This is a genomic window from Alcaligenes sp. HNGD-HTN06 (assembly GCF_049932565.1).
Classification (GTDB): Bacteria; Pseudomonadota; Gammaproteobacteria; order Burkholderiales; family Burkholderiaceae_B; genus Alcaligenes; species Alcaligenes ammonioxydans.
Map to the genome: position 1 here is coordinate 3,088,204 of NZ_CP187782.1, position 56,464 is coordinate 3,144,667.

Below are 56,464 nucleotides of genomic sequence, written 5' to 3' on the forward strand. Positions count from 1 at the left end.
CGGCGGTGTCTTGATGATTGTGGGCGATGACCACGTCGCCTCCTCCTCGTCCATTCCCCATGCCAGCGAACAATCCCTGATCGCCTGGGGTATTCCGGTGGTCAACCCCAGCTCCGTCGAAGAATACGAGCGCTTTGGCGTCTGGGCCTGGGCCTTGTCGCGTTACTCCGGTTCTTGGGTCGCCTTTAAAGCCATTACCGAAACCGTGGAAAGCGGACGCTCCTTTGAGATTGCTCCCTTGGACGATCTGGCGCCGGCCCTGGCTGACCAGCAAGGCGGCAAACATCCCTACGACCCCAGCAAATTCCTGACTCCGGCCATGGAGGGTACCCTGGATGCCCGCCTGGAAAGCGTGCGTGAGTTCGCTCGCAAGCACAGTCTGGACCGTATGCTGGAGGCCGCGCCACAGGCCCGCATTGGCATTGTGTCCACCGGCAAGGCCACCTTGGATACGCTCGATGCGCTGCAACAGCTCAGCGCTCTGAACAATCTACCGGCCATTCGCCATCTGAAAATTGGTCTGAGCTGGCCTGTTAACCCGCAATCGCTGGAAGACTTTATCGAAGGCCTGGACCACGTTCTGGTGATTGAAGAAAAGGGCCCGATCATTGAAGACCAGTTAAAGAATCTGCTCTTTAATCGTGCCCAGCGCCCCACGGTGTCAGGCAAGCGCGATATTGAAAATGAGGTGCTGATTCCTGCCGATGGTCAGCTCAGCCCGGCCCGTGTGGCCGTTGGTCTGCGTCGCTGGCTGGGTCATCACGCCAATGTGCAGTTGCCTGCCTGTACAGAGCAAAATCTGGCACCCATTGATACCCATGGCCTGACCCGTCGCCCCTACTTCTGTTCGGGCTGTCCGCACAATACCTCCACCAAAGTACCCGAAGGCAGCCAGGCCATGGCCGGTGTGGGTTGTCACTACATGGCAACCTGGATGGACCGCAAGACCCGTGGTCTGACCCAAATGGGGGGCGAAGGCACGGACTGGGTAGGCCTGTCGCCCTTTATCCAGACCGGACACATGTTCCAGAACATGGGTGAAGGCACGTATTTTCATTCGGGCTACCTGGCGATTCGTCAGGCCATTGCCGCGGGTGCCAACATTACCTACAAGATTCTGTTCAACGACGCGGTTGCCATGACAGGCGGCCAGCCCGTTGACGGCCCGATCTCCGTGCCCCGTATTTGCCAGCAAACCATTGGAGAAGGAGCGCGCCGCGTGGTCATCACCACCGATGAGCCCGAGCGCTATCGGGGTGTCAGCCTGCCGGCTGGTGTGGACGTTCACCATCGTCGCGAACTGGATCGCCTGCAACGAGAACTGCGCGAGATTCCCGGCGTCACCATCTTGATTCACGACCAGACCTGTGCGGCTGAAAAGCGCCGTCGGCGTAAAAAGAACGAGTACCCCGACCCTGCGCGTCGCCTCTTTATCAACAAAGCAGTCTGCGAAGGCTGTGGGGATTGCGGGGTGCAATCGAACTGCCTGTCGCTGGTGCCAGCTGAAACCCCTGAAGGCCGTAAGCGTCAGATCGATCAGTCCAGTTGCAACAAAGACTACTCCTGTGTGGAGGGCTTTTGCCCCAGCTTCGTATCCGTGATGGGCGGGGCCTTGCGTCGAGGAGATCAAAATGGTCAGGCCGACATGAAGGCGCAACTGCTGGCCAAGCTGGACACCCTGCCCCAACCTGCCATTCAGGCACGCGATTGCAATGTCATCGTTGCAGGCGTGGGGGGAACCGGCGTCATCACCATTGGTGCCGTGTTGTCCATGGCTGCACACCTGGAGGGGCGCTCCAGCTCCGTGCTGGACATGACGGGTCTGGCACAAAAAGGCGGCACGGTCATCAGCCACATCCGCCTGTCTGCCAGCCAGAAGGCTACCGGAGCAGTACGTGTTGATCCTGGACAGGCGGATCTGGCCATCTTGTGTGATGTAGTGGCCGCCGCCCACCCTAACGCGCTGTCGTGCCTGCGCCCAGGTCATACTCACGCCATCATCAACGAATATCTGGCACCCACGGCCGAATTCACCCGCGATCCGGATGCGCCTCTGGATGCGCTACTGCTGTTGAACCAGTTAAGGCGCGCCGCCGGCGAAACCCGGGTGCATTCCTTCAATGCGCATCAGGCCGCCACCCTGTTATTTGGCGACAGCCTGCTGTCCAACATGCTTTTGATGGGTATGGCCTGGCAACAGGGCGCCATGCCTGTGAGCAGCGCAGCGCTTGAACAAGCCATCCGTCTGAACGGTGTGGCCATCCAAGCCAACCTGGATGCTTTCCATCTGGGGCGTGTGCTGGCCCACGACGAGCAGGCCCTGGCCAAACTATTGGCCCCGGCGGCTCAAGTAGTAACTTTGCAGCGCCGCGAGACGCTGGAGCAGATCATGCAGCGGTGCACTGGCAGCCTGGAGCAGTACCAGAACGCCGCCTATGCCCAACGCTTCACGCATACCATCGAGGCGCTGCATGAAGCCGAACAGAAACTGCGCCCGGGTCAGCGTCCTGTCCTGACAGAAAAAGCCGCGCGCAGCCTGTACAAGCTGATGGCCTACAAGGATGAATACGAGGTGGCCCGTCTGTTCAGCGCCCCTGCTTTCCGTCAGGATCTGGAGCAGCAATTCGAAGGAGACTTCTCCTTGCGCTTTCACTTTGCCCCCCCGCTGCTGGCACGCCGGGACCCGTCAACAGGCCGCCCTCGCAAGATCACTCTAGGGCCTCGTACCGCTACCCTTTTGCGCTGGATGGCCAAAGGAAAAGCGCTGCGCAACACCCCACTGGACCCGTTTGGCTACACCCATGAACGCCGTATGGAACGTCGTCTCTGGCGTCAATACCAGAACCTGCTCAAGCGCTTGAGCACGCATCTGAATCACTCGAACTACGCTGCCGCCTTGGAGCTGGCTGAGTTGCCCCAGCAACTGCGCGGCTTCGGTCCAGTCAAAATGGAGTCAGCCAAGAAATACGAAGCCCGTTTTGCCCAACTATCGCACCATCTGTTCAATACCGGGAATACGACGGAAGCGCTGACACAAACGCTGGCCTAAACACACCCGGGTCTTCACCCACCAAAACAGCAAGCAGGCCCTGTTACCGACAGGGCCTGCTGCTTTTCAGATAATTACGAGAGCATGGACGCAAAGTGCCAAACCCGGGTGATTGCCAAACCCATCATCCTGCAATGAAGGCAGCCCTTAGGTAATAGCGGGCACCATATTGAATGACACTGACGCCGTCGAGGTTCGGCCTGGATAGGTAGCGCGATCCCTACTTAGAAACACACCCGAAATGTAGTGTCCCTCAACTTCGTATTTCACATATCCGGAGTAGCTTTCGCCTTGACCCACCTGCATCACCCTCCCATCAAACAAGGTGAACTTGACCTCATCCATCAGGCCCTGATATCTCATCTCAACCGTCTTAATCAGAGATCCATTCAGGTCGAAAACATCGCGATTGCCCACCCGTTCACCGAGCAGGCTGCTGTCACCATTTTCATAGATTATTTCCAAACCGCCTATCCTGAACAAGCTATTGATTCTTGGCCCGCTATAGCCAATGATCTGGACGATTTTATTGGCCTGCTGCCCAAAGACTTCTGGACATAAGGGTTGCGCCATCTCGCTGTCCGGAGTCAAGGCCTGGGCGATCATTCCCCCCGTAATCGTCCCAACCGCCGTGGAATAGCTGATCACATTGATATTGAATCGCTTATCAAAATCCAGATCACGGATATTTTTTACGACCTCCACCGCCTCGACGCCATGCAGCAAACTATAGCCCCGGACGGCAAACATATTATTGGCCACTTCGTCGGGCCTGGAATTTTCGTACGTTCTATCCAGTTCCGTTTCATATATTCTATTAATATAGTCTCGGGATGAGTCTGCGAGATCATCTATGTGATTTTTCAAACTATTCAGGTCAATGCTCGACAAGCCAATTTGATCTTTTTTGTCGATGCCCATTTTCCAGTAGCTGGCTTGCAGCAAGATCATGGAGGCATACATGGGCATCAGCTTATAGTTGGTCAGTTCATCAAAAGAACGAAACTTTTCGTCTTTTCCAACCAGATAAAACTGCAGGTTCTTATACTCCGAACACGCTTCCGGTGAGCCCGGAGACTCTTCCAGCAACCTCGCCACATACTCCATCTTCTTTTGAATCTCGCGCAGCTCCCCGTTCAGAATTCCTTGTATTGTTGCCAGAATCTGATTGTCAATGTACTCCCTTAGCTCATCCAGGGACTTTTGCCACACGTCTTTTTCATTTTTTGGCCAGAACAAACCCACGATGGTCGACAAGGCTTTGCCCACAACCGGGATCTGTCCCAATCCAAACATGACCGAGCTTTTAATAATCGCGGAGTAGTCCCAATCTCCCAAAGAAATAGATCGTGTATAAAACCTTTCCTGCTCCTGCTCACTATATACGCTCTTTAACTCAAGCAATTTCATAGCATCCGCCTCAATTCAGGATTATTTAGCCACCGTGACACTGACAGTCGCATTCTGATCAGTACCGTTGAACAAAACAACTTTGCTGTAGTACAGAGAATTGGACGGAGCCTGCAGCTTCTTTTCCTCTCCTATTCCGACCTCGACAGAAGAGTATTCAAACCAGCTGGAGGTAAAAGAATGAGACCAATAAAAAACAGCTTTTATTTTATTTGCCTTTCCGGCATTGAATATCCAGTAAGACTTATGAATTTCAGGGATAACTGGCGTGCTATATTTCGCAGCCTGCACAGAACCGTGCTTGGGAACCGTAAACGTACCACCTGACAGAAGTTGTACAGACTCGTCTGCCGGACTCGTTTCCAGACCCACCCCGCGCGACAACTTTTCAATTTCGTTATTGCTGAACTGATCTTTCATTGTTTACTCCTTAAAAAACACCAGGCACAAGAAACATCGTTCAAACAATATAAATGTAAAAATCAGTCAAATTTAGAAAAGCCAATACGCCGCAAGCCTTAATAATCATAGCTACGAACCACGTGTTACCATAAATGCGATTTTTAATTTATTGCCTTACGATAAATAAGCTTAAGAATAATCCGCCATTAAGTAACCAGGTCATTATTCAAAATCCCCCGTATAAACATTGTTCTAAAAAACGCCCCTCGAGCCGAATCATTCAAGCCTTCCAGCGATCCAGCCCTCGACCTATCCGCCCAGATTCCGCCCAGATTCCGCCAGATACTTGTAGGTCGATGCCGGAACCGGGAAAAGACAGCACCCCGTCCACAGCACGCCATCTGGCCCGCAACCATCACGTCATTTCCTGCCTCCAGGTCGAACGGTCAAAACCAGCACGGAAAAAAGCAATTTTTGTTTTGTCGCCAAGGCCCCTTTGTTCAGTCTGAAAAAACACATATGCGCAAAACGGCAGTCGCACAGAACGCAACTTATTGGAGACAGCAAGCGGGGTTAACAAAGCCATATGCGTGTGCTACATGATTAATACTTGACTGTGTAGGGGCTTGCGTTAGACTTCTATGCGTATAGGGTATTGGCCCTGAACGCCTGCGTCATTTGAAAAAGGCCATTGCAGTTTTCCAGGCCAGGACAAATGGGTGTGGACAAACTAAAGACTTGTTCTCAAGGAGCATGATCATGGCAACAGCCAAGAAAGGCGCAGCAAAAGCAGCAAGCAAGAAAGCCGTCAGCCCCAAAAAAGCAACGCCAGCCAAAACAGCCGCAGCACCCGCAACCGCTACTGCTACCAAGACCAGTCCCAGCAGCAAAACCGCTGCCTCCACGTCCCCCGCTAAAACCACGGCTTCCAAGACCGGCAAAGCTGCTGTGAAAGCGCCTGCCAAAGCGGCAAGCAGCGCCCCAGCCAAGAAAACTGCGACAAAAGCAGCGGTAAAGAAAACCACGGCAGCAAAGCCCGCGGCAAGCAAAACAGCCACAAGCAAGCCAGCCGCCGTGAAAACCGTCGCCAAAAAAGCAGCTGCTAAAAAGACCAGCACCAGCAAAGCCGTTGCCCAAAAAACGGTAGCCAAAAAAGCGCCCGCCAAAAAAGCGGCCGCTCCCAAGACAAACACTGCTAAAACAGCAACTGCCAAACCTGCTGCCACGGCTGCCGACAAAAAACCGGCCAGCACCAAGGCAAGCACATCCGTGGCAAAGAAAGCCACGTCCAGTAAAGCGACAGCCAAACCTGCCGCTAAAACCGGCACTAAGGCAGCAGCCAAGACAGCGGCAAAAAAAGCCAGTCCCGCTGCCAGTGCAGCAAAATCCGTAGCTCCCAAGAAGAAAGAAGTTAAATCCGTGACCGCAGAAACCAAAACCCCAAAGACCAGTACAACGTCCAAAACCGCCGCTAAAGTTGGCAATAAGACCGCAGCACGAAAAGCGACCAAAACCGCTGCTGCGCCTGCTGAGCCGCGTCGTGAAGACATCAACCCTGCCGGCTCCTGGCCGTTCCCAACCGGCAAGCGTCCTTAAGCGCACCTCGTTTGCACGTTTTTCCTAAAGAGCCACCCCGATCGGGTGGCTCTTTGGTTTGACGCACTTGCATGCGACAATTCTCTCTTCTATCAATTCATACCAAGCAACTATGTTCAGTGAAGTCGCCCTCTTCCTAATCCATATTGTTCTGTCACTGCTGGGCACGATTTTGCTACTGCGTGCCTGGGTTTATGCGCTCAGAATCCACCCCTTCAATCCCTATTCACAAGCCATGTTCAAAGTCACGGACTGGCTGATCATGCCTTTGCGACGGGTGATCAAAAGTGGCAATCATTGGGACTGGACCTCCCTGTTCGCCGCCTGGCTAAGTGCCTTGGTTTACCTTGTTCTTAGCGCCATGGTGCTGACCGGTTCGGTCTCCATGCTCTCCAACTTCCCCATGTTCTTGCTGGCCGCCGTCTTTACCGTGCTGCGCTGGACTTTGAGCCTGATTTTCTGGGTGGTGCTGCTGCAGGCCTTGCTGTCATGGATTCAGCCTCAGTCTCCCAGCATGCCTTTGCTGCGTTCCATTACGGCGCCCTTGCTGGACCCGATCCGCCGCGTCTTGCCCGATCTGGGTGGCCTGGATCTGTCGCCATTAGTGTTGCTGCTGTTGACACAGGTGCTCAATATGGTCATCACACGCACAGCTTTCAGCCTCGTACCTATCTAGGCTGGCACGCCATCTTGTCTGAAGAAGCCTGAACGTATGTTCAGGCTTTTTTTTGCTCCCCTGCACCTGGACATTCAACTACAACCCCATCAACACTCCCCCTCCCGCCCCGTCAATGGAGCCCCCCGACAGACAGTCCACCCAGTTTTCATGACATGAATTCAAGAGCAAGAATCAGGGTGCCTGCCCCCAAGGTGGACCTTATACTGGTCTTACCTTCAATCAGCCGAGCACTGGCATGACTCGCCTTTTACCGAACCCGGACTTGGACGGCCGCTATCGTAAGGCCGAAAAATTTCTGGCCGCACTGGACCCTGACTGGCAGGCACTGATTGCCCATGTCGGCCCCTGTGTTCACCAGCCACGCCCAGAACGCGACCCTTACGAGGCACTTATCCGCTCTGTGGTCTATCAGCAGTTGCATACCCGTGCAGCTGAACGCATTTTGCAGCGTCTGCTTGATCTCTATCCCCACGGCCATTGCCCAGATCCAGAGGAAGTGCTGGCCACACCGTATGAGACGCTGCGGGCTTGCGGCTTGTCCGGCGCCAAGGCCACCAGCATCATGGGGCTGGCACAAGCGCGGTTGGATGGCCTCATTCCCGATCAGGCACGTGCCGTGCAGATGTCCGAGAAAGAACTCATCGAACGGCTGACCACCTTGCGTGGCATCGGACGCTGGACGGTTGAAATGATGATGATGTATACGCTGGAGCGTGAGGACATCCTGCCTGCAGATGACTTCGGAGTGCGTGAAGGCTACCGCAATCTGAAGCGTCTGGACAAAGCCCCCTCGCCCCGCGCTCTGCGTGAGATTGCCCAAGCCTGGGCCCCGTATCGAAGCGTGGCCTCCTGGTATTTGTGGCGCATGCCCAAGCGAGCAGCCGCTACTGCTTTTTCACAAAGCGACGAACACGTTTATATCCCGGCGGACAAGCCGGCCACTACACGGCGTCGCTCAGGCCCAGGCGGGCCGATTCATTTTGGCATCACCGCGTGCAGCCTGGGTATGTTGCTGGTAGCCAGGAGCGAACGCGGGATTTGCGCAATTTCTTTGGGTGATGACGCCGCAGTCATGCTCCAACAACTGCAGAATCAGTTCAAAGCAGCCACGCTGATTCAAGCAGAGGTGCAGCTCCAGCAAGAACTGGCCTACCTACAAACCTTGGTAGACGAGCCGGATCGGGAAATGAACCTGCCTCTGGACATTCAAGGCACCGCTTTTCAACAACAAGTCTGGACATTGCTGCGCGAGATACCCCTGGGCCAGACCATGAGCTATACCGACATTGCCGTCCGGTTGGGCATGCCAAACGGAGCCCGGGCAGTCGCTCAAGCCTGTGCCAGCAACCTATTGGCCATTGCCATTCCCTGCCATCGTGTTCTGCGACAAAGCGGGAGTCTGGCAGGATACCGCTGGGGCCTGGAGCGCAAGAAAATCCTGCTTGAGCGTGAGCGCCGCCAGGCCAGCCAGCACAGACAGGCATAAAAAAACCCGGCCATGAGCCGGGTTCTTTATCACGTGAAGCCACGGGGCACCACTTACATGGGCACCACACGCGTAGGACCATTACCGCTGAGCATGCGTACACGCTGGCCGACGGACAACGGTACATCGGCTTCCTGAGCCACGACACGAGTCTCACCGTTGTCCAGCTGCACCGTAATCTCCAAACCTTGGGTCTTACCCATACGGTTCTCTACGGCATTACCAACCAGGCCACCCAAAATAGCGCCACCGATACTGGCCAGAATACTGCCGCGCCCGCCACCGATACTGCTGGCTGCCACGCCACCCAAGGCGGCCCCCCCAACCGTACCCACGCCCGAGTTCTGGTCTTCCTGAATGGTGACGGCTCGTACCGACACCACCGTACCTAAACGCACGATCTGTTCGCGCTGAGCCTGACCGTAGCTGTACACCGAGCTGGAAGCCGATTTATTGGCACAACCGGCCAGCAGGAACACGGGCGCCGCCAGGCTCGCCACTACCAGCAGACGTACTTTGGGTCGATCGAAAAAAGAAACGTACATACGGTTTACTCCAAAAAACGTGGCTGGCCGAATCATAGAAAACGGCTGAGTGCTCTCTTACAGACTACGTTCGATACCATAGTGCTGTTTTAGCATGACCGAGATATCAGAACGTTTAAATTCATGATTTTGCGGACCATCAGCTTGAATTTTAATACTGCCCATCAAGTTGCCCAAGCTGCAGGCCTCTTGCCAGCTCCACCCTTTTGTAAGTCCATATAACAGGCCGGCGCGATGCGCGTCGCCGCAACCGGTGGGATCAACCAGATTTTCCACGGGGACTGGAGCAATGTGATAAGTCTGGCCTTGATGATAAAGCGTGCTGCCATGCTCGCCACGCGTCACCACGGCCGCTTGCAAGCCTTGTGCGATCTCGGCCATGCTCTTGGAGGTGCGCTGCTCAATCACTTCGGCCTCATACTCGTTAGCCGTAAGAACTTGACACAGTTCAAGCATTTCATGCAGGTCTTCACCCGCAAACAAGGGCATGGCCTGACCCAGGTCGAAGATAAAGGGGGTGCCCTGCGCATGCAAACGGCGCGCATGGGCGAACATGCCATCTTTGGAATCTGGCGCCACAATACCCCAGGCCGCTTCCTGGCCCGACAGGTCAATCTGGGCCGAGCTCACCATCGCGCCGGGATGAAAAGAAGTAATCTGGCTGGCGGCCAGGTCGGTGGTGATGAAGCACTGAGGGGTGAACATGTCTGGCATCACCCGGACCATGCTGGTGTCAATCCCCAGATCCTGGAGACGCTGTACGTAGTCCACGCCATCACTACCGACTGCCCCTACCGGCACAGGCTGGCCACCCAGCATATTCAAGGTGTAGGAAATATTACCTGCGCAGCCGCCCCACTCTTTACGCAGGCTGGGCACAAAAAAAGACACGCTCAGGGTCTTGATGCTGTCGGGCAAGATGTGATCTTTGAAGTACCCCTCGAAAACCGCGATCGTATCGAACGCGATCGAACCACATACCAGCACTCGCTCGGTCATAAATTACCTTATGGAAAAAAAGGGCTAATCTGGTAGCCATTAACTTGTAGCTGCCCGGTGTTCAAAGGCAGGCGCACCATGAGCTCACTGCGCGCTGCAAAAGCAGGCTCACGTCGCTCGGGAGCCAGATACTGGTCGGGCGTGATATTGCGCCGTGCGATCAGAGCTCCGGAAAAATCTTTCAAATCAAGAACCAGCGTGGGCCACTCCTGGGGACGCTCAAAGTCGTTACGCAGCGTAAAGCCCAAGGTGGAGTGACCTGGCTGGCTGGGCGCCTTATGCAAAGCCGAAGCCTGCACCCGGATCTGATCCAGGCGGCGCTCATAGGGAATCTGGCAAGACAACGTCTCACAGGCACGCTCGAACACGGGACGCAACAGGGGCACCTGGCTCACAATCTGCACACGGTAGACATACATCAACTGCGCGACAAACAGCAGCGCACCCAATACGCACAAACTGGTCCAGAACAGAGCGCTCACACGCTGACCCAGGCTGGTCTCACCTTCATAGCGCGTCTCACGCTGCAAGGCAGGGTTAGGCTCAATAAGCCAGTCCTGCTGCACATGGTCGCTATCATGCGTGCCATCAGCCTGGCGGGAGGGAAATGAAGCTCGCAACGTGCTGGCGCGATCACCAACACTGAATTGGGGTTCTGCACCTGTCCAGGAAGCCTGACCGATATGATGCCCACGCTCTTGCTCAGGGGTCAGATCAGCAGACACAAAAAATGCTGCTTCCCCGTCATCGCGCGGCGTACGCCCTGCTCTGGCACGAGCACGAATCACGGCAGGGTCAGCCGGTGTAACGGGCGCCTGCGCGAGAATGGAGTCCGGAAATTTACGGACCTGCAAAGACTCATGGGCACTGCCTTCATCGCGGGGTGGGGCGTGACGGGAGTGCTCAACAAAGCGCGGTCCCGGGATGGGAGCCTGCAAATCGACCGCCTGCACCTGTTCGCGCCGGGCAGACACCGTCGGCTCAGGCGCCAGACGCGGCTCGATCGGTTCCATCACAGGGGGAGAAACATAGGTAGGCTCAGGGGCTTGCTCATCAATGACTTCTTCAAAGCCATCGAAGATATGCGCACATTGAATACAGCGTATATAGCCCCGGCGGCGCTGCAGCACTTCCACACTAGCAGCAAATGAGGTCCCGCAACGGGGGCAGCGAGTCTTTAGCTCCATAAACTCACCTTAAGTTCTGCCGTCTTACAACGGGCGTTGACCAGCCAAACACACCCAGCCATCCCGTTCCTGCCAGACCGACAAGGGCAGATAGGAGGAGTAGACATCGATCATTTCCTCAGCCTGCCAATTGTAAATACCGGACAAAATCAGATGCCCGCCCGGTTTGACGCGGTTGGCCAGCATAGGTGCCAGCATACGCAGGGGATTGGCCAAAATATTGGCTACAACCAGATCCGTTTGCCCGGCGGGCATCGCGTCGGGCAGCAAGCCCTCCACCTCGACCTGATTGACTTGCGCATTGTAGCGCGTGGCAATCACGGCCTGCTCGTCAATATCCACACCAATCGTATGACCGGCACCCAGCTTGCGGGCGGCAATGGCCAAAATGCCGGAGCCACAACCATAATCCAACACGGTCTGACCTGCCTGCACATGGTGGGCCAGCCAATCCAGACACAAATGTGTGGTTGGATGACTGCCGGTGCCAAAGGCCAGACCGGGGTCCAGTTCAATCCGCACCAGTCCGTCATCACCTTCCTGAGCAGGAGGCAGATCCTCATCATCCTTGTGCCAGCTAGGCACAATCAGGATACGCTCGCCCACGGGAATGGGACCGAACTGGGACTGGGTCAAACGCACCCAATCCTCGTCAGGCACTTCGCGCAGGCTCCACTGGGCCTTGTCGCGATCAAGCACACCCGCCTCAAACAGCGGTTGCAGCAACTCTTCCGGCTCAAGCTCCTCGGGCAGCAACGCCACCACCCAATTGCGATCCCAGGCCAACACATCCGGCTCAATACCCGGCTCACCAAACAAGGGCTTTTCCTGATCGGTATCACCGTCAGCATCTTCCACCGACACCGACAAGGCGCCCGCTTCCAGCAGGGCATCGGACAAACGTTCAGCTTCGTGTTCCTGGCAGCTCAGTAAGAGTTCACGCATACATAGTTTCCATAAAGCAAAACAGGGGGCTTGCCCCTGTTTTACATAATCATCATTCTTGTCAGGTCAGGCCATCGGCCCGACCCGTTGCTGCCCTTATTTGCTACGTTGGGACAGCTTTTGTTCCAGGTAATGAATACTGGTGCCACCTGCCTTGAAGTTGGCGTCCTGCATCAATTCCCGGTGCAGTTCCACGTTCGTCTTGATCCCTTCCACCACCATTTCGGACAAGGCAATGTCCATACGGGCGATGGCCTGCTCACGTGTCTTGCCATAGGTAATCAGCTTGGCAATCATGGAGTCGTAATAGGGAGGCACGGTGTAACCGGTAAAGACGTGCGAGTCGATACGCACGCCAGGGCCACCGGGCGTGTGCCACTTGGTAATCAAACCAGGGCTTGGGACGAAATTGAACGGGTCTTCTGCATTGATACGGCACTCGATCGAGTGACCCACGAATTCGATGTCACGCTGGCGCAATACAAATTTCTCGCCTGCAGCCACCTTGATCTGCTCTTGCACCAGATCAATACCGGTAATCATTTCCGTGATGGTGTGCTCGACCTGAATCCGGGTGTTCATCTCGATAAAGAAGAACTCACCGTTTTCATACAGGAATTCAAACGTGCCCGCGCCACGATAACGCATACGGCGACAAGCGTCGGCACAGCGCTCACCGATACGTTCGATCAGGCGACGCGGAATGCCCGGTGCGGGCGCCTCTTCAATCACTTTCTGGTGACGGCGCTGCATGGAGCAATCGCGCTCACCCAGCCAGATGGCGTTGCGGTCGCCATCGGCCAACACCTGAATTTCGATGTGGCGTGGATTCTCGAGGTACTTTTCCATGTAGACCTCGGGATTGTTGAACGCCGCCGCTGCTTCAGTTTTCGTCGTAGCAACAGCTGTCAACAGGGCCGCTTCGGTGTAGACCACGCGCATGCCGCGACCACCACCACCGCCCGAGGCCTTGATGATGACGGGATAACCCACTTCGCGAGCAATACGCACGATTTCTGCCGGATCGTCAGGCAAGGCACCGTCCGAGCCGGGAACCACGGGCACACCGGCCTCGATCATGGCTTTCTTGGCCATGACCTTATCGCCCATTGTGCGAATGTTCTCGGGACGAGGGCCGATAAAGACAAAACCGCTCTTTTCGACACGATCAGCGAAGTCCGCATTCTCAGCCATAAAGCCGTAGCCAGGGTGAATGGCTTCCGCATCGGTGACTTCCGCCGCCGAGATGATGGCAGGCATGCTCAGGTAGCTGTCACGGGCCTGGGCTGGGCCAATGCATACGGCCTCGTCAGCCAGACGCACGTATTTGGCACCACGATCTGCTTCAGAATAAACGACGACTGTCTTGATACCCATCTCGCGGCAGGCGCGCTGGATACGCAAGGCAATTTCGCCCCGATTGGCGATTAGGATTTTTTCAAACATATCATCAACCGATGATGAACAAGGTCTGACCGTATTCCACCGGCCCGCCGTTTTCAACCAGGATTTCCTTGATCACGCCGGACTTGTCGGCTTCGATCTCGTTGAGCAGCTTCATGGCCTCGATAATGCACAGGGGCTCGCCTTCCTTGACGGTCTGGCCCACTTCCACAAACGGAGCGGCGCCCGGGCTGGGGGCACGATAGAAGGTACCGACCATCGGAGCCTTGACGGCGTGGCCTTCGGGAGCTGCGGGAGCAGCCGGGGCGGCAGGAGCACCGGCGGGCGCCACCACCTGGGCTACAGGAGCCTCAGGGGCGTACACCACGGGAGCGGCCGAGCTTTGCGAAAATTTAACAATGCGAACCTTGTCATCACCTTCGGTGATTTCCAGCTCAGCAATGCCAGACTCGGCGACCAGATCGATCAGGGTTTTGAGTTTTCTAAGATCCATGCGTACTTCCCGCAACGCCGCACTAGCCACTGACTGGGACAGGACGGCATTAAAAAAATATTGGTCAAAAAAACGAAACGAACCGCCTAACTATTCAAAGCGAACCGCAAAGCGGCCTCATAGCCGTACGCCCCTAAACCCACAATGACACCGCAAGCGGTGTCAGAAAGATAGGAGTGGTGGCGGAACGGCTCACGACGGTGAACATTGGACAGATGAACTTCAATAAACGGAATACCGACACCGGCTAGCGCATCCCGTATCGCCACGCTGGTATGGGTATAGGCCCCAGCATTGATCAGGATGAAATCGACACCCTGGTCACGAGCTTGATGAATTCGATCAACGAGCCCGCCTTCGTGGTTACTTTGAAAAAAATGACACTGCGCGCCATGCTGATCGGCCAGCACCCGTAAACCACTGTTGATATCTTCGAGAGTCTGGTGTCCGTAGACATCGGGTTCTCGTGTTCCCAGCAGGTTGAGGTTGGGCCCGTTAAGGACCAGGACATGTTTCGCCATAGCGGATTTTTCGTCAAGACAGACCGCCTTTTTACGCTAAATAACGTCATTTGTCCATAAACCTGCTTGGCTTACAAACAGTTAGGATTGGTTCCATCCCGTTTGGGGCAGGCTGCCCACAGAGCGGAAATTTAACGAAATTAAGCGAAAAAGTCGGCCAGTTAGCGTTGAGCCTTAATAACTTCGTCCAACTTTTCGGGATCTATCTGACCCAAAATCCGTTCGCTGATCCGACCATTGCTGCCAAACACGACCGTAAAGGGCAGGCCGCCCTTTTTATTGCCCACGCTGCGCATCTGTTTCAGACCCGCCGAACCCGCCAGCAAAATATCGTAGCTGACCGGAACGCGTTCCAGAAACTCCGTGACGTTATCGAGCGAGTCCACCGCGATGCCGACAAAGTGCACGTCGGGATAGCGTTCGTGCAGGGCTTGCAGGTCAGGCATTTCCTTGACGCAGGGCGCGCACCAGGTTGCCCAGAAATTCACGACCAGCGGCTTGCCGCTGTAGGCGGACAGCGCACGATCCTCGCCCTGAAGATCTTTGAAGCTTTGCGCCAGAAACGGGTCGGAAGGCAGCAAACTGGCCCATGGGGCAGGATGCAGGGCCAAAAGGCTTGCACACACCAGCGACTGCCGCAGAAAAAGACGCCTACGCATACCGGCTTACACCTGAAAAAATATCATTCAGGGATGATAGCACCGGCCCTCACCAAAGCTCACGCATCAGATCAAACAGTCGTCTAGAATACAGGCCGGAGGATTGTCATGCATATACACATACTAGGAATTTGCGGCACATTCATGGGTGGTCTGGCCCTGATTGCCCGTTCGGCTGGCCATACGGTCACAGGTTGCGACGCCGGGGTTTACCCGCCCATGAGCACCCAACTGGAAGAGCAAGGCATTGCACTGATCGAGGGCTTTGGCGCAGAGCAAACCGAACTGTGTCCTGATCTCTATATAGTGGGTAATGTGGTCACCCGCGGCAATCCCCTGATGGAGGCCATTTTGGATCAGGGCCTGCCTTACACGTCCGGTCCGCAATGGCTGGGCGAGAACATCCTGCACCAGCAGCACGTATTGGCCGTGGCAGGCACACACGGCAAGACTTCCACCAGCTCCATGCTGGCTTGGATTCTGGAGCAGGCCGATCTGTCGCCTAATTTCCTGATCGGTGGCGTGGCCCCTGGTCTGGGCGTCTCGGCGCGCTTCAATCCTGGACAATCCTTGTTTGTGATCGAGGCCGACGAGTACGACACCGCATTTTTCGACAAACGCTCCAAGTTTGTTCACTATCGCCCCCGCACAGCCGTTCTGAACAATCTGGAATACGACCATGCCGATATCTTCCCGGATCTGCATGCCATCCAGACCCAGTTTCACCACCTGGTGCGCACCATTCCTTCCACTGGGTTGATTGTCCGTCCCACCCACACCCCCAGCCTGGATGAAACCCTGGCACGTGGTTGCTGGACGCCGGTCGAGCAGTTCGGCCCTGAAGGAGACTGGGACAGCAAAGCGCTGAGTCCCACTTCCTTTGAAGTAAGTTTCAAGGGCCAGCCCCAGGGCATCGTCCACTGGACCTTGACAGGCGAGCACAATCGTCTGAACGCTCTGGCCGCTATTGCTGCCGCCCACCATGTAGGCGTACAGCCTGAGCGGGCTTGTCAGGCATTGACCCAATTTGCCGGTATCAAGCGTCGCATGGAAGTACGGGGTGTCGTCAAAGACATTACGGTCTACGACGATTTTGCTCACCACCCCACAGCCATTGCCACCACCCTCGCCGGCCTGCGCAGTCAAACCGGTCAATCAAGCCGGATTCTGGCGGTGCTCGAACCGCGCTCCAACACCATGAAGCTGGGCGCCATGGCGGCCCGCCTGCCAGGCTCGCTGGAAGAGGCAGATCTGGTATTTTGCTACGGCGAGACCCAAGGCAAGCACGCGCTGGGCTGGGATGCGGCCAAGGTCCTGGCCCCTTTAGGGGATCGTGCCACAGCGTGGAATGATTTGGATAAAATGGTTCAGGCTATTGTTCAAGCCAGCCAGCCCGGCGATGCCATTGTTGTGATGAGTAACGGCAGCTTTGGCGGCATTCATCAGCGCCTGCTGGATCAACTGTCACGCTGACCCTCTTATCTATATAGCAGGTGCTCCCATGATTCTCTATCTTCACGGCTTTCGTTCCTCGCCTTCGTCCTATAAAGCGCAGCGCCTGAAACAAGCCTTGCAGGACAGAGACATGCTGCACCTGTGGCGCTGCCCGCAATTGCCCGCCAGCCCGGCCCAGGCCATTGCCATGTGTAAACGCATTGTGGATACCGAACTGCAGGCAGGCATGAGCACGGATCAATTATGTGTGATCGGCTCCTCGCTAGGCGGTTACTATGCCAGTCACCTGGCGCAGCACTATCACAGCCGCGCGGTACTGCTCAACCCGGTGGTCTACGCAGGACGGGATCTGGCCACCCAGGTGGGCGAACATGTCTGTTATCACTCGCCCGACCCTTTTCATTTCCTGCCCGACTATGTCGATGAGCTCAACGACATTCATGTCCCACGCCCAAGCGATCCCCAGCGTTTTTATCTGCTGGCCGCCAAAGGCGATGAAGTTCTTAACTGGCGCGAAATGGCGGATTGGTACAAAGGCAGTCAGGGGCAGATTCTGGAAGGCGGCGATCACGGTCTGACCGACTTCGACCCCTGGATCGACGATATTTTGCGCTTTGCCCTGCAACAACCTTAAATCTATTTACCGGATGGCCAGCACCATCCAGATGGAAAATCATGTACGTCCTTTTTGAAGACAGCGGTAATTTCAAAGCAGAAAAAATATTTTCTGACAGCGATACCACCATGCAGGTGGAATCCGCGTCTGGCAAGCGCAGCAAAATCAAGAAAAACAGCGTTCTGTTTACATTCGATCAGCCAGCCCCTGCAGAGCTTCTGGAAAAAGCCCAGGCCCTGGCCGACTCGCTGGATATCAATTTCTTGTGGGAATGCGCACCGCAGGACGAATTTGAGGCGGCCGAACTGGCCCAGGAGTATTTTGGCCACCCTCCCAGCGCCATCGAAAAAACCGGCACCATTTTTGCTCTGCACAGCGCACCGGCCTACTTCCATCGTCGGGGCAAGGGACTGTATCGCCCCGCTCCCCCGGAAATCCTGCAAGCCGCTTTGGCCGCCATTGAAAAGAAGCGTCTGCAGCAAGAACAGATTCAAACCTGGGCCGAGCAGATGATCAAGGGCGAGTTGCCAACCGAAGTGGCAGCCAAAGCGGGGACCTTCCTGACCCAGCCGGACAAAAACACGCTGGAGTGGAAAGCCTTCGATCAAGCCCAGAAGGAACTGGGTGTCAGCACCGAGAAACTGCTGCTCTCGCTGGGCGCCTGGTCCAACCCCCTGACCTTGCATCAGCATCGCTTTTTAACCGCTCATTTTCCCAAAGGCACCGGCTTTCCGGCAATCTGCCTGCAAAACTGGGGCCAGGACCTGCCCGAAGCGGATGTCATTGCGTACTCCGTGGACGATGCCAATACGATTGAGATTGACGACGCCTTGTCGGTCCAGCATCCCGAGCCGGGCCGACTGCGGGTGGGTGTCCACATTGCCGTACCGTCTTTGGCGATGAGCCGTGGCAATGAAATCGACCAGATCGCCCGCAATCGCATGGCAACGGTTTACACGCCAGGCTACAAGATTCCCATGCTGCCGCCTGAGCTGATCGCGCATTTCTCACTGGACCAGGGTCAAACACGCCCTGCCTTGTCCCTGTATGTGGATGCCGACATCAGCACAGGTGAAATCCTGTCCCACCAAACCCGCCTGGAACGCATCACCGTGGCGGGCAACCTGCGCCAGCATGAACTGGACCCGCTGATCAGCGAAGCGGCCCTGGCCGACGAAAACGCCGAGCTGCCTTATGCGCAGTGGCTGCGTCCGCTGTGGAATTTCTCCCGCCAACTGTCGGCCCAGCGCGAGGCAGTACGGGGCAAACCGGAAAACAACAACCGGGTGGAATACAGCTTTGAACTGGAAGGCCCGCACGATGACCCGAATTCCATCATCCGGCTGGTGCCGCGTGTGCGCAATGCTCCGCTCAGCCTGCTGGTGGCCGAATACATGATCCTGGCCAATCAGCTCTGGGGTGGCCTGCTGGCCGAACATAATGTGCCCGGTATCTATCGTTCCCAGCAATTCATGCGCACGCGCATGTCCACCACGCCCGGCCCGCACGAGTCCATTGGTGTACCGCAATACATCTGGTCCACCTCGCCGCTGCGCCGCTATGTGGACCTGATTAATCAAGGACAAATCCTGGCGGCCGCCCAGCATGGCATCTCGGCACGTCTGGCAGCCCCTTTCCAGCCCAAGGATGCAGACCTGTATGCCATTATTGGCGCCTTTGAATCGCAATACACCCAGTGGGCGGATTACCAGTCCTCTCTGGAGCGTTTCTGGTGCCTGCGCTGGTTGCAGCAAAACGACATCAAGCAAGTTCAGGCCAGCTTCATCAAGGAGGATCTGGTGCGCTTGACTAACGCCCCTCTGGTTCTACACGTTCCTGGCCTGCCGGCGCTGGAGCGAGGTCAGGAGGTGACCCTGGATCTGCTGTCGTTTGACGAACTGGCCTTGACCGTAGAGGCCCGTTTGCGCTCGGTCGCGACGGCCGACTGACAGCCATGAGCAAGCTTGAGCGCCTCAACCTGCCCAAAGATTATTTGTGGCTGGCGATCGCTCTTTCCGCCCTCATTCATCTCGTGCTGATTTTCTGGCCTGCCCGGCCACCCGCCCCGGCTGCCGACTCCCGTCTGGACGTGGCTCTGGTCAATTTCAGCACCGACTCCGTGCCTTTGAGTCCCCAGTTGCTGGCGCAGCTCAATCTGGATGGCGGCGGGGATCACCTGCAAGGTCAGGCCAGCAATCCTTTGCCGCTGAGCGACCCCAATCTGCCCAATCGACTGGTCCTTGAAGCCTTGCGGGCCCGTCAGCAAAGTCTGGAAGCCGAGCAGCAACGTCTGCTGGGCGAACTGGAGAGCCGCGATAAGGCTCCCCCCTCGACACCTCGTACGGAGTATATCGGCGCATCACTGGAGCCCGGTCCAGATGATCAGGATCTGGAGCCGCAACGTCACAACACTCAGCTGGCCATACTGCGCGAGCAGATTCGGGAGCAGCAGCGCCAGCCGCGTTATCACTATGTCGGGCCCAGTGCCAAAGCCAGTGAACAAGCGCGCTACCTGGACCAGTGGCGAGAGAAGATCGAACAAACCGGCACACGCCACTACCCGCGGCAAGACGGAATACAGCTCTACGGCCAGCTCCAAATGACCGTGTATATACGGCGAGATGGCAGCCTGCTGCGCGCTCAGATTACTCAGCCTTCCGATCAGCCCGCCCTGAATCTGGCGGCCCGACGTATTGTGGAGCTGGCTGCCCCCTTTGCGCCCTTGCCCGAACAACTGGCCCCGAACGCAGATGTGCTTGTGATTACCCGCAGTTGGCACTTCACCCGTGACGGACTCAATATGCAGGGTGGGGATGGGCAGTAAGGCTGTATTGCCCATGGCAAACAGAAGCGAAGCCAGACCCTGGGGTAAAATACGTGGTTTCAGCCTTGGTGCTGACACCTGACAACACGACAAGCATCGCTTAACCATGCCCGACACGACTTCTGTCCAGCGCTACGGCGTTATTGGTCACCCCATCGAGCACAGCCGCTCCCCACAAATCCATGCCCAATTTGCCAGCCAGTTCAATCTGGCCCTGAGCTATGAGCGGATTTTGGCCCCCCTCGATGGTTTCGCCTCCACCGTAGAGCAGTTCTTCAAAACGGGCAGTGGCCTGAACGTGACTTTGCCGTTCAAGGAACAAGCCTACGAACTGGTGGGCCCACGCCTGAGCCGCCGGGCCCGCATGGCAGGGGCCGTCAATACGCTATGGCTGGAGGACGGGCAACTGCATGGATGCAATACCGACGGCGTGGGTTTGTGTTCGGATCTTCTGCGTGTTGGCCACAACCCGGAGGGCAAGCGCATCTTGCTGATCGGTGCGGGCGGCGCCTCACGTGGGGTCGTGTTTCCCTTGCTGGAGGCCGGCTGCGAGCTGCTGCACATCATCAATCGCACCAGTGCCAAAGCCTATGAAATCCGCGAGCAGGTAGTGGCTCTGGACCCGGATGCCTCGCGCCGCCTGAGTGCAGGCGGGCTGGACGACCACTGCGGTGACTGGGATATCGTCATCAATGCCACCTCGGCCAGTCTCAATCAGAATCTGCCCGACCTGCCCGATGCCCGCTACCGCAGCCACTCGCTGGCCTACGATATGTTTTATGCCAGCGAGCCCACCGCCTTTATGCGGGCCGCCCAGCAGGCAGGCGCCACACAGAGCAGAGATGGTCTGGGCATGCTGGTGGGCCAAGCTGCCGCCAGCTTTCAGATCTGGCATGGCTTGCAAGCCGATGTCGAACCCGTGCTGGCCGCCTTGCGCCAGGACCTGGGACAAATCTGACGTGCGTCGCCTCCTGGTCCATCCCTGGAAACTGGCCGGCCTGGCCGTATTAACCCTGGCCGCCGCCGTTCTGCTCTATCAGATTGCCCTGTTTGTGATGGTGCTCTGGTATAGCGTGGTGCCCCCACGGATGACCTCCTTCATGGCGGCAGAGCAAGGTCAGTTGCGCAGCTCCGATGCCGATGCAAAACTGCGCTACCAATGGGTGCCTTACGACAAGATCAGCGCCAACCTGAAGCGCGCGGTCATCGCCTCCGAAGACTCGAACTTCCTGAATCACTCGGGGGTTGAATGGGATGCCATTCGTAAAGCGTGGGAATACAACCGACGCCAATCGGAAAAAGGCTCGACCCGTCGGCGCGGGGGCTCAACCATCTCCCAGCAATTGGCCAAAAATCTGTTTCTGTCAGAGTCGCGCAGTTATTTGCGCAAAGGACAGGAACTGATTCTGACCTATATGATTGAAACCGTCATGAGCAAGGAGCGTATTCTGGAGCTGTATCTGAACGTGGCTCAGTGGGGTGAAGGCGTATTTGGAGCCCAGGCGGCGGCGCGCCACTATTTCAAGACTGATGCCGCCACCCTTAGCGCCATGCAGGCCGCCCGGCTGGCAGGCATGCTCCCCAACCCAGCCTATTATGACAAAAACCGTAACAGCGCCTATTTGCAGTCGCGCACTCGCACCATCAGTCAACGCATGCGTCAAGTCGCTATTCCCTGACTGCAATCCGCATTTTTGTTAAGCTAGCCACGTCTTTCCTGGGCCCTATTTTCATGCGCACCGCTCGCCGCTATCTTGCTTCCGAAATCTATCGCTCCAGCGCCGTGGTGCTGCTTGCACTGCTGGGCCTGTTCACCTTTTTCGCCCTGATCGAAGAACTGGACAAAGTCGGCTCCAAATTCACCCTGGCCAATCTGTTCTACATCCAGGCGCTGGAATTGCCGACTCGTTTGTACGACCTGCTGCCCATTGGCTTGCTCATTGGCGCCACCCTGGCCCTGGCCAGCCTTGCCCAACGCAATGAGCTGGTGATTCTGCGCGCCTCGGGGGTCAGCGGCCTGCATATGATGATGATGCTCTGGACCATTACCTTGCCGCTGGTGGCCGGTGCTTTTGTCCTGTCCGAGTATGTCACGCCCATGGCCGAGATCAAATCCAGCGAGCAAGGCATGGCCTTGCTGGGACGCTCGGGTAGCGGACGGCTGGAAAGCGGCTATTGGTTCAAAGAGAACAATCCTCAAGGTGGAGTGCGCATCATCAACATTGCCAACCTGCAAGGCGACGGCAAAGTAAGTGATGTCAGCGTGTTCGACTTCTCGGACGGACAACGCTTAAATGCCATGATGCAGGCACCGAGCGGGCAATTTCACAAAAACCAGCTGGACTTGCAAGACGTCACAGAAACGCATGTCAGCGAGCAGTCACACACCGCCCTGAGCCAGGACAAAGCCCCTGAGCAAGCGCTGGTGAAAATTGAAAAGCGCCCCACCCTGACGCTGACCACTACGCTGACCCCGGACCGACTGATCGCGCGCGTCGTCACGCCCGAACGCATGTCCATTCTGGATTTGAAGGACTATATTGGTTATCTGGACGCCAACAAACTGCAAACCAAACGTCAGGTTGTAGCGCTGTGGCGCAAAGTTGCCTATCCGTTCACCTTGCTGGTCATGATTACCATTGCCGCACCCATCGGCTTTATGCAGACACGCCATGGCGGTGTGGGCACCAAGGTCTTTACCGGCATTTTACTGGGCGTGGGCTTTTTCATGATCAACCAGCTTGCCTTGAACGTGGCCATGCTCAGCAATCTGGCACCCTGGGTCACCGCTCTGGTACCGAATCTGATCGCCATGGCGCTGGCCTTGAGCGCTCTTATCCTGATGGAAAACCGGCACAACCGGCGACGTCGCAAACCCAGTGCAACACATTAAACCATGTCTTTAGCTACTTCCCCTGCCATCTGGGCAATTGGTGATGTTCAGGGCTGCTGCCGCCCCCTGGACAGCTTGCTCGGCCATCCGGATGTGGCCGCTGACAGCCAGGCCACTTTCTGGTTTGCTGGCGATCTGGTCAACCGTGGCCCCGACTCTCTGGGTGCTCTGCGCCTGATTCGCTCCCTGGGGGAGCGCGCTGTTTGCGTGCTGGGTAACCATGACATTCACTGCCTGGCGGTTGCCGCCGGGGTACGTAAATCCAGCAAGCAAGATACGCTGCAGGACTTGCTGGCTGCGCCCGACGCCCAGGAGCTACTGGACTGGTTGCGCCATCAGCCCCTGGCCCATTACGAACACGGGCATTTGATGGTTCATGCAGGGGTTCATCCAGCCTGGAGTCCCGAGCAGACACTGGAATATGCACAGGAGCTGGAAACATTGTTGCGTGCCGATGACTGGCAGCACACGATCATCGAACTGTTTGGCAACAAACCGGATCGCTGGGAAGCAGGGCTCAAAGGCTACGACCGGCTACGCGCCATTGTCAGCACCCTGACCCGCATGCGCATGTGCGACGCAGCCGGACACATGGATTTCAAGCACAAAGGCGCCCCCGATGCCGAATCAGGCTTGCTGCCCTGGTATGAGTTACCGCAACGTGCCTGCGCTCAGGTGCCCATCATTTTTGGTCATTGGTCTACGCTGGGCTTGTTGAACACCCCTACGCTCATCAGCCTGGATACCGGTTGCGTCTGGGGCCGACAACTCAGTGCAGTCCGCCTGCAAGACCGGCACCTGGTTCAGATTCACTGCCCGGAAAGCAAAAAACCCGGTTAACGCGCTGGGCCGGTGTCAGCAGCCGACTCGTGACAAACCACTGCGCGTATCCGCTCGCGGGCCTGATGGGCCGTTTGTGAGCGCCCCCATTGCGTGCAGGAGAGCGCGGGCATCACATCCAGAAAGTGGCAGTGCACAGACACATGGCGAGCACTGAGCAGGACCCAGATGTTGCCTACCAGGGACTGCTCGCCCACAAAGGCAAAACGCTCACTGCGCCGTCCCTGATGCTCAAACACCAGCGCCACAGGCTGAATATCCACATTCAGGCTGATCGCTGTCTCAAACAAGCTGGCATGAAACGGTCGCACCTCCCACCCCGTGGAGGTGGTGCCTTCGGGAAACAGACCTACCGCGTCGCCCCGTTCGAAACAAACCGCCATTTGCTGGCTAACAATCTGAATGGCCCGACGTTGGCCACGTTCAATGAACACCGTTCCCGCGCCAGCAACCAGCCAACCGATCACGGGCCAGCGACGGATATCACTTTTTGCAATGAAGGAAGTGCAGCGCACGCTGTTGAGCACAAAAATGTCCAACCATGAAATATGGTTGGACACATAAAGCACGGAGCGATCCTGAACCGCCTGACCATGCAGGATGACGCGCACACCGCAAATAGTCATCAACAGGCGGGACATGCGTAGCACCATCAGACGGCGTCCGCCGGAGCGCAAGACGGGAAAAAGCAGGCCAACACTGAACAGGCCGACCACAATCCACACGATCAGAGCGACAGCACGCCAACTAAAACGAAATAAACTAATCAAAAGGCTGCAACCTTGTAGAGAGCTCAAGCCGCAGGCAGGCTATCCAGATATCGCTGCAGGATCACGCACGCTGCCATGGCATCATCATCGTCATTATTGCCCAGCAATTCTTGAGCCTCCATGCTGGAGCCCCGCTCATCGACCAGGTCTACCGCAACGCCATAACGACCGTGCAACTGGTTGGCAAAACGTCGACACCGCAGCGAAGCATACTGTTCGCCACCGTCCAGGGTCAAAGGCAAGCCGACCACAACCCGATCGGGCTGCCATTCCTTGAGTAAAGCCTCAATAGCCGCAAAGCGCTGCTCCCGTGTAACGGGCCGCAAAATCGTATAAGGCCGGGCCTGACGCGTCAAGGTATTGCCCAATGCAACGCCAATTTTTTTCAGGCCATAGTCAAAAGCCAGCAAGGTCTGTGCCGAGCTGGCCGTTGATGGTGTGTCGTGTTCAGGCATGGCCTGCCGCACCTGTCAGAGTAAAAGGACTGATTCCCAACAGGGCCAGGGCGCGATCATACCGCTCCCCAACAGGCGTGGAAAACAAGATTTCATGAGTCGCCTTGATGCTCAGCCAGGCATTATCGGCCATCTCGCTTTCCAGCTGACCGGCGCCCCATCCGGCATAACCCAGGGTCACCAGCATGTGGACCGGTCCCTTTCCCTGTGCCACATCCTGCAAGACATCGCGGGATGTGGTCAGGGTCAGATCGCCCACCCCCAGGCTGGAGGTATAGGTTTTATCCGAGTCATGCAGCACAAAGCCGCGATCCGTCTGTACCGGCCCACCGAAGTACACCGAGGTTCCGGCCAGATCGGCGCGTTTATCCACATCAACCTCGATGCGCGACAACAGCTCAACCAGACTCAGATCTGTTGGTCGATTGATGACCAGGCCCAAAGCACCTTGTTCATTATGTTCACAGACATAAATCACCGTGTCGGCCAAGCTGCCCGATACCACACCGGGCATGGCAAGTAACAGGTGGTGCGTAAGATTAGCGCTTTCTTGGATTAGCGGGGACTGGCTAGTGGCACTCATACACACCTCCCGTCAAAACAAACCACCTTGGAACCTGAAATGATCACACCTGGATCATTTCGAAGTCTTCCTTACGAGCGCCGCATTCGGGACAGACCCAGTTTGGAGGGACATCTTCCCAACGTGTGCCCGGTGCAATGCCTTCTTCAGGCAAACCCGTTTCTTCATCATAAATCCAGCCGCAAATCAGGCACATCCACGTACGCATAGTATTCCTACTGTATTTGTAAACATAGTCCGATCCGCGTGCAAATCGGGGCAATCCATTAAAATGGGGTTCATATTACTAAATTACTCAACCCGTGACATCCAGAGCCTTGTCGGCCCTGCCGGTGTATCCAAGATAAGATGGCTGCTGAAATCAAAAATTCAAGTCCTGCCCTGGCGCTCGTGCTGGCCCCTTATGATCCCAGTGGCGGCGCTCATCTGCCGGCAGATGCCCTCACTGGTGCCCGTCTGGGCTGCCATATCGTCAGTGTGCCCACCGCCTTGCTGGTACGCGACAGCGCGCAGCAGGAAAACATCCAGACGCTGGCCGAGGACATCGCCGATGACCAGGCACGTTGCCTGCTGGAAGACATGAACATTCAGGCCATCAAGTGCGGCCCCGTTTACAGTCCTGAAATCGCCAGCATGGTTGCCGAGCTGTGTTCCGACTACCCGGAGCTGCCTTTGGTCCTGCACCTGAGCGCCATGCCCACTGGCCTGGACGAGCTGGACGCGGACGACGCCCTGGACGCCAGTTTACGCCTGCTTTTACCACTGAGCTCCTTATTGTTGATCGACCACCCCAGCCTGGAGCGCTGGCAGGCCGACGAGCTGTTGGGCGACACGCCCGACGCCGTGGAAACCTTGCTGAACAATGGGGCCAATGCCGTGCTGGTGACGGGCGTACCGGGCACAGCCGGGCAATGGCACACCCGTTTCCAGGGTCATCATGGCCGTCTGGATTACAGCATGCCGCTCGATGGTGGCGTGCGTCAGCAGGATATCGACAGTTTGCTGGCTACAGCCTGCCTGAGCTTTCTGGCCCAGGGTCATGAGCTGGATAACGCGGTAGAATCAGCCTTGTTGCACCTGCAGGAACGTGCCGGTGACACTTTTCAGCCCGGTATGGGCCACCGCCTGTTCAACCCTGTTGCTCCCCAAAATGACTGACGCCACCTCCCTGCGCTTTCCTGCCGGTCTTTACGGCATTACTCCCGAATGGGACGACACAGCCCGCCTGCTGAACGCAGTGCGCGCCGCTCACGAGGGTGGTTTGCAGGTCTTGCAGTTTCGCCGCAAAAACGGCCCGGAACCCATCCGCCAGCAACAACTCAAAGAGTTGGTCAAGCTGTGCCTGTCTTTGGATCTGCCGCTCTTGGTCAACGATCACTGGAGTTGGGCGCAAGAGTTTGATGTGCAAGGCGCGCACCTGGGCAAAAGCGATGGCGACCTGAGGCAGGCACGCCAGGCTCTGGGACCGCAAGCCCTGCTGGGACGCTCGTGCTACAACAGTCTGGACCTGGCGCGCCAGGCTCTGGCTGACGATGCAGACTACATCGCCTTTGGTGCCATGTATCCGTCCAGCGTCAAACCCGAAGCGCCCCCGGCAGAACTGGATACCTTGCGACAAGCACGACAGCTTTGCCAAGAACAAGAACACGAGGGACGGCGTGCCGCCATTGTGGCCATCGGCGGCATCACACCCGAGAAAATGCCCGAACTGCTGCAAGCAGGCGTCGATAGCGTTGCCGTTATCAGCAGCCTGTTTGAGACCAGCGATATACGCGCCACGGCGCAACGCTTTACCGACTACTTTCACGCCCAGGCCCCCTCGCGCTTTATGCGCTGATCTTTTGCCTGGCCCCGACCTTTTATCTCTGGATTTTTGCCTCATGTCCCGTAATTCCGAACTTTTTGAACGTGCCTGCAAAGTCATCCCCGGCGGCGTCAACTCGCCCGTCCGCGCCTTCGGTTCTGTGGGTGGCACACCTTGTTTTATCGAACGCGCCCAAGGCCCTTACATCTGGGATGCAGACGGCCAGCGATACACGGACTACGTGGGTTCCTGGGGCCCGGCCATTCTGGGCCACTCCGATCCGGACGTGATCAAAGCGGTACAGGACGCTGCCGTACACGGCCTGTCCTATGGGGCGCCCACCGAAGGCGAAGTGGTTCTGGCCGAAACGCTGACCAAGATGCTGCCATCCATCGAGCAGGTTCGTCTGGTCAGCTCGGGCACCGAGGCCACCATGAGCGCCATTCGTCTGGCCCGTGGCTTTACCGGCCGCAACACCATCATCAAATTCGAAGGCTGCTACCATGGCCACGCCGACAGCCTGCTGGTCAAAGCCGGCTCCGGCTTGCTGACCTTTGGCAACCCCACCTCCGCCGGCGTGCCGGCCGAGTTTGTCGGTCACACCCTGGTTCTGGACTACAACGATCTGGACGCCGTGCGCGATGCCTTCAAACAGAAAGGCAGCGAAATCGCCTGCGTTATCGTTGAGCCCTTTGCCGGCAATATGAACCTGGTCCGCCCAGCCCCCGGTTTCCTGGAAGGCTTGCGCGAGCTATGTACCGAGTATGGCGCCGTGCTGATTTTTGACGAGGTCATGACAGGCTTTCGCGTGGGCCCGCAAGGCGTACAAGGCCTGACCGGCATTCGTCCTGACCTGACCACACTGGCTAAAGTGATTGGTGGTGGCATGCCCGTAGGCGCTTTTGGTGGTCGCCGCGACATCATGCAATGCGTGGCTCCCGTCGGTGGCGTTTACCAGGCAGGCACCCTATCCGGTAACCCTGTTGCTGTCGCTGCGGGGCTGGCAACCTTGAAGAAACTGGCTCAACCCGGTTTCTATGACACCCTCACAGCCAACACAGCCAACCTGATCCAGGGCCTGAAGACCGCAGCACAAGAAGCAGGCGTTCCTTTTACGGCAGACCATCAGGGCGGCCTGTTCGGCATCTACTTCAGCGAAAACGTTCCTACGTCCCTGGCCGAGGTCTCGGCTGGCGACATCGAACGCTTCAAGCAGTTCTTCCACGCCATGCTGGACAAGGGGGTGTACTTTGCCCCCTCAGCCTTTGAAGCCGGTTTTGTGTCGGTGCAGCATACCGCCGATATTACCGACGCGACGGTGCAAGCCGCCCGTGAGGTCTTTGCCTCCTTCAAGAACTAGTACGCCGGATGCAAAAAAGCGGGCCTGAGCCCGCTTTTTTTTTCCTGAAAGAATCAATGCTGTGCCATTTGGCGCAGCACAAATCGCTGCAACTTCCCTGTCTCGGTCCGAGGCAAAGAAGTCACAAACTCAATCGCGCGTGGGTACTTGTAAGGCGCGGCATTCTCTTTCACAAAATCCTGCAGCTTCTTTTTCAAGTCATCGCTGGGCGTAAAGCCAGGCTTGAGCACGATGAAAGCCTGCACGATCTGGCCCCGTTCTTCATCCGCGGCGCCTACCACTCCACACTCTGCCACCGCCTCATGTTTGAGCAAGGTGCCCTCCACCTCCGGGCCGGCAATGTTGTAGCCCGAAGAAACAATCATGTCGTCGTTACGGGCCTGATAGTAAAGGTAGCCGTCCTCATCCATCTTGAAGGTATCACCCGGGAAGTTCCAGCCGCCCTGGACAAACTGCTTCTGACGCTCGTCGTTCAAGTACTTGCAACCGGTGGGGCCTTTGACCGCCAGACGTCCCACCGTGCCCACCGGCACCGGATTCAGATCATCATCCAGAATCGTGGCGACATACCCAGGCACCACCTGACCAATGGCACCGGGGCGCACTTTCTCGGGCGGGCTGGATACGTACACGTGAATCATCTCCGTGCCGCCTATGCCATCGGTCATCTCAATGCCGCTGGCCTGCTTCCAGAGCTGGCGGGTTGCATCGGGCAACGCTTCTCCTGCCGATACGGTGGCCCGCAAACTGGCCAGAGAATAACGATCCACCAAACCGGCCATCTGACGATAAAAAGTAGGCGCCGTAAAGCTCATGGTCACCTTAAAGCGGTCAATCATGCCCAGCAGGTCCGAAGGTGTCAGTCGCTCCAGCAAGACGGTAGAGGCCCCCACCCGCAGTGGAAAGCAAAGCAGACCACCCAGACCAAAGGTAAAAGCCAAAGGCGGAGTACCACACACCACGTCATCCGGTGTCAAACGCAATACATGACGGGAAAAGGTATCGCACATCGCCAGCACATCACGATGAAAATGCATGCAGCCCTTGGGCTGACCGGTCGTGCCGCTGGTGAACGCAATCAGGCACACATCATCGGCCGCCGTATCGCACGCCGTGAAATCCTCAGGTTTGTCAGCCACCAAGGCCTCCAGACCCTGGGCGCTCTCATCGTTAAAGCACAGCAGTTGCTTCAGGACAGGGGTGTAGGAATCATGAGCGGCATCCATGCAATGCTCCAACTCCTGACGCAGACGCTCATCGCACAGAGCGGCATGAATCTGGGCCTTGTCCAAAATGGTCTTGAGCTCCACCGCACGCAGCAAAGGCATGGTGGGGACAGTAACCAGACCCGCCTTGATACTGGCCAGCCAGCAGGCCGCCATCATGGGGTTGTTGGGGCCGCGCAGCAATACCCGGTTGCCGGGCACCAGCTTCATGTCCTCAAGCAGAACATGCGCAATACGATTGGTCAGCACGTCCAGCTCTTTGTAGGTCAGACTGCGATTTTCCTCGCCCTGAGCCCACTGTATGGCCACGCGGTCACCATGCCCTGCTGCGACCTGCTCCCCCAACAGCGCCACGGCGCAATTGAAACGAGCGGGGTAGTCCACATCCGGATTTCCCTCCAGCAACATGTCTGGCCACCACTCCATGGGGGGCAGATTGTCGCGTGCAAAGGTATCAAGGTGCGCTGAACGTTCCATCCTTATCTCCTGCGTAGATTACGCCCCACTCAGGCGTAGACCCTGATGCATCAAAGGCATCGGCCAAAATTGGCAAGGTCTATATTGTTTAGTTCTAAAGGATATTAGCAAAAAAAACCTCTCGACATCAGCCATACCGACTACGGGTTATCCGCAGTAGCGCATCCTCACCCACTATTTAAACCCGTATCCTGACATCGCTCGAGCTCGCTTCGGGCGGCAACCCACGCATAGGAAAATAAATAATAAATTTCGGCTGGCCAAAAACCAATCCATGTACGCCGCACTTTTTTTCAATTAAGAAAAATTTACGGTAGACATTATTTTTGAAACAAAAAAAGTATCAAAAAAAACGGAAAACGGATTATTTTCGTCGGCTACCGTGATGCAAATGTCTTATACTTCAACTAAATAATCACTTGAATTTAGCCAGCTTATAGCCTTGGAGCCGCGTCAAAGCGTCTGCGTAACCGTATTCAAGGCGGTGATCATGAAAGTAAATAACAGACAGAAATTTGCATTTCATTACTCAATGCTTTGTCAACTGGACCTGCGCTTTCAATCAAGTTGATTAATTTAAGCTAAAAACGAATTTACTTTGATCTGTCGCAATGTCAAACTTCGAACCAGCCCCTAAGATACCTTCCAAGCTAACCCAGCTTGCTCATGGCTGCGGTCTGCGTCCTTCAAAGCTAAACATTTTGGACATGCACCATTAAGGCAAGCTATCTATGATCATGAACGATATCCCCGCTTCCGCCGTCGCCGATGCCGCTCCCGACTTGGAAAGCCGTGCCCACAGCGATGACCACTTCGACACCCGTCTGTGGTTACGCTTGATGGCCTGCACCAATCTGGTTGAAGGCGAAATTCGTAGTCGTCTGCGTACCGAACACGCCACTACCCTGCCCCGTTTTGACCTGATGGCTCAATTGCAGCGCCAGCCCGCGGGCATGAAAATGAGCGAACTGTCCCGCCACCTGATGGTCACCAACGGCAATATCACAGGCATTACGGATCAGCTGGAAAAAGAGGGTCTGGTCGAACGCATCAAGGTACTCACCGACCGCCGCAGCTCCCTGATCCGCCTGACGCCCAAAGGCAAGCGCCAGTTCAAGAAAATGGCAGCTTCCCACGAGCAATGGCTGCAGGAGATGTTTGCCAACCTGTCGGACAAGGCGCGCGTCAACCTGTTTGAAGCCTTGGGTGAACTCAAACTGATTACCCGCAACAACGTGGCGATGGCCTCTCGCGAGAACTGACACCCCCACGCGACCAAAGATATGCTCAGGCGGCTCAAAGCAAGTATCATTATTGCTTTGAGCCGCCTTTAACATTGTTTTTCGGATCGCGTCATGGCCGTCAATCTGTTCATCCCCTCTGAATCTGACATTCACCCCGTTGCCGGTGTCAAAATCGGCATTGCCGAAGCCGGTATTCGCAAGGCCAACCGACGCGACCTGACCGTGTTTGAACTGGCCCCTGGCACCAGCGTAGCCGGTGTCTTTACCACCAACCGTTTCCGCGCCGCTCCCGTTCAGGTGTGCGAAGCGCATCTGGCTACCCACGATGGCATCCGCGCCCTGGTAATCAATACCGGCAATGCCAACGCCGGTACCGGTCAGGCAGGTCTGGAAAAAGCCCAGCAAACCTGCAAGGAAACAGCGCGTCTGTTAAATATTCTGCCTCAGCAGGTCCTGCCCTTTTCCACCGGCGTAATTCTGGAGCCGTTGCCCATGGATCGCCTGCTGGGTGCCCTGCCCGCAGCGGTCAGCGATCTGTCGGACAACAACTGGTTCAATGCTGCCCACAGCATCATGACCACCGACACCCAGCCCAAAATCGTGTCTCGCCAAATCCAGCTCTCGGGCAAAACGGTCACCCTGACGGGTATCAGCAAGGGTGCAGGCATGATTCGCCCCAATATGGCCACCATGCTGGGTTATCTGGCCACCGATGCCGGTATTGCTCCCGAATTGTTGCGCGATATGTGCCGTCTGGCGGCAGACCGCTCTTTCAACCGCATTACGGTTGATGGCGACACCTCCACCAACGACTCGTTCATCATCATGGCAACCGGCCAAAGCGGTGTCACAGTAGAGTCGATTGCAGACCCGAACTACAACACCTTGCTGGACGCCCTGGTGGACGCCTCGCGCGAACTGGCCCAGAAAATCGTGCGTGACGCCGAAGGCGCCACCAAGTTCATGACCATTCAGGTTGATGACGCCGGCTCCAGCGAAGAAGCACTGAAAGTGGCTTACGCGATTGCTCACTCGCCTCTGGTTAAAACCGCCTTCTTTGCCTCCGATCCGAACCTGGGCCGCATTCTGTGCGCCATTGGTTACGCAGGCATCACAGATCTGGACGTGAGCAAACTGCGTCTGTGGCTGGGGGATGTGCTGGTAGCGGTGGACGGCGGACGCAACCCCGAGTACCGCGAAGAAGACGGTCAGCGCGTCATGAAGGAAGCCGAAATTCTGGTTCGTGTCTCCCTGGGTCGCGGCCAACATAGCGAGACGGTCTACACCTGCGACTTCTCGCACGAGTACGTCACCATTAACGCCGATTACCGCTCCTGATAAAAAAACCGTCTTCCCCTGACGGGCGAAGACGGCTTGGTGTTTCAGACGGGCCCGCCTCAAGCGGGCCTGCTCTATTTCTTGGCCATGCCCTTGATAAGCGAGAGCACCGCCAGAATCAGGAACACGACAAACAGGATCTTGGCAATCGAAGCAGCACCAGCGGCAATACCTCCAAAACCCAGCACAGCCGCGACAATGGCAACAATAAAAAAGATTACGGCATAGTAAAGCATACGATTCTCCTCATCATCAGTACGTACAGGATCAACACTTTGTCTGGCAGGCCGTGACGGCTTCAATCATCAGGTTCCAGACAAAAAACCGGGCCCCGCCTCACTAGCGGTCGTACTTGTCATAGAAATCTTTTACTTCACGCTCCGCCTCTTCGCGGGTGCGGCCATAGCGCTCTTGGACCAGACCCGCCAATTGGGTGGCGTCGCCTTTCATCTTGGCCCAGTCGTCATCCGTAATTTCCCCCCAGACACTGCGGGCCTTGCCGGCCAGCTGTTTCCATTTGCCTTCGATCGTGTCCTTATTCATACGCTTCCCCTTATCAGGTTCGAAAAATAAATGACTTACGCTCTGTGAACGCAACGCCTCTACCCTAGCGGAAGCCTTCTGGCCCAAAGGCCACAGAATGAGGAAAAGTGTAAGCGTTTGGGGCAAGCGACAATTTTACGTGAATCGGGGTCCCTGCCCTGCCTGCGCCGGTTCAGTGACAATCCGGCAGGGCCATCTCCCCCCTGACCGAGGAAAGGATTGGATGCAAAATACTGACAGGCGAAGGCCCAAACCATTGACAGTAAAGCCTTTTTATCCTATTATTTTTTGCTTGGCATTTTGCGTGTCAAGATTTTTTTATGTTAGAGGGCATGGCTTTGGCTGAAACTAGCCTTATCCACCATGCCTTTTTGACTCTCTTTAAGGGATTCCCTATGTACGCGGTTATAAAAACCGGCGGTAAGCAATATCGCATTACTGCTGGCCAAAAACTCAAAATAGAACAGATACCGGCAGACATTGGGCAAGAAATTTCGCTTGACCAGGTTCTGTCCGTCGGCGAAGGTGAAGCACTGCAAATCGGTGCTCCTTTCGTTGCTGGCGCTGTGGTCAAAGCTACTGTTCTTGCGCAAGGCCGTCACGACAAGATCAAGATTTTCAAAATGCGCCGTCGCAAGCACTACCGCAAAACGCAAGGCCATCGTCAAAACTACACCGAAATCCGCATCGAAGCGATCAACGCCTAAGTTGTTGCTGAAAGCGAATCTGGTATTTTCTTCATCTAGGAGCTAAAGAAATGGCACAGAAGAAAGGCGGCGGCTCTACGCGGAACGGCCGTGACTCACAGGCCAAACGTCTGGGCGTTAAAGTCTACGGCGGTCAGGTAATTTCGGCTGGCGGCATTATTGTTCGTCAGCGCGGCACTCAGTTTCACCCCGGCGTGAACGTGGGCATTGGCAAAGACCATACCCTGTTCTCTCTGGTTGATGGCAAAGTTAAATTTTCCATCACCGGTGCACTGAACAAGCGTACCGTTTCGGTCGTTGCTGCCGAATAAGCACTCGCTCACCGCGTAGTTGCCACGAAAAGCCCTGCCGCCTTAGGCAGGGCTTTTTTCATGTACGGCCATCGTGCCCCCCCTGCCCTCGCGCCCATCCGACCTGGCCAGTCTCCCTACGGCCACAGCAAGAGATTAAAAACCGGTCACTCTCACCGCACATACCGGCAGATAAGCCAATCTCCTATACACTAAGCAATTGGGGTTTTTGTTTAAAATGGTCTGTTCCCAGACCAGCAGCCCATACGGTTCTGCGGCCCCTGGACCTATACAGAACTCATCACCATGAAATTCGTAGACGAAGCGACCATTGAAGTGGTCGCAGGCAAAGGTGGAAACGGCGCTGCCAGTTTCCGCCGAGAAAAATTTATTGAGAAAGGTGGCCCCAACGGCGGCGACGGTGGACGTGGCGGCAGCATTTACGCTGAGGCCGACCGTAACGTCAACACCTTGATCGACTACCGCTACGCCCGCCTGCACCGCGCTCGCAACGGCGAAAACGGCCGTGGGTCCGACCAGTATGGGGCGGGTGGCGAAGACATTACCCTGCGTGTGCCGGTAGGCACCATGATTTTCGACGCCGAAACCGGCGAGCAGCTGTTTGACATGAAGCGCCACGGCGAACGGGTCACGTTGGCCCAAGGCGGAGCCGGCGGTTTGGGCAACCTGCATTTCAAATCCAGCGTGAACCGTGCGCCGCGTCAATTTACCTATGGCAAGGAAGGCGAACACCGCAAGCTGCGCCTGGAGCTCAAGGTGTTGGCCGATGTGGGCCTGCTGGGTATGCCCAATGCTGGCAAATCCACCCTGATTACCCGTATCTCCAACGCCAAGCCACGCATTGCCGATTACCCGTTCACCACTCTGCACCCCAACCTGGGCGTGGTGCGCTCGTCCGAAGCCCACAGCTTTGTAGTGGCGGATATTCCTGGTCTGATCGAAGGTGCGTCTGAAGGAGCTGGCCTGGGCCACTTGTTCCTGCGCCATCTGACCCGCACCCGTATCCTGTTGCACCTGCTCGATGTCTCCAGTCTGGACCCGGACGAGGATATTGTGGCCAAAGTGGCGGCAGAAGCCCGAGCCATTGTGGAAGAACTGCGCCTGTACAGCGAAGAGCTCTACGCCAAGCCACGCTGGCTGGTTCTGAACAAGCTGGACATGGTGTCCGATCCAGAGGATCTGAAAGCCCGCCTGCTCAAAGAGCTCAATTGGGAAGGTCCTGTTTTCGGCATCTCGGCCTTGACCGGTGTGGGCACTCAGGATCTGGTTTACCAGCTGCAAACCTGGCTGGATCAGGAAAGCCGCAAGGAGCATATCGAACAAGATATTGCCGACGGTACGCATATTTACGACGAGAGGTTTGCTCCAGACTGATCGTGCCACACAGACCCAGGGTCTCACCCCTGGGACTGAACCCCAAAATGCCCGGAAGACGCGGTCCATTCAGCCGCCCTACTCCTGGCATTTTCTCTATTTACTCGCCAAGCGATAGATTTCTGAACTCCTCATGCAGCACTCTTCTCATTCTGAATCGGCCGTTGCGCAGTCGCGCCGACTGGTTATTAAAGTAGGTTCCTCCCTGGTCACCAACGAGGGCAAAGGGATTGACCTGGATGCCGTAGAGCAATGGGCGACCCAGATTGCTCAACTGCATGCCCAAGGCAAGCAACTGGTGCTGGTCTCCAGTGGCGCCATTGCCGAGGGCATGGCCCGTCTGGGATGGCCGCGTCGACCGAAGGCCATGAATGAGTTGCAGGCAGCGGCCGCGGTAGGCCAGATGGGTCTGATACAGGCTTATGAAGTGGCCTTTGCCCGCCACGGTGTGCGCACTGCCCAGATTCTGCTGACCCATGAGGATCTGGCAGACCGCCGCCGTTATCTGAATGCACGCAGCACCATCAACACCTTGCTGGACCTGGGCGTGGTCCCCATCGTGAACGAAAACGACACCGTGGTGACCGATGAAATCCGCGTGGGTGACAACGATACCCTGGGCGCGCTGGTCACCAACCTGATCGAAGCCGAGACCCTGATTATCCTGACCGACCAGGCCGGACTGTACAGCGCCGACCCTCGAAGCAACCCCGACGCACAATTCATCTCGCTGGGTCAGGCGGGTGACCCGACGCTGGAGGCGATGGCGGGCGGCTCGGGCAGCAATATCGGCACTGGCGGCATGATTACCAAGATTCTGGCTGCCAAGCGTGCCGCACAAAGCGGCGGCCACACCATCATTGCCTCGGGCCGTGAAAAGCAGGTGCTCTCGCGTCTGGCCCAAGGGGAGCGCATCGGTACGGAACTGCGTGCCACCCTGCCGGTACGCTCGGCCCGGCAGCGCTGGCTGGTCGACCAGTTGCGCGTGCGTGGCCGTGTATCGCTGGACGAAGGCGCGGTACGTGCGCTGGTAGACGGACACAAAAGTCTGCTGCCGGTAGGCGTCACCCATGTCGAGGGCGAATTTGACCGTGGCGATGTCGTCGCTTGCGTGGATAAGCATGGCGTGGAATATGCCCGCGGTCTGATCAACTACTCGTCGGACGATACCCGTCGCATCATGGGTCAGCCCAGTCACCTGATCAATGAGTTGCTGGGCAGCGAACACGATACGGAGCTGATCCACCGTAACAATATGGTGTTTCCGCGCAGCAGTCCGGATCAGGACTAAACCTTGACCCCTACCCTGCCCGCCTGTTGAAATAGACGGATAAAACGTATCGAATTGCGACAGCATGCGCGGTTATACCGCGCCCGATCGCAACACTTTCCCTCTCGGGCGATGCGCCCAAGGAACCGTATGAAGATCCTCGTGCTAGGTGCTGGCGTCGAAGGCGTAACCAGCGCTTATTATCTTGCCCGCCAAGGACACAGCGTCACGGTCATTGACCGCATGGCTGGGCCCGCTCTGGAAACCAGCTTTGCCAATGCCGGCCAACTTTCCTTTGGTTATGCCTGCCCTTGGGCTGCGCCAGGTATCCCACGCAAGGCGATCAAATGGATGTTCGACGAGCATCCTCCCCTGACCATCCGCCCCGATGGGACGCTCACCCAAATCAAATGGCTGCTGGCCATGTGGCGCAACTGCACGGCTGACCGCTACGCCATCAATAAAGAGCGCATGGTGCGCTTGGCCGAATACAGCCGCCATTGCATGGCTGAGCTGCGCGCTCAGACCGATATTCAGTTTGAGCATCGGGCCCAAGGCACCTTGCAAGTGTTCCGTACACAACAACAATTGGATAACATCGCCGCCGATATCGAGGTGTTGAAAGAGGCCGGCGTACCTTATCAGTTGCTGTCGGCTTCCGAGCTGCACACCATTGAACCGGCGCTCCGTCACGTCGAGCACAAATTGAGCGGTGGTCTACGTTTCCCTGAGGACGAGACTGGCGACTGCCAGATGTTCACACGTCGATTGAGCGAACTGGCTGAACAGGAAGGGGTGGAGTTCCGTTGGAACCAGACGATTCAGCGCATTCACAGCAACGGCTCGGAAATCAGCGGTGTGCAAAGCTCCGATGGTTTACTGACTGCTGACGCCTATGTGGTGGCGCTGGGCTCCTGGTCGAGCGGTTTGATGAAAGACCTGCAAGCTATCCCGGTTTACCCCCTGAAAGGCTATTCGATTACCGCCACAATTGCAGACGCCTCCCGCGCCCCCCAATCCACCTTGCTGGACGAAAGCTACAAAATTGCTTTGACGCGCTTTGACAATCGCATTCGTGTGGGTGGCATGGCCGAGGTAGTGGGTTTTAACAAGCAGTTGAACCCACGGCGCGAACAGACCCTGCTGATGGTGTTGAACGATCTTTTCCCCGGCAGCTATCACAGCGACGCAGACCTGCATTTCTGGACGGGACTGCGACCCAAGACACCGGACAGCACCCCGATTGTGGGACGCAGCCGTTATCCCAACCTGTTCCTGAACACGGGCCACGGAACGCTGGGATGGACCTTGGCTACCGGCAGCGCGCAACTGCTGGCTGATCTGATCAGCAACAAGGAGCCTGCCATCCGCGCCGATGACCTGTCGGTGCAGCGCTACGCTTAAGCTGCGCTCCTCAATGCATAGTCAAAGGCTCTGAGCGGTATGACCGGCAGAGCCTTTTTCAGTGCCTTTTCTCTAGTCCCGTGCCCCATCGAGCAGTAACTGGCAGTTAGCGGCAAACATATACCCCCAGTTATGAAGTGACCGTATGGGCAGTGTCGTCCCGCCCTGGCTGAACTTGCGCCGCATGCGACTGACCAATACCCCCAAACGATTAATGTGCAGGGCACTGGGCGGATTACTGATCACATCTGTTTTGCTGGCCACAGCACACATCAGCTCGTAATGGCTGGCACGACGATCCTCCCGAGCCAGCAGGCAAACCATGAACGCGCGCTCGGTACTGGTCAGGCTAAACGACATGCCAACTGGCGAGATCAAGGTCCAGCCCTCTTGGTCCAATACCCACTCCTGGGTTGCCGATGGCTCTGGAATAGAGGGGATCTGCATCAGACGCCGTTGCAGACTGTGCAAACTGGCGGCCAACAACTCCAAGGAGGCTTGTTTGGGACAAAACTGATCCCCCCCGCTATGCAAGGCCTGCAACATGGCTGAGTCCGTTGCTTCGGACTGCATCAGGATTCCGATTTGCGGACATAACATCCGTAAACGCACAGCCGCCGAGCAGATTTCAGCCAAGCCGCCCCCCAACCAGGCAATGCATACCGTACCCGCATGGCGCGTCCGTGTCTGGGCTGACTGCAGCAAGGCCGTCACATCCGGACAGAAAATAAGTCGATAACCACGCTCAGCCAGTGCCTGAATTTTTTGCTCTAGTTCGATTCGATCAGCAATGGCAGTGGCCAGATACAGCACAACAGGACCGCCAGCAAGTTCATTTGCAACCGACATAGTTGATACCTTAACTATAATGACATCTGATGACTATGTCGGACAGTATAAATCACGACCGTGATTTTATCTAAACACCATCGTGTTCGGCTTTACATCAACAATCTGTTGTGTGAAACATTTCTCCGAACGCCTTCGCCATGCACGCCAACACCGCGGTCTTTCTCAGGCTGGTTTGGCACGTCTGTGCGGATTGAGCCAGAGCGCCATTTCCAATTACGAAAACGGTACTCGTCGAGATGCCCGTGAAATTCTGGATCTGGCCCGCGCGTTGAACGTCAGCGTTTTGTGGTTGCGAAAAGGCGTTGGCAAAATGGAGTTCACGGATGACACCTACCTGCTGTCCGAACCCTTGGATGGCCCTCCGATCGTTTCCTGGCCTTTTCGCCTGTTCTCGGTTGATGAAGTCGTGGCCTTGGCAGAGAGTGAACGAGATTTGCTCGATCGCACCATGCGGCATTTACTGGACGGCATGAAACCGCGTTAGCCCTTGCGCGAGTGGACGAACCTTTATCGTTCGTCGGCCTACCCTTTTTATCACATACGACATATCCATACAAAACCATCGTGCAGGTCGTTCCATGAACAATCTGTACTGTGAAACACTTCTCTGATCGCCTCCGTCACGCCCGCCTGCAACGTGGCTTCTCACAAGCCGAACTGGCTCGTCTGTGCAACCTCAGCCAAAGTGCCATCTCCAATTACGAGAGTGGTACACGACGTGACGCGCGCGAAATCCTGGACCTGGCAAAAGCACTGAATATCAGTGCCCAATGGCTCAAGAGTGGCTTGGGCACGATGGAGTTAAGTCCAGCACATGCTGCCACCTTGCAAGACTCCGGCGAAGGTCCACCCATTGTGACCTGGCCGTTCAACCGCTTTTCCGTAGACGAAATTGTGGCTTTGCCGCCCAAAGAGCGGGATCATCTGGATCAAACCATCCGTCACTTGCTCAACGGCATGAAAAGAAAATAAGCCTTATACGTCCACAAGCAGCCCGAAGCTACCTATACTTGTCAGCACGCAGGGGTACTCGCCGTTTGGCGGGTTGAGATAAACCCTCGTACCAGTACGGATAATGCCGATGCTGGGAGCGTGTGCAGCAGGCGCAATGCCTGCCCTGCACTTCTTCCTATATCGGCTCCACCCTCTTTTTGGAGCTGCAATGACAAGCAAAACCCCTTCTTTTACGGCCACAGCGGCCAGTGTCGACCCGGCTGCAATCCAGCCTTTGCCCAACTCCCGGAAAATTTATCAAACTGGCTCACGGCCTGATCTGCGTGTGCCGTTTCGGGAGATTTCCCTGGCTGATACGCCCAGCCATTTCGGCGCCGAGCCCAACCCTCCCCTTAGCGTGTATGACACCAGCGGTCCCTATACGGACCCCACGGTACAGATCGATATTCGCAAAGGTCTGCCTGCCTTACGCCAAGCCTGGATTTCCGAGCGCGGCGATACGGAGTTGATGGCTGGACTCAACAGTCAGTACGGTCAGGCGCGTCAGGCCGACCCGGAACTGGACAGCCTGCGCTTTGAACTCAAACGTCAGCCACGACGCAGTATTTCGGGTGCCAACGTGACGCAAATGCATTACGCTCGGCGCGGCATCATTACGCCCGAAATGGAGTTCGTCGCTATTCGGGAGAATCTGCGACGCGAGCACTACATTGAGAGTTTGCGCGCCAGTGGGCCACAAGGTGAGGAAATGGCTCGTCGCCTCACCAAAGTACACCCTGGCCAAAATTTCGGTGCCAGCCTGCCCACAACGGTCACGCCTGAGTTTGTACGTGACGAGATCGCGCGTGGGCGCGCCATCTTGCCTGCCAATATCAATCACCCGGAAACCGAGCCCATGATTATCGGTCGAAACTTCCTGGTGAAAATCAACGCCAATATCGGCAACTCGGCCCTGGGTTCCACCATTGGCGAAGAAGTCGAGAAGATGACGTGGGCCATCCGCTGGGGAGCAGACACGATCATGGATCTGTCCACAGGGAAAAATATCCACGAAACGCGCGAGTGGATTATCCGCAACTCACCCGTGCCAGTCGGGACGGTACCTATTTACCAGGCCCTGGAAAAGGTCGGTGGCATCGCCGAGGATCTGAGCTGGGACATTTTCCGCGACACCTTGATTGAGCAGGCTGAGCAAGGCGTGGATTACTTCACGATTCACGCCGGCGTCCGTTTACCCTTTATACCCATGACGGCCAGCCGCATGACAGGCATTGTGTCGCGGGGAGGCTCCATTATGGCCAAGTGGTGTCTGGCGCATCACCGCGAGAGCTTTCTGTATGAGCATTTCGAAGACATCTGCGAGATCATGAAGCAATATGATGTGGCCTTCTCGCTGGGAGATGGCTTGCGCCCAGGCTCAGGCTACGACGCCAATGATCAGGCTCAGTTCGCTGAACTTCGCACCCTGGGTGAGCTGACCCAGGTCGCCTGGAAGCATGATGTTCAGGTCATGATTGAGGGGCCTGGCCATGTGCCCTTGCATTTGATTCCTGAGAACATGCAGTTGCAGCTGGAGCACTGTCATGAAGCCCCGTTCTACACCCTGGGGCCTTTGGCAACCGACATCGCACCGGGTTACGATCACATCACCTCCGGTTTGGGGGCCGCCATGATTGCGTGGCAAGGCACGGCCATGCTGTGTTATGTGACACCCAAGGAGCATCTGGGTTTGCCGAACAAGAAGGATGTCAAGGACGGCATCATCACCTACAAAATCGCCGCCCATGCGGCGGACCTGGCCAAGGGGCATCCTTCAGCAGCGTTCCGCGACAATGCTCTGTCCAAAGCGCGCTTTGAGTTCCGTTGGGACGATCAGTTCAACTTGGGGCTGGACCCGGATACGGCGCGTGAATTCCACGATGAGACTTTGCCGAAAGACTCAATGAAAGTGGCACATTTCTGCTCTATGTGTGGACCCAAGTTCTGCAGTATGAAGATTTCGCAGGATGTACGGGACTACGCCAAGGCTAATGGCCTGGATGAGCAGTCCGCTGTGGAGCATGGGATGAAGGAAATGTCAGTACAGTTTGTGCAGCAGGGCAGCAAGCTGTATCAGGAGGCTTGACGCTTTGTTGAGGCCCCGCCTGGGGTGAATATGATCTTTGTTTGATCAGGCCTTGATGGGGTAAAGCCCTGGGTGGATTTTTTCTGCCTGGGGCTTTTTTGCGGGATTCGTTGCTTCATTTGTAGGAACGCGAGGTTTGTCATGCAAAAGACATCGGTGCAGGAGACGTCCGTTGAGCTTAGCCTCAGGGGGTCCGGGCTGAGTGTTTGCCGGTGCTGCGCGCCGGTGCCCTTGTCGGAAGATAGCTACGGGCGCATCCTGAACTCGCCGGGTACTTGGTCCCCCGGACCAAGCACAAGCTTCCGGCTCAAACAGCAGGATGCTTGCACCCCTACGCTATCTCCCGACCGCGGCAAACCCTCTGACCCGCCCGCCCCCCTGAGGCTAAGCTCAACGGGCTCACCATCGTTTTTTTCTGAATAATGCAAACTGCATGCCTGAATGACATGTGACACTTTCCTGGCCTGCGTCGAATCTCTTACATCTCACCTCAGACCTCTTGCCTCTTGCCTCAGACCCCAGACCTCAGGCTTCAGATCTCAGATTTCAGATTTCAGATTTCAGATTTCAGATTTCAGATTTCAGATTTCAGATCTTAGACCCAGATCCCAGATCCCAGATCCCAGATCCTCAATACATGATTACTTGAATAGCCACGGTATGAGCCATTGGGGGCGGTGGGGACCCGGAGGGGCGATTCAGAGTACGTGCCGCAGGCGGGGGCATGATCCGGGGTGCAAGCACTCTGCTGTTTGAGCGGGACGCTTGTGGTTCGTCCGGGGGACGAACCATCCCGCGAGTTCAGAGTGCGCCCGGATGATGACCTCGACAAGGGGCCCGGTGCGCAGCACCGGCAAGTGCTCAAGCCCCTCCGGGTCCCCACCGCCCCCAAGGGCGTGTTCATTACCGGGTTCTCCTGAATAATCAGCCTTACCACCCAAGCAACGGTGAGGTCATCAGCGACAACAGATAAGCACCCATTGGCAGCTCACAACTCACAGCTAACAACAAGCAACAAGCAACAAACAACAAACAACAAACAACAAACAACAAACAACAAACAACAAACAACAAACAACAAACAACAAACAGAGGATCCTGCCCTACAACTCCATTACTCCCCGATCGAGCACAAAAAAAAGCCCGGCTAAAAACCGGGCCTTTTATCAGCACCCCCGAAGGGGTGCAAGCAGAGACTTACTTCTGCGGCGCGTACAGATACAACTCCACGCGACGGTTCATGGCACGGCCTTCTGCCGTCGCATTGTCACCAATAGGCGAGTTCGGACCGCGGCCTTCCACCATCAAACGACCTTGGCCTACCCCTTGCTGATTCAGATAATTGGTCACAGCACTGGCGCGGTTGACCGACAAGGTCTGATTGGTCTGTGCCGAACCCGTGCTATCGGTATAACCAATCGCCTTGGCGCGCAACTCAGGATGCTGATTCATGGCACGCGCCACACTATCCAGAACAGGCAGCAAAGCCGGTTTCAGCTGATAGCGACCCGTATCAAACGAGACGCTGCTTGGAATATTGACCCGCAAGCTGCCGTCAGCCATTTCGGTCACATCCACGCCCAGGCTGGTAGCGCCGGACTGCTGAACGTCTTTCTTGATACCGGACCAGTTATAGGCCGCGATCCCGCCAGCCAATGCACCAATACCGGCTCCGATCAGGGCCGCCTTGCTGCTATCGCCAATCAAGGCTCCAATACCCGCCCCCACTGCAGCGCCGCCACCGGCTCCAACGGCGGTGCGACCGCCCGTGCTCATATTGTCCATCGTGCCGCACGCGGCCAAGAAGGAAAAAACACCAGCACATGCTGCAACTTTTGCAGACCGAATGAAAATTGTCATTATTGGCTCCGTAATCTCAAATTAAGTACCAGGACCACTTGGATGCCTCCCATACTAGCAAGAGGCATCTCAAGCAGGTACTTCAAAACAGGCTTCACTGCCTTCTTTAACAATTCTTGATCTTGCGAGCGGCCATCCCGACTTCAGTCACTCATTGCCTGTAGGGCTAAGCCTTTGAAAGCTTAGAATAACTCGGCTCCCGAATCGGCAACGACTTCTTTGTACTTCTTAAGATCATTGCTGACAAGCTCACTGAACTCAGCCATGGTACCAGGCTGCACGTCAGAGCCCATCGTTGCCAGTGCTTCCCGCACGGCCGGATCCATCAAGGCCTTGGCATAAGCGGCATGCAGCTTGTCCAGAACAGGCTGCGGTGTACCGCCTGTTGCAAACACGCCGAACCAGGTACCCAGGTCAAAAGGCTTCACCCCAGCCTGCTCCATGGTGGGCACGTCGGGGAAAAAGCTGGAGCGCTCCAGCGTCGTCACTGCCAAAGGCTGGACAGTCTGCGCCTTGATCAGAGGAGCAGCCGAGGCCAGATTGTCAAACATGAAATGGACTTGGCCTGCCAGCAATGCGGTCTTGGCCGGGTTGGCGCCGGCATAGGGAACATGCACAGAATTGATATCGGCACGCGTATTGAGGACCTCTCCAGCCAGGTGGCCCGCACTGCCATTGCCGCCAGACGCAAAATTCAGTTGGCCGGGGTGCTCTTTGGCGTAAGCAATCAGATCCTGCACGGATGCAATCTTGTTCTGCTCGGCAAACTCCTTATTCACAATCAGGATATTAGGCACCGAGGCAACCAGCGCGATAGGCTCAAAGCTCTTGACCGGATCAAAGGGCACCGTCTTGTACAACCACGGATTGATGGCGTTGATTGCCACCGCTCCCATCATCAGGGTGTAACCGTCTGGAGCGGCCTTGGCCACGATGCTGGCACCAATATTGCCACCCGCGCCGGACTTGTTCTCCACCACGACCGTACCCAGATCACCTTTGACACGTTCGGCCAGCAAGCGCGCCATGCTATCCAGTGGACCACCTGGCGGGTAAGGCACCACAAACTGAATAGGTTTGGAGGGGTAGGAATCCTCTGCCATCACGGCAGGTGCAGCCATGACAGCCGCAACACCAGAGACCGCCAGCAGCCACTTACAGACACGAAACATCACTTTTTTCCTTGAAATTAAAATGCATATGGGCTGCGCAAGGCAGCCCATTCAGAGCAGCCATCGATCTTAATGAATGATCTGGCTGAGGAACTCGCGCGTTCTTTCATTACGTGGCGAGTCAAAGAACTCATCAGGCGTATTTTGCTCGATGATTTCACCCTGATCCATAAAAATGACCCGATCGGCCACTTTACGCGCAAAACCCATCTCGTGGGTCACGCACAACATGGTCATGCCGGTGTGGGCCAGCTCAACCATCACTTCCAGCACCTCCTTGACCATTTCAGGGTCCAGGGCCGAGGTAGGCTCATCGAACAACATGATTTTAGGCTCCATGCACAAGGAGCGGGCTATGGCCACACGCTGCTGTTGCCCGCCCGAAAGCTGACCGGGATACTTGTGGGCCTGCTCCGGAATACGGACCCGCTCCAGATACTTCATGGCCAGTTCCTGAGCCTGTGCCTTGGTTTTACGTCGTACCCATATGGGCCCCAGGGTCAGATTCTCCATCACGGTCAGGTGCGGAAACAGGTTGAAGTGCTGGAACACCATGCCCACATCGCGCCGGATGGCCTCGATCTGGCGAAGATCATTGGTGAGCTCTTCGCCCGCCACGATAATCTGGCCTTGCTGATGCTCCTCCAACCGGTTAATGCACCGGATCAGAGTGGACTTGCCCGAGCCGGACGGTCCGCAAATCACAATGCGCTCGCCCGCAGCCACTTCCAGATTGATATCGCGCAGCACATGAAACTGCCCATACCATTTATTGACGTTCTTTAGCTGAATAATGGCGTCTGCCATGCAAAACTCCTTGTCTGGCCGGCAAAGCATCGGATTTGAGCCAAGGCTTTGCCGCCTGTGTCAGCGTTCATAACCCGTTTGCAAACGTCGCTCCAGGGAACGACTGTAGCGAGAGATGGAGTAGCAGAACACAAAATAAATCAGTGCGATGAACAGATACGCTTCCCGGCTGAACCCGCGCCAGGCCGAATCGGCCAGGGCCACTTTGGCCGCCTGGGTCAGATCGAAAATGCCGATAATGACCACCAGGGAAGTGTCCTTGAACAGGGAAATGAAAATGCCGACCAGCGGCGGAATCACGATCTTGAGTGCCTGGGGCAAGATGATCTGACGCATGGTGCGCCAATAGCTCAAACCCAGGGAGGCAGCCCCCTCGTATTGCCCTTTGGGAATTGCCTGCAAACCGCCACGTACGGTTTCGGCAATATAGGCAGCGGCAAACAAAATGATGGCAATCTGGGCGCGCAGCAACTTGTCGATGTTAAAGCCCTCGGGCATGAACAAAGGCAGCATGACCGAGGACATGAACAAGAGACTGATCAGCGGCACACCGCGAATCAGCTCAATGTAGACCACGCATACAGCCTTGACAGCAGGCAGGCGGGACGTCCTTCCCAAGGCCAGCAACACGCCCAAAGGAAATGCAAACGCGATACCGAAGGTTGCCAGGATCAGGGTCAGCGGCAAGCCGCCCCACAGGCTGTTTTCCACATAGCTCAGGCCGAGCACCCCGCCCCACATCAGAATGCCTACCACTGTCAGGCCGGCCAGCCACAACAAAGGTAGCCAGGGCTTCCAGAACCAGCGTATGCAACTGCACACGATCAGCAAGGTCAACAGGATAGTCGCCAGCAAAGGGCGCCACTGCTCGTCATAAGGGTAGATGCCAAACAGGATCAGACGATGCTTTTCCCGAATAAAAGCCCAGCAGGCACCGGCACTGGCACGACAGTCCTGAGCCGTTTGCGCATCGAAGTTGGCCTTGATGAACAGCCAGTCGATCGTGGCGGGCACCGTCAACAAGAGCAGCCAGGCCGACAGGACTGTCAAAATCGCATTTAACGGGGATGAAAACAGATTCTGACGCAGCCAGCCCAAAATACCCGTCTGTAGAAGGGGCGGCCCGCTTACGGTGGATGTAGGCGTATGACTCATTTAGCGCTCCACCAAGGCAATACGGTTGTTGTACCAGTTCATGAAGACCGAGATCGACAAGCTGACCGTCAAATAGGCCGCCATAATGATCAAAATGCCCTCAATCGCCTGCCCGGTCTGGTTCAGGGTGGTATTTACCACAGACACAATATCGGGATAGCCAATGGCAACAGCCAGCGAGCTGTTTTTAGTCAGGTTCAGGTACTGGCTGGTCATGGGAGGCACGATCACACGCAATGCCTGAGGCAGGACGACCAGACGCATCATGCGCGCACGGGACAAGCCCAATGCCTGAGCGGCTTCCCACTGCCCCTTGCCCACGGACTGAATACCCGAGCGCACCACCTCCGCCACAAACGCTGAGGTATAGGTAATCAGACCGGCCAGCAAGGCGGCAAACTCGGGCGACACGGTCACGCCCCCCACAAAGTTGAACCCTTGCAAACGCGGCAGGTCCAGGGCCAGGGGCGTGGGACTGATGAACAAGGCCAGAGCCGGTATCAAGAACAACAGGAGCACACCCACGCGAAGGGTGGGAAAAGGAACGCCGGTTCGCTCCAGACGACGCCGTGCCCAGTGTGCCATCAGCACCCACAGCACCACGGCAATGCCCAGACCTACGAAGATCCAGTCCATTGCGTCGCCCTGCAAGGTGGGCAGCTTCAACCCCCGGTTCGATAAAAACACGCCAGACATCGGATTCAAGGCCTGCCGCGGCCCGGGCAGGGTTTCGGTAATCAGGGCGTACCAGAAGAACAATTGCAGCAGCAAAGGCACGTTGCGCATCACTTCCACATACGCGCCCGCCAGTCGGGACACCAACCAGTTCTTGGAGAGCCGCGCAATGCCCAGCAAGGTCCCAAAGACAGTGGCGGCAATGATGCCTATGACCGCGACTTTAAGCGTGTTGACCAGGCCAACCAGAATGGCCCGCCCGTAGCTATCGGAGGGCGAGTAGGCCAGGTCCGATTCGCCAATCGCAAAGCCTGCCTCTCGATGCAGAAAATCAAAGCCGGTGGAGATATTGCGAACGGCCAGATTGTGTAAGGTATTGGAGACCAGATACCACACACAAAAGCCCAGCACGCCCAAGATCAGCACCTGATAAATAATGCCGCGCGTAAACGGATCATTCCAGGACAGGCGCCGTCTGGACGTGGCTGGTGTGGCAGGTTTATTTTGTGCCATAGCGTAAAACCCATGGATGCAGCACTACGCGTAGCCCTGCGAGGTGGCGCGCGTCTGGCCAAAGCCAGACGCAACAACAAACAGTGAAGATCGAAATCTTAACGCACTGGCCAGCCGTACATCACCCCACCATCGCGCCATTGTGCATTCAAACCGCGCTCGAGCTTCAATGGCGTGGATTTACCCAGGTTACGCTCGAAGCTTTCACCGTAATTGCCGACCTGTTTAATAATGTTGTAGGCCCACTTGTTATCCAGCTTCAAGCCTTTGCCCAGCTCGCCGGACACGCCCAGAATACGCTGGACGTTAGGATTGTCACTCTTGGTCTTTTCATCCACATTGGCACTGGTAATGCCATACTCCTCGGCCTCCAGCATCGCATTCAGAGTCCAGCGCACCAAGGTAAACCAGTCGTCGTCGCCCTGGCGTACAAAAGGCCCCAACGGCTCTTTGGAAAAGTCCTCGGGCAAGATGTCGAATTCCTCCGGTGTAGTTTGAGCCGCGCGCACGGCAGCCAACTGGGACTTGTCACTGGTAAAGCCGTCACAACGCCCAGAAGTGAAAGAGCGCATGGCCTCTTCCGGGTTATTGATCACCACAGGGTTGAACTTGATCCCCTGACCGCGGAACCAATCAGCCAGGTTCAGCTCAGTGGTTGTGCCCGGCTGTACGCAAATAGCGGCCCCATCGAGCTCTTTGGCACTTTTCACCCCCAGATTCTTTTTCACCATGACGCCCTGGCTGTCATAGTAGTTAATGCCAGTGCTGACCAAGCCCAAGGTCGTATCGCGCGAGATTGTCGCGGTGGTATTACGAGTCAGAACATCCACTTCACCCGATTGCAAGGCCGTAAAGCGCTGCTGGGTAGTCAAAGGCGTTACCTTGTATTTTTTCGCATCCCCAAACACAGCAGCGGCGATCGCACTGCACATATCCACGTCGATGCCAGACCAGACCCCCTTGCTGTCGGCCAGCGAGAATCCAGCAATACCCGTTGAGACACCACACTGCACAAAGCCTTTCTTCTTTACCGCGTCCAGTGTTTCGCCCGCCTGCGCATTGGCGGCCAGGGCCATCAACGCAACACTACATGCCAAGGTTTTCACTAAGGTCATGGAATATCACCTCCTGTTTACTTTTGGTAAATGGATGCAGATTACAATTGCAGCTAAGCTGTGGTGTCCAATCGTAGAACCAGTCTGTACAAACACAAATCGGGGGTTTCCCTCTGACAGCCTGATAATTGCGTTGACCTACGCCGACATTTTCATGCGGGCTCCCGCCCTCTTTTGCCGGGGGCTTTCCAAGCAGACTCCTCTTTAATTGTGCGTCGCGATGATCGAGTTCCAACACGTTTTTAAATCGTATGGCCGCAGTAAAAATATTCTCGCCGATATTAATTTCCGTATTGATAACGGCGAATTCATTTTTGTGTCGGGCCCGTCGGGAGCAGGGAAATCCACTTTGCTGCGCCTGATCGGTGGTCTGGAGCTGCCCAGTCGGGGCTCTGTCCAGGTCAACGGGCACCGGCTGGATAAACTTCCTGCGCGTGCGCGGCCCTACCTGCGACGTGCGGTGGGCGTAGTGCTGCAAGATACACATTTGCTGCAAGATCGCAGCGCCCTGGCCAATGTACTGCTGCCACTGGCAGTCGTGGGGCTGGAGCCTCGCATCGCCCAGGCACGGGCCCGGGCTGCGATGGAAAAAGTTGGCCTGCGCGGCAAAGAAGATTTGAAGCCGGTGGAAATGTCCGGCGGAGAGCAGCAAAGGCTGGCAATTGCGCGCGCCATTGTGAATCGGCCAGCCATCTTGATCGCTGACGAGCCCACGGCGAATCTGGACGCCGATAATGCCAAACGTATCATGGACGTCTTAATGGACTTTAACCGGGTGGGGGTCACAACCCTGATCGCCTCGCACGATCTGAACCTCATGGCCCGCTACGCCCGTCGTACCCTGTTGATTCAGGATGGTCGCTTTTCCGATCACCCAGGAGTGCTGGCATGAGAACCTGGCTGCGTCACCATCAATATGCCTTTCTGGTCGCACTGCGTCGCCTCAAAGTGCAGCCCTTTTCATCGCTGTCCAATCTGCTGGTCATTGCCTTGACCCTGGCTGTCCCGGTTCTGGGTGCCAGCATCCTGCTGGCCGCCCAACCGGTCGTGCGCGAAATCCCCACCTCGCCCGAAATGACCGTGTTCATGAAACAGAACAGCACCCTGGAGCAGGCTCAGGCCTTCAGCCAGGCATTGGGCAAAGAATTTCAGAGCGAACTGGCCAACATCCGGCTGGTCAGCAAAGAGCAGGCTCTGAAGCAACTGCAAAGCAACCCCAGTTGGACGCAAGCCCTAGACGCGCTACCCAGCAATCCCTTGCCCCACGCTATTGTGCTGACGCTGCATGAAACTCCGGATCTGGTGACGCGCGCCGATTCGCTTGCCCAGGCACTACAAGGCCGTGAGGGAGTCGATAGCGTGCTGCTCGACAGTGAGTGGGTGCAACGCCTTGCCGCGATTCTGAGCTTTATCCGCATCGGTTTGTGGATTCTGATGGCCGGCGTCGGCGTGGTGGTCATTGCCACCGTGTTCAATACGGTGCGCCTGCAAGCCCTGAACCAGCGTGAAGAAATTGCCGTGGCCCGCCTCGTGGGGGCAACCGAGGCTTTCGTGCGTCGCCCCTTTTTATATATGGGCGCGCTGACAGGCTTGCTGGCCAGCGCCTTGGCGTGTGGACTGGCCCTGCTGGCGCTAACGCCCCTGAACAAGGCGCTCTCCAGCCTGGCCCAAAGCTACGGCGTGCAATTTACGCTCCGGCTGCCGGAATTTTCTCTTTTACTGACGGCTGCGGTTTTGGTCGCCATTCTGGGCGCACTGGCAGCTCGCTGGTCTGTTACCCGTAGTACCCAATATTGATGTCACTTCCCCAACCCTGCCCCAAAAACCTGGCCGAAAAAGTGGTGGCCTGGCAAAAAACTTCCGGCCGCCACCATCTGCCCTGGCAAAACACGCAAGATCCTTATCGCGTCTGGCTGTCCGAAATCATGCTGCAGCAAACCCAGGTAGCCACGGTGCTGGGCTACTATGCGCGCTTTCTGGAACGCTTCCCCACCGTTCAGGATTTGGCTGCGGCCGAGCAGGACGAGGTCATGCCTTACTGGGCAGGCCTGGGCTACTACGCCCGCGCCCGCAATTTGCACCGCTGTGCCCGCGAGGTCATGGAAAAGTGGGGGGGCCGCTTTCCCGCCACCGCCGCTGATCTAGCCACCCTGCCAGGCATAGGCCGCTCTACTGCCTGTGCCATCGCTGCATTCTGCTTTGGCGAACGCAGCCCCATCATGGACGGTAACGTCAAACGGGTTTTTACACGCTATTTCGGGATCTATGGTCCCACGCAGAAAAAGGCCGTAGAAAATGCCTTATGGGCCAAGGCCGATGAGATGGTGGAACTGGCCCCGGCCGATCTGGACATGGCCGCCTACACACAAGGCCTGATGGACCTGGGCTCGCAATGCTGTACCCGCAGCAAGCCCACCTGCAGCCTCTGCCCACTGCAAAGCGACTGCTATGCCCACACCCATCAGGTGCAGTCCGATCTACCCAGCCCCAAAGAGCGTATCCGCCAGGACGAGCGCTATGCCCATCTATTGATTCTGGAGCTCAATGGTCAGGTTCTGCTGGAGCAGCGACCCGACAAGGGCATCTGGGGTGGTTTGCTCACCCTGCCCCAGTTTGACGATGCCAGCAGCCTGCACGCTGCCGCGCTGCGCTGGTCCGGTAAGAAAGCTGTGGCGCTGGCTTCATTCCAGCACGTGTTCTCGCATTTCAAGCTGCACATCACGCCCTGGCTGCTGCACGTAGATGAGACTCTCCTGGCAGAGCCGACTGCAGGCCAACAATGGCATGATCATGAATCGCTGGAGCAAACAGCCTTGCCGGCCCCTGTCCGCAAGCTGCTGCTCGGTTTGTATCAGGGCAAGAACAGTGAGCAATTGATCTTGAGCTGACAGGGCCCGGGGGCTTGGCTGGCCCCCGGCCAAGTCTGCAACAATAGTCCGCCGTCAACGCCCTTAGGCCGGGCGGGCCGGTTTATCGTTGCTGATACTCATCAACATCCCGCAGGCCACGCCCAGGGTCATCAACGCCGTACCGCCATAACTCAGGAAGGGCAAAGGCACACCCACCACGGGCAAAATCCCCGTCACCATGCCTATGTTTACAAACACATAGACAAATAACATCATGGCCATGGAACCCGCCAGCAAACGACTGAACTGGGTATGCGCTCCTGCGGCAATCGACAGGCCACGCAAAATAAGCAGGGCATACAAGACCAGCAGCATGATGCCGCCGTAAAGCCCGAACTCTTCTGCAAATACAGCAAAAATAAAGTCGGTCGTGCGCTCGGGCACAAAATCCAGATGAGACTGGGTGCCCATCATGTAACCCTTGCCGTACACGCCTCCGGAACCAATCGCAATCATGGATTGGATGGTGTGAAACCCGCGGCCCAAGCGGTCACTGCCCGGATTCAGCAATGTGCAAACCCGGTGTTTCTGATAGTCGTGCAAAACGACCCAATCCAGATCGGGCACGCAAATATAGTCTTCGTAATACAGCAAGGCGCTGATGCCCAGCACCAGTACCACCACGATGGGAACAATCAGCTTGAAGGACAGGCCCGCAAAATAAATCACGCAAAAGCCAGCGGCGAACACCAGCAAAGCCGTTCCCAAATCCGGCTGCCGCACGATCAGCAAAAAAGGGATCATCAGCAAAATGCCGGCCACCAGAAAATCCAGCAGGGTCATTCTGGGCCGCTGGTAACGGTGAAAATACCAGGCCAGCATCAAAGGAACGGAAATCTTGAGCATTTCCGAGGGCTGAATCCGCGCCACCCCCAGGTCCAGCCAACGCGTTGCGCCTTTGCTGGTTTCGCCAAAAAACTCCACACCCAATAGCAACACCACGCCCACGGAATACACCACTGGCGCCAGCTTCATCCACATCGCTGGCGGGATCAGGGCAGCCACCCACATTACCCCAAATGCCAGCAGGAAATTGCGCACCTGATCGGCAAAACGCCAGTCAGTCCCGCCCACTGCCGAATGCATGACCGTCATGCCCAGCGCGGCCATCAAGACCAGCAGGAGCAACAAAGGCCAGTCAAAGGCGGAGACGGCGCGAAGGCCCAGTTGCAAAATCCGCTTCATTGCATCTGCCCTCGCTCCACCAACCAGTAATCAAAAACCTTGCGCACAATAGGCGCAGCCACTGATCCGCCCCAACCCGCATTCTCCACAATCAAGGCAACCGCAATCTTGGGGTTGTCGGCCGGCGCGTAAGACATGAACAAGGCGTGATCACGCAAGCGTTCATCAATGGCGTTGGCGTTGTACTTGGCGCCTCGCAAGCTAAAGACCTGAGCGGTCCCTGTCTTGCCGGCGGCCTGATACGCTGCCCCGGCAAAAGCGCGGCGGGCGGTTCCCAGACGCACGACATCCACCAGCGCGCGCTTGATGACGTCCACATTCGCCTGCTTCAAGGGAATCAGCTTGGCATCAATGCGCACCGGCTGTTCAATTTCCGGATCATGGGGGTTCAGGGTCTGGGTAACCAAATGCGGTGGCCTGACGATGCCATTGCTGGCCAGCACCGCGGTGGCATGAGCAAGCTGCAACACGGTAAAAGAGTTGTAGCCCTGCCCCACTGCCACCGAAATACTTTCTCCGGCATACCAGCGCTGCTGGGCAGGTTTGCGATAGGCCTTACGCTTCCACTCAGTCGACGGCAGTATGCCTTGCCGCTCACCGTCCAGGTCAATCCCGGTCTTTTGTCCAAAGCCGAACTGTTTCATGAAGTCGTGCAGATTGTCGACTCCGATTTCCGGCCCCAGGGAATAAAAATACGTATCCGAGGACACCACGAGCGCACGGTGCATATCGGTAGAACCATACACCGCCCCCCCTGCATTGCGGAAACGCTGCCCGCCAAACTCGAAATAGCCGGGGTCGGAAATACGGTCGCTTGCCTTGCGCTTGCCTGTCTCAAGGGCAGCCAGAGCCACAAAGGGCTTGTACGTAGAGCCGATGGGGTAAGTGCCATACAAGGGACGATTAATCAGTGGGTGATCGGGCGAATCATTCAGTTTGCGCCAGTTCTCCACGTCAATACCGTCAATAAACAAGTTCGGATCAAACGAAGGGGCCGAAACGAAGGCCAACACCTCGCCGGTGCTGGGCTCAATGGCTACCAAAGCACCCCGGCGTCCCGCGAACAGGCCCTCGGCCATTTTCTGCAGGCCGATATCCAAAGACAAACGCAGGCTGGCACCTGGCACCGGGTCCACACGGCTTAAGGTGCGTACGGGCCGACCCGAAGCCGCTACTTCCACTTCCTCGATGCCGGTGCGGCCATGAAGGGTTTTTTCCCAGGTTTTCTCAATGCCCTTTTTGCCGATCACCTGCGTGCCGCGATAGTTGCCCGTTTGACCCGTTTCCTCAAGGCGCTGTTGATCGGCCTCCGAAATGCGCCCCACATAACCCAGCACATGCGCCGCTACCTCGCCCTGCGGATACTCGCGCACCCAGCGAGCCTGCAAGTTCACACCCGGAAACTTGAAGGCATGAGCCGCAAACCAGGCGGCTTCATCATCGCTCAGATTATTACGTAGCAAGATTTCGGAATACCGGCTGTTTTGTGCCACACCCTGCTTGAATCGGCGACGGTCACGGGGGCTTAGCGCCACCAGTTCCCCGACACGATCCAGCATGTCATCGACCGGTTCCGTCAGGCTGGCCGGTACCACCGACAAGGTGTAGTCGCGATAATTGCGGGCCAGAACCTCGCCATTGCGGTCCAGAATCTCGCCACGTCGGGGAGTGATCGGGATGACGGCAATACGGTTCTGATCGGCTCGGGCAGCAAAACCTTCATAGCGCACCACCTGCAAATACCATAGGCGCACGCCCAGCACCCCGAGCAGAACGCAAGCCAGAACAGCCGCAACCAGCGCACGAAACAGAATGCGCTGGCGCAACTGATGCGAGGTTTTTTTGAATTCAAACATGGCCGCCCATCCCGTCAGGACGAACCGGAGTCGGACTCGTCCAGACGCCGCTGCGGCAGGAACAGCACGCTATCGGCCAGGGGCCACAGGGCGGCGGTCAGCAAGGTGCCGCCCGCCCACTGCCAGCCGGACCACTCCCCCACCAGCCAGGCGTGCAGGACGCGCACCAGCAACTGGGCCAGCAGCATGACGATTGCCATGTGCAAAAAGTGGGTCCACATGCCGAAATTCAAAATGCGCTTGCGTAACAGCAAGGCGCCGTACACCACCAGAATATAGGTCAGCGCATGCTCGCCCAAGAGGCTGCCATCGTGTACATCAACCAAAATGCCCAGAAAAAACGCCAGGGACATGGGGACACGACGTGGCTCATGGACCGCCCAAAAAGCCAGCACCAGCATGAGCAGGTCCGGTGCA

The 56,464-nt window shown here is 56.6% G+C and carries 55 protein-coding genes and 1 pseudogene (2 of these 56 running past the window's edge); 28 read left to right on the forward strand and 28 right to left on the reverse strand.

Going from position 1 to position 56,464, the window contains the following annotated elements:
• Positions 1-3,049, forward strand: the 3' portion of a protein-coding gene (locus ACOZ42_RS14115; protein ID WP_131070909.1) for an indolepyruvate ferredoxin oxidoreductase family protein. It extends 419 nt beyond the left edge of the window; the window shows 3,049 of its 3,468 coding nt (coding positions 420-3,468); its start codon lies beyond the left edge, outside the window; it ends in the stop codon at positions 3,047-3,049.
• Between the two features lie 147 nt (positions 3,050-3,196).
• On the opposite strand, the gene ACOZ42_RS14120 is transcribed toward ACOZ42_RS14115, so the two are convergent.
• The 3 genes from ACOZ42_RS14120 to ACOZ42_RS14130 form a co-directional block, all read right to left on the reverse strand.
• Complete coding sequence (locus ACOZ42_RS14120) at positions 3,197-4,459, reverse strand: hypothetical protein (protein WP_426345286.1); 1,263 nt, start codon at positions 4,457-4,459, stop codon at positions 3,197-3,199.
• 21 nt (positions 4,460-4,480) lie between these two features.
• Entirely contained in the window at positions 4,481-4,879 is a 399-nt protein-coding gene (locus tag ACOZ42_RS14125) for a hypothetical protein (RefSeq protein ID WP_003801867.1), read from the reverse strand.
• A 656-nt stretch (positions 4,880-5,535) separates the two neighbouring features.
• The gene (locus ACOZ42_RS14130) at positions 5,536-6,411 is read right to left on the reverse strand and encodes a hypothetical protein (RefSeq protein WP_426345856.1); all 876 of its coding nucleotides are present in this window, start codon (positions 6,409-6,411) and stop codon (positions 5,536-5,538) included.
• Positions 6,412-6,569: 158 nt separating this feature from the next.
• Between ACOZ42_RS14130 and ACOZ42_RS14135 the strand changes: the two genes are divergently transcribed.
• From ACOZ42_RS14135 to ACOZ42_RS14145, 3 genes and pseudogenes are all read left to right on the forward strand, one after another.
• A complete protein-coding gene (locus ACOZ42_RS14135; RefSeq protein WP_059318260.1) occupies positions 6,570-7,133 on the forward strand; it encodes a YggT family protein in 564 nt (187 codons plus the stop codon).
• A gap of 238 nt (positions 7,134-7,371) precedes the next feature.
• Positions 7,372-8,007, forward strand: a pseudogene (locus ACOZ42_RS14140) (DNA-3-methyladenine glycosylase family protein); the annotation flags it as partial.
• Between the two features lie 135 nt (positions 8,008-8,142).
• Complete coding sequence (locus ACOZ42_RS14145) at positions 8,143-8,622, forward strand: methylated-DNA--[protein]-cysteine S-methyltransferase (protein ID WP_426345857.1); 480 nt, start codon at positions 8,143-8,145, stop codon at positions 8,620-8,622.
• A 53-nt stretch (positions 8,623-8,675) separates the two neighbouring features.
• On the opposite strand, the gene ACOZ42_RS14150 is transcribed toward ACOZ42_RS14145, so the two are convergent.
• From ACOZ42_RS14150 to ACOZ42_RS14185, 8 genes are all read right to left on the reverse strand, one after another.
• Positions 8,676-9,167 (reverse strand): glycine zipper 2TM domain-containing protein, encoded by a 492-nt coding sequence (locus tag ACOZ42_RS14150; protein WP_003801873.1) that lies wholly within the window; start codon positions 9,165-9,167, stop codon positions 8,676-8,678.
• Positions 9,168-9,224: 57 nt separating this feature from the next.
• Positions 9,225-10,166, reverse strand: a complete 942-nt coding sequence (locus tag ACOZ42_RS14155) for a carbohydrate kinase family protein (RefSeq protein WP_426345287.1) — start codon at positions 10,164-10,166, stop codon at positions 9,225-9,227.
• Between the two features lie 8 nt (positions 10,167-10,174).
• Complete coding sequence (locus tag ACOZ42_RS14160) at positions 10,175-11,353, reverse strand: zinc-ribbon and DUF3426 domain-containing protein (RefSeq protein WP_219236125.1); 1,179 nt, start codon at positions 11,351-11,353, stop codon at positions 10,175-10,177.
• Positions 11,354-11,377: 24 nt separating this feature from the next.
• Positions 11,378-12,298, reverse strand: coding sequence for a 50S ribosomal protein L11 methyltransferase (gene prmA / locus ACOZ42_RS14165; protein WP_003801876.1), 921 nt, complete (start codon positions 12,296-12,298; stop codon positions 11,378-11,380).
• 96 nt (positions 12,299-12,394) lie between these two features.
• A complete protein-coding gene (gene accC, locus ACOZ42_RS14170) occupies positions 12,395-13,744 on the reverse strand; it encodes an acetyl-CoA carboxylase biotin carboxylase subunit (RefSeq protein ID WP_003801877.1) in 1,350 nt (449 codons plus the stop codon).
• Between the two features lie 4 nt (positions 13,745-13,748).
• Positions 13,749-14,195 carry an acetyl-CoA carboxylase biotin carboxyl carrier protein gene (accB, locus tag ACOZ42_RS14175; RefSeq protein WP_003801878.1) on the reverse strand — a complete coding sequence of 149 codons (447 nt, stop codon included), beginning with the start codon at positions 14,193-14,195 and terminating at the stop codon, positions 13,749-13,751.
• A gap of 86 nt (positions 14,196-14,281) precedes the next feature.
• The gene (gene aroQ, locus ACOZ42_RS14180; protein WP_003801879.1) at positions 14,282-14,716 is read right to left on the reverse strand and encodes a type II 3-dehydroquinate dehydratase; all 435 of its coding nucleotides are present in this window, start codon (positions 14,714-14,716) and stop codon (positions 14,282-14,284) included.
• Between the two features lie 161 nt (positions 14,717-14,877).
• Positions 14,878-15,375, reverse strand: a complete 498-nt coding sequence (locus ACOZ42_RS14185) for a TlpA family protein disulfide reductase (RefSeq protein WP_003801880.1) — start codon at positions 15,373-15,375, stop codon at positions 14,878-14,880.
• 108 nt (positions 15,376-15,483) lie between these two features.
• On the opposite strand from ACOZ42_RS14185, the gene mpl reads away from it, so the two are divergent.
• The 8 genes from mpl to ACOZ42_RS14225 all read left to right on the forward strand — a co-directional run bounded on the left by mpl (position 15,484) and on the right by ACOZ42_RS14225 (position 24,003).
• The gene (gene mpl / locus ACOZ42_RS14190; RefSeq protein ID WP_426345288.1) at positions 15,484-16,848 is read left to right on the forward strand and encodes a UDP-N-acetylmuramate:L-alanyl-gamma-D-glutamyl-meso-diaminopimelate ligase; all 1,365 of its coding nucleotides are present in this window, start codon (positions 15,484-15,486) and stop codon (positions 16,846-16,848) included.
• Between the two features lie 28 nt (positions 16,849-16,876).
• Positions 16,877-17,464, forward strand: coding sequence for a YqiA/YcfP family alpha/beta fold hydrolase (locus ACOZ42_RS14195; RefSeq protein WP_003801882.1), 588 nt, complete (start codon positions 16,877-16,879; stop codon positions 17,462-17,464).
• A gap of 41 nt (positions 17,465-17,505) precedes the next feature.
• Positions 17,506-19,395 (forward strand): ribonuclease catalytic domain-containing protein, encoded by a 1,890-nt coding sequence (locus ACOZ42_RS14200; protein WP_219235119.1) that lies wholly within the window; start codon positions 17,506-17,508, stop codon positions 19,393-19,395.
• Between the two features lie 5 nt (positions 19,396-19,400).
• A complete protein-coding gene (locus ACOZ42_RS14205; RefSeq protein WP_426345289.1) occupies positions 19,401-20,270 on the forward strand; it encodes an energy transducer TonB in 870 nt (289 codons plus the stop codon).
• Between the two features lie 106 nt (positions 20,271-20,376).
• A complete protein-coding gene (gene aroE / locus ACOZ42_RS14210) occupies positions 20,377-21,228 on the forward strand; it encodes a shikimate dehydrogenase (protein WP_003801885.1) in 852 nt (283 codons plus the stop codon).
• A 1-nt stretch (position 21,229) separates the two neighbouring features.
• Positions 21,230-21,949, forward strand: coding sequence for a monofunctional biosynthetic peptidoglycan transglycosylase (mtgA, locus tag ACOZ42_RS14215; RefSeq protein WP_059318253.1), 720 nt, complete (start codon positions 21,230-21,232; stop codon positions 21,947-21,949).
• 53 nt (positions 21,950-22,002) lie between these two features.
• Positions 22,003-23,163: an LPS export ABC transporter permease LptG gene (gene lptG, locus ACOZ42_RS14220; protein ID WP_426345290.1), complete on the forward strand. Its 1,161-nt coding sequence runs from the start codon at positions 22,003-22,005 to the stop codon at positions 23,161-23,163.
• A gap of 3 nt (positions 23,164-23,166) precedes the next feature.
• Positions 23,167-24,003 carry a symmetrical bis(5'-nucleosyl)-tetraphosphatase gene (locus tag ACOZ42_RS14225; RefSeq protein ID WP_003801888.1) on the forward strand — a complete coding sequence of 279 codons (837 nt, stop codon included), beginning with the start codon at positions 23,167-23,169 and terminating at the stop codon, positions 24,001-24,003.
• Here ACOZ42_RS14225 and ACOZ42_RS14230 read toward each other — a convergent pair.
• From ACOZ42_RS14230 to ACOZ42_RS14245, 4 genes are all read right to left on the reverse strand, one after another.
• Entirely contained in the window at positions 24,000-24,773 is a 774-nt protein-coding gene (locus tag ACOZ42_RS14230) for a lysophospholipid acyltransferase family protein (RefSeq protein WP_240209269.1), read from the reverse strand. The genes ACOZ42_RS14225 and ACOZ42_RS14230 overlap by 4 nt on opposite strands.
• A gap of 23 nt (positions 24,774-24,796) precedes the next feature.
• Entirely contained in the window at positions 24,797-25,228 is a 432-nt protein-coding gene (gene ruvX / locus ACOZ42_RS14235) for a Holliday junction resolvase RuvX (RefSeq protein WP_219235123.1), read from the reverse strand.
• Entirely contained in the window at positions 25,221-25,742 is a 522-nt protein-coding gene (locus tag ACOZ42_RS14240; protein WP_003801891.1) for a YqgE/AlgH family protein, read from the reverse strand. Before ACOZ42_RS14240 ends, ruvX begins: the two co-directional genes overlap by 8 nt.
• A 112-nt stretch (positions 25,743-25,854) precedes the next feature.
• Positions 25,855-26,019, reverse strand: coding sequence for a rubredoxin (locus ACOZ42_RS14245; protein WP_003801892.1), 165 nt, complete (start codon positions 26,017-26,019; stop codon positions 25,855-25,857).
• Between the two features lie 140 nt (positions 26,020-26,159).
• On the opposite strand from ACOZ42_RS14245, the gene ACOZ42_RS14250 reads away from it, so the two are divergent.
• From ACOZ42_RS14250 to hemL, 3 genes are read left to right on the forward strand one after another with little or no spacing between them, the layout of a single operon-like run.
• On the forward strand, positions 26,160-26,969 hold the full coding sequence (locus ACOZ42_RS14250) for a bifunctional hydroxymethylpyrimidine kinase/phosphomethylpyrimidine kinase (RefSeq protein ID WP_003801893.1): 810 nt from the start codon (positions 26,160-26,162) through the stop codon (positions 26,967-26,969).
• Positions 26,962-27,648 (forward strand): thiamine phosphate synthase, encoded by a 687-nt coding sequence (gene thiE, locus ACOZ42_RS14255; protein WP_003801894.1) that lies wholly within the window; start codon positions 26,962-26,964, stop codon positions 27,646-27,648. The genes ACOZ42_RS14250 and thiE overlap by 8 nt, the downstream gene beginning before the upstream one ends.
• Before the next feature lie 43 nt (positions 27,649-27,691).
• Entirely contained in the window at positions 27,692-28,975 is a 1,284-nt protein-coding gene (gene hemL / locus ACOZ42_RS14260; protein WP_059318251.1) for a glutamate-1-semialdehyde 2,1-aminomutase, read from the forward strand.
• Positions 28,976-29,028: 53 nt separating this feature from the next.
• Here the strand turns inward: hemL and ACOZ42_RS14265 are convergent, their stop codons facing one another.
• A complete protein-coding gene (locus ACOZ42_RS14265) occupies positions 29,029-30,678 on the reverse strand; it encodes an AMP-binding protein (protein WP_426345291.1) in 1,650 nt (549 codons plus the stop codon).
• 731 nt (positions 30,679-31,409) lie between these two features.
• Between ACOZ42_RS14265 and ACOZ42_RS14270 the strand changes: the two genes are divergently transcribed.
• Together ACOZ42_RS14270 and argJ are read left to right on the forward strand one after the other, a co-directional pair.
• The gene (locus ACOZ42_RS14270; protein ID WP_003801897.1) at positions 31,410-31,940 is read left to right on the forward strand and encodes a MarR family winged helix-turn-helix transcriptional regulator; all 531 of its coding nucleotides are present in this window, start codon (positions 31,410-31,412) and stop codon (positions 31,938-31,940) included.
• A 93-nt stretch (positions 31,941-32,033) separates the two neighbouring features.
• Complete coding sequence (argJ, locus tag ACOZ42_RS14275) at positions 32,034-33,260, forward strand: bifunctional glutamate N-acetyltransferase/amino-acid acetyltransferase ArgJ (protein ID WP_003801898.1); 1,227 nt, start codon at positions 32,034-32,036, stop codon at positions 33,258-33,260.
• Between the two features lie 74 nt (positions 33,261-33,334).
• Here the strand turns inward: argJ and ACOZ42_RS14280 are convergent, their stop codons facing one another.
• Both ACOZ42_RS14280 and ACOZ42_RS14285 read right to left on the reverse strand, forming a co-directional pair.
• A complete protein-coding gene (locus ACOZ42_RS14280) occupies positions 33,335-33,496 on the reverse strand; it encodes a DUF1328 domain-containing protein (RefSeq protein ID WP_003801899.1) in 162 nt (53 codons plus the stop codon).
• Positions 33,497-33,599: 103 nt separating this feature from the next.
• Entirely contained in the window at positions 33,600-33,803 is a 204-nt protein-coding gene (locus ACOZ42_RS14285) for a CsbD family protein (protein ID WP_003801900.1), read from the reverse strand.
• A gap of 395 nt (positions 33,804-34,198) precedes the next feature.
• Between ACOZ42_RS14285 and rplU the strand changes: the two genes are divergently transcribed.
• The 5 genes from rplU (at position 34,199) to ACOZ42_RS14310 (ending at position 38,869) form a co-directional block, all read left to right on the forward strand.
• Positions 34,199-34,510 carry a 50S ribosomal protein L21 gene (gene rplU / locus ACOZ42_RS14290; protein WP_003801901.1) on the forward strand — a complete coding sequence of 104 codons (312 nt, stop codon included), beginning with the start codon at positions 34,199-34,201 and terminating at the stop codon, positions 34,508-34,510.
• A 50-nt stretch (positions 34,511-34,560) separates the two neighbouring features.
• Complete coding sequence (gene rpmA / locus ACOZ42_RS14295) at positions 34,561-34,821, forward strand: 50S ribosomal protein L27 (RefSeq protein ID WP_003801903.1); 261 nt, start codon at positions 34,561-34,563, stop codon at positions 34,819-34,821.
• 285 nt (positions 34,822-35,106) lie between these two features.
• Positions 35,107-36,195 (forward strand): GTPase ObgE, encoded by a 1,089-nt coding sequence (gene obgE, locus ACOZ42_RS14300; protein WP_003801905.1) that lies wholly within the window; start codon positions 35,107-35,109, stop codon positions 36,193-36,195.
• Positions 36,196-36,328: 133 nt separating this feature from the next.
• Positions 36,329-37,486, forward strand: coding sequence for a glutamate 5-kinase (gene proB, locus ACOZ42_RS14305; protein WP_003801907.1), 1,158 nt, complete (start codon positions 36,329-36,331; stop codon positions 37,484-37,486).
• Positions 37,487-37,615: 129 nt separating this feature from the next.
• A complete protein-coding gene (locus ACOZ42_RS14310; protein WP_336580121.1) occupies positions 37,616-38,869 on the forward strand; it encodes a D-amino acid dehydrogenase in 1,254 nt (417 codons plus the stop codon).
• Between the two features lie 72 nt (positions 38,870-38,941).
• On the opposite strand, the gene ACOZ42_RS14315 is transcribed toward ACOZ42_RS14310, so the two are convergent.
• Positions 38,942-39,718 (reverse strand): response regulator transcription factor, encoded by a 777-nt coding sequence (locus tag ACOZ42_RS14315; protein WP_003801912.1) that lies wholly within the window; start codon positions 39,716-39,718, stop codon positions 38,942-38,944.
• Positions 39,719-39,830: 112 nt separating this feature from the next.
• Between ACOZ42_RS14315 and ACOZ42_RS14320 the strand changes: the two genes are divergently transcribed.
• The 3 genes from ACOZ42_RS14320 to thiC all read left to right on the forward strand — a co-directional run bounded on the left by ACOZ42_RS14320 (position 39,831) and on the right by thiC (position 42,800).
• Entirely contained in the window at positions 39,831-40,205 is a 375-nt protein-coding gene (locus ACOZ42_RS14320) for a helix-turn-helix domain-containing protein (protein WP_003801914.1), read from the forward strand.
• A 110-nt stretch (positions 40,206-40,315) separates the two neighbouring features.
• On the forward strand, positions 40,316-40,693 hold the full coding sequence (locus ACOZ42_RS14325; protein ID WP_003801916.1) for a helix-turn-helix domain-containing protein: 378 nt from the start codon (positions 40,316-40,318) through the stop codon (positions 40,691-40,693).
• Between the two features lie 190 nt (positions 40,694-40,883).
• Positions 40,884-42,800 (forward strand): phosphomethylpyrimidine synthase ThiC, encoded by a 1,917-nt coding sequence (thiC, locus tag ACOZ42_RS14330; RefSeq protein WP_131070917.1) that lies wholly within the window; start codon positions 40,884-40,886, stop codon positions 42,798-42,800.
• A gap of 1,197 nt (positions 42,801-43,997) precedes the next feature.
• On the opposite strand, the gene ACOZ42_RS14335 is transcribed toward thiC, so the two are convergent.
• The 6 genes from ACOZ42_RS14335 to ACOZ42_RS14360 all read right to left on the reverse strand — a co-directional run bounded on the left by ACOZ42_RS14335 (position 43,998) and on the right by ACOZ42_RS14360 (position 50,097).
• On the reverse strand, positions 43,998-44,576 hold the full coding sequence (locus tag ACOZ42_RS14335; RefSeq protein ID WP_003801921.1) for an OmpA family protein: 579 nt from the start codon (positions 44,574-44,576) through the stop codon (positions 43,998-44,000).
• A 266-nt stretch (positions 44,577-44,842) separates the two neighbouring features.
• Positions 44,843-45,832, reverse strand: coding sequence for a Bug family tripartite tricarboxylate transporter substrate binding protein (locus tag ACOZ42_RS14340; protein WP_003801922.1), 990 nt, complete (start codon positions 45,830-45,832; stop codon positions 44,843-44,845).
• Between the two features lie 69 nt (positions 45,833-45,901).
• On the reverse strand, positions 45,902-46,639 hold the full coding sequence (locus ACOZ42_RS14345; RefSeq protein ID WP_003801924.1) for an amino acid ABC transporter ATP-binding protein: 738 nt from the start codon (positions 46,637-46,639) through the stop codon (positions 45,902-45,904).
• A 60-nt stretch (positions 46,640-46,699) separates the two neighbouring features.
• Positions 46,700-47,794 (reverse strand): amino acid ABC transporter permease, encoded by a 1,095-nt coding sequence (locus ACOZ42_RS14350; protein ID WP_336580122.1) that lies wholly within the window; start codon positions 47,792-47,794, stop codon positions 46,700-46,702.
• Positions 47,795-48,982: an amino acid ABC transporter permease gene (locus ACOZ42_RS14355; RefSeq protein WP_426345292.1), complete on the reverse strand. Its 1,188-nt coding sequence runs from the start codon at positions 48,980-48,982 to the stop codon at positions 47,795-47,797. It lies immediately after the preceding gene.
• Positions 48,983-49,080: 98 nt separating this feature from the next.
• Positions 49,081-50,097 (reverse strand): amino acid ABC transporter substrate-binding protein, encoded by a 1,017-nt coding sequence (locus ACOZ42_RS14360; protein WP_003801927.1) that lies wholly within the window; start codon positions 50,095-50,097, stop codon positions 49,081-49,083.
• 220 nt (positions 50,098-50,317) lie between these two features.
• Between ACOZ42_RS14360 and ACOZ42_RS14365 the strand changes: the two genes are divergently transcribed.
• The 3 genes from ACOZ42_RS14365 to mutY are packed head-to-tail and all read left to right on the forward strand — an operon-like array spanning position 50,318 to position 52,985.
• Positions 50,318-50,989, forward strand: a complete 672-nt coding sequence (locus ACOZ42_RS14365; RefSeq protein WP_003801931.1) for a cell division ATP-binding protein FtsE — start codon at positions 50,318-50,320, stop codon at positions 50,987-50,989.
• On the forward strand, positions 50,986-51,894 hold the full coding sequence (locus tag ACOZ42_RS14370; RefSeq protein WP_059318245.1) for a cell division protein FtsX: 909 nt from the start codon (positions 50,986-50,988) through the stop codon (positions 51,892-51,894). Before ACOZ42_RS14365 ends, ACOZ42_RS14370 begins: the two co-directional genes overlap by 4 nt.
• Entirely contained in the window at positions 51,894-52,985 is a 1,092-nt protein-coding gene (gene mutY, locus ACOZ42_RS14375; RefSeq protein ID WP_426345293.1) for an A/G-specific adenine glycosylase, read from the forward strand. Before ACOZ42_RS14370 ends, mutY begins: the two co-directional genes overlap by 1 nt.
• A 63-nt stretch (positions 52,986-53,048) precedes the next feature.
• Here the strand turns inward: mutY and rodA are convergent, their stop codons facing one another.
• The 3 genes in view from rodA to mreD are tightly spaced (at most 14 nt apart) and all read right to left on the reverse strand, a layout consistent with a single transcriptional unit that may run on beyond the window.
• Positions 53,049-54,191, reverse strand: a complete 1,143-nt coding sequence (gene rodA, locus ACOZ42_RS14380) for a rod shape-determining protein RodA (protein WP_003801938.1) — start codon at positions 54,189-54,191, stop codon at positions 53,049-53,051.
• Positions 54,188-56,047 carry a penicillin-binding protein 2 gene (mrdA, locus tag ACOZ42_RS14385; RefSeq protein WP_003801940.1) on the reverse strand — a complete coding sequence of 620 codons (1,860 nt, stop codon included), beginning with the start codon at positions 56,045-56,047 and terminating at the stop codon, positions 54,188-54,190. Before mrdA ends, rodA begins: the two co-directional genes overlap by 4 nt.
• Positions 56,048-56,061: 14 nt before the next feature.
• Positions 56,062-56,464, reverse strand: the 3' portion of a protein-coding gene (gene mreD / locus ACOZ42_RS14390) for a rod shape-determining protein MreD (RefSeq protein ID WP_131070921.1). 179 nt of this gene lie beyond the right edge of the window; 403 of the gene's 582 nt are visible here — the last part of the coding sequence; its start codon lies beyond the right edge, outside the window; it ends in the stop codon at positions 56,062-56,064.

Coding starts and splice junctions, on each gene's coding strand:
- ACOZ42_RS14120 (WP_426345286.1), bottom strand. CDS start 4,459: ATGAAATTGCTTGAGTTAAAGAGCGTATATAGTGAGCAGGAGCAGGAA.
- ACOZ42_RS14125 (WP_003801867.1), bottom strand. CDS start 4,879: ATGAAAGATCAGTTCAGCAATAACGAAATTGAAAAGTTGTCGCGCGGG.
- ACOZ42_RS14130 (WP_426345856.1), bottom strand. CDS start 6,411: ATGTCTTCACGACGCGGCTCAGCAGGCGCAGCAGCGGTTTTGGTCGCT.
- ACOZ42_RS14135 (WP_059318260.1), top strand. CDS start 6,570: ATGTTCAGTGAAGTCGCCCTCTTCCTAATCCATATTGTTCTGTCACTG.
- ACOZ42_RS14145 (WP_426345857.1), top strand. CDS start 8,143: ATGTTGCTGGTAGCCAGGAGCGAACGCGGGATTTGCGCAATTTCTTTG.
- ACOZ42_RS14150 (WP_003801873.1), bottom strand. CDS start 9,167: ATGTACGTTTCTTTTTTCGATCGACCCAAAGTACGTCTGCTGGTAGTG.
- ACOZ42_RS14155 (WP_426345287.1), bottom strand. CDS start 10,166: ATGACCGAGCGAGTGCTGGTATGTGGTTCGATCGCGTTCGATACGATC.
- ACOZ42_RS14160 (WP_219236125.1), bottom strand. CDS start 11,353: ATGGAGCTAAAGACTCGCTGCCCCCGTTGCGGGACCTCATTTGCTGCT.
- prmA (WP_003801876.1), bottom strand. CDS start 12,298: ATGCGTGAACTCTTACTGAGCTGCCAGGAACACGAAGCTGAACGTTTG.
- accC (WP_003801877.1), bottom strand. CDS start 13,744: ATGTTTGAAAAAATCCTAATCGCCAATCGGGGCGAAATTGCCTTGCGT.
- accB (WP_003801878.1), bottom strand. CDS start 14,195: ATGGATCTTAGAAAACTCAAAACCCTGATCGATCTGGTCGCCGAGTCT.
- aroQ (WP_003801879.1), bottom strand. CDS start 14,716: ATGGCGAAACATGTCCTGGTCCTTAACGGGCCCAACCTCAACCTGCTG.
- ACOZ42_RS14185 (WP_003801880.1), bottom strand. CDS start 15,375: ATGCGTAGGCGTCTTTTTCTGCGGCAGTCGCTGGTGTGTGCAAGCCTT.
- mpl (WP_426345288.1), top strand. CDS start 15,484: ATGCATATACACATACTAGGAATTTGCGGCACATTCATGGGTGGTCTG.
- ACOZ42_RS14195 (WP_003801882.1), top strand. CDS start 16,877: ATGATTCTCTATCTTCACGGCTTTCGTTCCTCGCCTTCGTCCTATAAA.
- ACOZ42_RS14200 (WP_219235119.1), top strand. CDS start 17,506: ATGTACGTCCTTTTTGAAGACAGCGGTAATTTCAAAGCAGAAAAAATA.
- ACOZ42_RS14205 (WP_426345289.1), top strand. CDS start 19,401: ATGAGCAAGCTTGAGCGCCTCAACCTGCCCAAAGATTATTTGTGGCTG.
- aroE (WP_003801885.1), top strand. CDS start 20,377: ATGCCCGACACGACTTCTGTCCAGCGCTACGGCGTTATTGGTCACCCC.
- lptG (WP_426345290.1), top strand. CDS start 22,003: ATGCGCACCGCTCGCCGCTATCTTGCTTCCGAAATCTATCGCTCCAGC.
- ACOZ42_RS14225 (WP_003801888.1), top strand. CDS start 23,167: ATGTCTTTAGCTACTTCCCCTGCCATCTGGGCAATTGGTGATGTTCAG.
- ruvX (WP_219235123.1), bottom strand. CDS start 25,228: ATGCCTGAACACGACACACCATCAACGGCCAGCTCGGCACAGACCTTG.
- ACOZ42_RS14240 (WP_003801891.1), bottom strand. CDS start 25,742: ATGCCCGGTGTGGTATCGGGCAGCTTGGCCGACACGGTGATTTATGTC.
- ACOZ42_RS14245 (WP_003801892.1), bottom strand. CDS start 26,019: ATGCGTACGTGGATGTGCCTGATTTGCGGCTGGATTTATGATGAAGAA.
- ACOZ42_RS14250 (WP_003801893.1), top strand. CDS start 26,160: ATGGCTGCTGAAATCAAAAATTCAAGTCCTGCCCTGGCGCTCGTGCTG.
- thiE (WP_003801894.1), top strand. CDS start 26,962: ATGACTGACGCCACCTCCCTGCGCTTTCCTGCCGGTCTTTACGGCATT.
- hemL (WP_059318251.1), top strand. CDS start 27,692: ATGTCCCGTAATTCCGAACTTTTTGAACGTGCCTGCAAAGTCATCCCC.
- ACOZ42_RS14265 (WP_426345291.1), bottom strand. CDS start 30,678: ATGGAACGTTCAGCGCACCTTGATACCTTTGCACGCGACAATCTGCCC.
- ACOZ42_RS14270 (WP_003801897.1), top strand. CDS start 31,410: ATGATCATGAACGATATCCCCGCTTCCGCCGTCGCCGATGCCGCTCCC.
- argJ (WP_003801898.1), top strand. CDS start 32,034: ATGGCCGTCAATCTGTTCATCCCCTCTGAATCTGACATTCACCCCGTT.
- ACOZ42_RS14280 (WP_003801899.1), bottom strand. CDS start 33,496: ATGCTTTACTATGCCGTAATCTTTTTTATTGTTGCCATTGTCGCGGCT.
- ACOZ42_RS14285 (WP_003801900.1), bottom strand. CDS start 33,803: ATGAATAAGGACACGATCGAAGGCAAATGGAAACAGCTGGCCGGCAAG.
- rplU (WP_003801901.1), top strand. CDS start 34,199: ATGTACGCGGTTATAAAAACCGGCGGTAAGCAATATCGCATTACTGCT.
- rpmA (WP_003801903.1), top strand. CDS start 34,561: ATGGCACAGAAGAAAGGCGGCGGCTCTACGCGGAACGGCCGTGACTCA.
- obgE (WP_003801905.1), top strand. CDS start 35,107: ATGAAATTCGTAGACGAAGCGACCATTGAAGTGGTCGCAGGCAAAGGT.
- proB (WP_003801907.1), top strand. CDS start 36,329: ATGCAGCACTCTTCTCATTCTGAATCGGCCGTTGCGCAGTCGCGCCGA.
- ACOZ42_RS14310 (WP_336580121.1), top strand. CDS start 37,616: ATGAAGATCCTCGTGCTAGGTGCTGGCGTCGAAGGCGTAACCAGCGCT.
- ACOZ42_RS14315 (WP_003801912.1), bottom strand. CDS start 39,718: ATGTCGGTTGCAAATGAACTTGCTGGCGGTCCTGTTGTGCTGTATCTG.
- thiC (WP_131070917.1), top strand. CDS start 40,884: ATGACAAGCAAAACCCCTTCTTTTACGGCCACAGCGGCCAGTGTCGAC.
- ACOZ42_RS14335 (WP_003801921.1), bottom strand. CDS start 44,576: ATGAGCACGGGCGGTCGCACCGCCGTTGGAGCCGGTGGCGGCGCTGCA.
- ACOZ42_RS14340 (WP_003801922.1), bottom strand. CDS start 45,832: ATGTTTCGTGTCTGTAAGTGGCTGCTGGCGGTCTCTGGTGTTGCGGCT.
- ACOZ42_RS14345 (WP_003801924.1), bottom strand. CDS start 46,639: ATGGCAGACGCCATTATTCAGCTAAAGAACGTCAATAAATGGTATGGG.
- ACOZ42_RS14350 (WP_336580122.1), bottom strand. CDS start 47,794: ATGAGTCATACGCCTACATCCACCGTAAGCGGGCCGCCCCTTCTACAG.
- ACOZ42_RS14355 (WP_426345292.1), bottom strand. CDS start 48,982: ATGGCACAAAATAAACCTGCCACACCAGCCACGTCCAGACGGCGCCTG.
- ACOZ42_RS14360 (WP_003801927.1), bottom strand. CDS start 50,097: ATGACCTTAGTGAAAACCTTGGCATGTAGTGTTGCGTTGATGGCCCTG.
- ACOZ42_RS14365 (WP_003801931.1), top strand. CDS start 50,318: ATGATCGAGTTCCAACACGTTTTTAAATCGTATGGCCGCAGTAAAAAT.
- ACOZ42_RS14370 (WP_059318245.1), top strand. CDS start 50,986: ATGAGAACCTGGCTGCGTCACCATCAATATGCCTTTCTGGTCGCACTG.
- mutY (WP_426345293.1), top strand. CDS start 51,894: ATGTCACTTCCCCAACCCTGCCCCAAAAACCTGGCCGAAAAAGTGGTG.
- rodA (WP_003801938.1), bottom strand. CDS start 54,191: ATGAAGCGGATTTTGCAACTGGGCCTTCGCGCCGTCTCCGCCTTTGAC.
- mrdA (WP_003801940.1), bottom strand. CDS start 56,047: ATGTTTGAATTCAAAAAAACCTCGCATCAGTTGCGCCAGCGCATTCTG.